This window comes from Micromonospora foliorum, from assembly GCF_022229015.1.
Taxonomy (GTDB): domain Bacteria; phylum Actinomycetota; class Actinomycetes; order Mycobacteriales; family Micromonosporaceae; genus Micromonospora; species Micromonospora foliorum.
The window spans coordinates 1-45,370 of the sequence record NZ_JAKKFF010000424.1 but is presented as its reverse complement, the minus strand read 5'-3'; the positions used below and the strand labels follow the sequence as shown (position 1 = coordinate 45,370).

Sequence of the window (45,370 nt, the reverse complement as noted above, 5' to 3'; positions counted from 1 at the left end):
CGATGGTGGTGTCCTCGGTCTCGCCGGAGCGGTGGCTCATCATGCACTTGAAGCCGGCCCGGTGGGCCAGGTCCACCGCGTCCAGCGTCTCGGTCAGCGAGCCGATCTGGTTGACCTTGACGAGAACCGCGTTCGCCGCCTTCTCCGCGATGCCGCGGGCGATGCGCTGCGGGTTGGTCACGAACAGGTCGTCACCGACGATCTGCACCCGGTCGCCGATCGAGGCGGTCAGCGTCTGCCAGCCGCTCCAGTCGTCCTCCGCCAGCGGGTCCTCGATCGACACGATCGGGTACTCGTCGGCCAGCTTCGTGTAGTAGGTGCTCATCTCCTCGGCGGACTTCGCGGCGCCCTCGAACGTGTAGGTGCCGTTGTCGAAGAACTCCGTGGCCGCCACGTCGAGCGCGAACACGATGTCGGTGCCGAGCCGGTAACCGGCCTTCTCGACCGCCTCGGCGATCAGGTCCAGGGCCGCCGCGTTGGTCGGCAGGTTCGGCGCGAAGCCACCCTCGTCGCCGAGCCCGGTGGAGAGGCCCTTCTTCTTCAGCACCGACTTCAGCGCGTGGTAGACCTCGGCGCCCGAGCGCAGCGCCTCACGGAAGGTGGGCGCGCCGATCGGCGCGACCATGAACTCCTGGATGTCGACGTTCGAGTCGGCGTGCGCGCCACCGTTGAGGATGTTCATCATCGGCACGGGCAGGAGGTGCGCGTTCGGGCCGCCCAGGTAGCGGAAGAGGCTCAACTCGGCGCTGCCGGCAGCGGCCTTCGCCACCGCCAGGGAGACCCCGAGGATGGCGTTCGCGCCCAGCTCCGACTTGCTGTCCGTGCCGTCGATGTCGAGCATCTTCTGGTCGATGAGCCGCTGCTCGCTGGCCTCGTACCCGATGATCTGGTCGACGATCTTGTCTTCGACGTTGGAGACCGCCTTCTCCACGCCCTTGCCCTGGTAACGGTCGTCGTCACCGTCGCGCAGCTCGATCGCCTCGAAGGCGCCGGTGGAGGCGCCGGAAGGTACGGCGGCGCGGGCGACCGTGCCGTCGTCCAGACCGACTTCGACCTCGACCGTCGGGTTGCCCCGCGAGTCGAGAATCTCCCGGGCGACGATTCCCTCGATGGTTGCCACTAAGTCGCTCCTCGTTGTTGTGATCCGGTCCGTGGGTGGGCCGCGACGGTGCGGCTGAGGCAGGTGTTGAACGCAGCGTATCGGGCGGCGCGAACGGGCACGGCGTCGCCCGCGCACCCGGGTCGCCCCGCACTGACGGACATTCCCGGATTTCCGGGCGTCAACCGGCAACGGGTTTGCGCTGCGCGGACCAGATCCACCAGGCTGGTCGCCATGCCCGCCGCCTCGACCACCCTCCGCATGCTCGCCGTGTCGGTCATCGCGTCGCTCACGGTCACCGGCTGTCAGACATTCGAGGACGCCGGAGTCGCCATGGGCCGCTCGGAACTCGTCAACGACCTCGCCGCCCGGCTCGATCGGGCACTGGAGTTGACCTACTCGGCCGACTACCAGCTGCCCGGCGGCCAGCGCGCCGCCATCGTGCAGGCACAGGACCCGGCGCGATCCACCTACACCTACCCGGGCGGTCAACTCACCGTCACCCCGGAGGCCATCACCCGGTGCACGACGACCGGCGCCCGCCCGGAGTGCACGCTGATCGCCCCGCCCACCCCGGGCAGCAAGCCCACCGTGACGCTGTTCGGCGAGGCAAACCGGCAGGGCCTCGTCACGCCGCCGGTGGTGGTCGGGCTGCTCACCGCCGCCGCGCTCGACCCGCAGGCGGTCATCAGGCAGAGCGACACCACCGTCGCCGGGCACCACGCGGCCTGTGTTGCGGTGGAGAGCTCGTCCGGCGACTTCACCGCCTGCGTGACCACCGAGGGCGTGCTCGGCAGCTTCACCGGTCCGGTCGACGGCAAGCCGATGGAGTTGGCCCTGAGCGACTACTCCGCGACGGTCGACGAGCGCGCGTTCGACCCGCCCGCCGGCGCCGGCGTCGTCGACCGCCGCCCCGGCGGCTCGTGACCGACCCGTAGGCCAAGCCCACGTCTGTCACGCCGCCCGGCGCTGAACCCGCGCGGCCCGGCGTTTCGCCTCAGAGACCGAGCAGGGTGCGCAGGTGGCGCGGCGGCGGGCAGTCGTGGGCGAGCATCGCGTCGTGCCAGTCGCGGACCGACACCCCGTCCGGGCGGGCGGCGGCGATCTCGGCCACCTCGCTGTACCCGACGAAGTAGGTGGAGAGCTGGGTGGAGGTGAGTTGCGCGCGCCGCCACTTGCCGGCCGCCTCGCCCTCCTCCTGGAAGCCGCGCCCGGTCATCAACGCCATCGCCTCGGCCTCGGGCAGGTCCTCGGCGTGCACCAACTGGTCGAGCAGCGCGTTGATGGTCATCCGTAGTTGCATCTTGAGCTGCTGCAACCGCACCGGCAGACCGCCGAAGCCGAGCCCCGTCATCACCTCCTCCGCGTAGACCGCCCAGCCCTCGATGAACGGGCCGGACTCGGCCAGCGCGCGGACCCGCGTGCCACCGACGTAGCGGCGGGCGTGGGCGAGCTGGAGAAAGTGCCCCGGCATCGCCTCGTGCACCGTCAGATTGCGGATCATGTGGTCGTTGTACTCGCGGTAGAACGACTCGACCCGCTGCGCCGGCCATTCCGACGGGGTGGGCGCGATGCAGTAGAAGGTCGGCACGACGGCGGTCTCCAGCGGGCCGGGCGCGTCGCAGTACGCCACCGCCACCCCGCGGGCGAACTCCGGCATCTCCTGGATCACGCACCGGTCGTCGACCAGAGTGACCAGGTCGTGCGCGCGGACGAAGTCGGTCGCCTCGTCCAGGGTCACCCCGGCCAGCTCGACGATCGTCGCGTCGTTCGGGTGCTCGTCGGCGAGCAGATCCAACGCCCGGCGTACGGACGCGTCGTCGGCCGGGCCGCCGACCAGCTCGACAGCCGCCTCGCGGATCTCCGCGGTGACCCGGTCCAGGTTGGCCCACGCGCGACGCTGGATCTCGGCGGCGCCCAGCTCGGTGTCGAGGGTGTGCCAGAGCCGGGCCTCCCAGCGGCGCCGGCCCAGTCGCGGGTCGCGGCCGGGGCCGGCATCGGCGGCCAGGCCAATGCGCAGCCAGGCGACGAACTCGTCCAGCGCAGCGATCGCGGCGGTGGCCGCCGGCTCGACCCGGTCGAGGTGGCTCGGCGCCTGGGCGAGCAGCGCCGGCAGCTCGTCGCGGATCAGGGCGGCCGTGCCGGTGAACTGCCCGACCGCCGTCTCCGCGTGGATCCGCGGCATGTCCCGCAGCGTCGCGCGGGCGGTGGCGAGGGCGTCCGGTACGGCGGCGAGCCGACCGGCCAGTTGGGTCAGCCGCACCTCCGCGGGGGCGTACGGGCGGGCCAGCAGCGGGTGCAGCAGCGGGCCCGGGTTGTGCCGCAGCGGATCCCACTCGTGCGACCGGATCTCGGTCAGCTCGAACAGCTCCCGGTCCACGAATGAGGCGAGCAGCGCGTGGTCGACCTGCTCGTCGACGTCGAGGGAGTCCGGGTCCAGTTCGGACAGTGCGTTGGCGGCGTCGGAGAGCATCGCCCGATCGGCGCTCAACCCGTCGGCGGACAGGTCGGGCAGCCGGTCGTCGAAGCGGTGATCCCCGGCGGCGGTGGCAACCCCCGGCCGCGACTCCAGTAAAGCCTCGACAACCCGCTCAGCCAGCACCCCAAACGCTTCCACCCGCCCACCCTACCGACCGCCGCGCGCTGCGCCGCCGGTTCGGCCCACCCCGTCGATCATGAAGTTGTTGCCATCCACCTCGGCGTGTCGGGGCAACAACTTCATGATCAACCCAGGCTGGCGGGTGGGGGTGGGGGTAAGGGTGGGGGGTCGGGTTCGGTTTGGCGGATGGCTTCGGCGTAGGCCAGGGTGGCGCGGCGGAGGGCTGCTTCGGGGTCGATGCCCGCCTCGCGGGCCGCGGCGACCGTTGCCAGCAGGCTGGCGCCCAGTCGCGCTTCGGCGTCCACCTGAGTGTCCGCCAACGGAGGCGGAACCTCGATGCCCCTGCGGGCGGCGCGGCCGAGGATCTGCGCGGCAAGGGCCAGCGCGGGTTGGCTCAGGGCCACGCCGTCCAGCACCGAGTGCCGCGCCTTCTCCGCGCGCTTGATCCGCTCCCAGTTTTCGGTGATCTCCTCCAGGGTGCCCGCCTCGGCACCGGCGAACACGTGCGGATTACGCCGGATCATCTTGTCGACCAGGCCACCGGCCACGTCGTCGATGGTCCACCGCTCGTCCTCGGGCAACTCCTCGGCGAGCCGCGCGTGCAGCACCACCTGCAACAACACGTCGCCCAACTCCTCGCGCAGCGCGTCGGTGTCGTCGGCGCTGATCGCGTCGTACGCCTCGTAGCTCTCCTCCAGCAGGTAACCGGCGAGGCTGCGGTGCGTCTGCGCCCGCTTCCACGGGTCGCCGCCCGGAGAGGCCAGTCGATCCAGCACGGCCACCGCGTCGAGCAGCCGGGCACCCGGCGGGTCCCACGAGCCGTACATCAACTCCATCTCGGCCAACCCCGGCTGCCGGGCCAGCCGCAGACCCAACTCCCGGGCCAGCGCCTCGTCACCCGCCGGGCCGGCCAGCCACACCACCGTGCCATGCGTCGCCACCGCGTCCAGCAACGGCTGCGTCGCCGGGCCGTCGACCACCGTGACCTCGGCGCCCGCCTGGCGCACCGCCGTGACCAACTCACCGTCCGCGCCGGTCAGCACCGGGTGCTGGCGTACGACGTCCCAGGCCGCGGAGGTCAACAGGCCGGCGGGCAACCGGGGTGAGGTGACCAGGAGGACGATCCGTGCGGTCATGCTCAGCTGGCCGTGCCCTCGGCCTCCGGCGTCGCGGTCGGCCCCTCCGGGGTGGAGATGTCCGTGACCGCGTCGGAGGCCGGCTCACCCAGCGGCACGCTCACCGCGGGGGCATCGTCGGCGAAGCTGAGCAGCGGGAACTCAAGCGGGCGGTACCGCGGGCTGACGGTGACGTCGTAACGACCGACCGCCTCGGCCAGGATCCGCTTGGTCGCCAGCGCGCCGCGCAGCTGCTCGCCGTCGAGCTGCTGGGCGGCAGCCTCATCGGTCACCTCGGCCGGGATCTTGCCGGCCGCACGCCCGGCGGCGATCACGTCGGCGATCTCCTCCTTGGACGGCTCGACCGGCTCGGCCGGCAACCCGGACATGCAGGTGAAGAGCTTCGCCACCTCCCGCACGTGCCCGGTCTCCGGGTCGAGGCCGAGCTGCTGGGCGGCCTGGTCGACCGCCACCTGGCCGCGCGGCTGGTAGTTCTTCTCGGCGGAGAGCTTCTCGCACACCCTGGTCAGCACCATCGCCCGGACCACGTCGGCCACCTCGGGCAGGGTCGGTTGCGGCGCCGCGGGCTGCCCGCTGGCGGAGGGCTCCGGGGCCGGGTTCTTCGTCCGCAGGTCCTTCATCGCGGCGCTGACCTGAAGGTCGGTGATGCGCTGGTCACCGATGTAAGCGGCGATACCAGGCTCAGCACGGCAACCGGAGAGGGCGACGAGGCCGAGCGCCACAGTGGCGACGGCGGCAAGACGGCGAGCACGCATAGCCGTCACTCTCTCACGCCGTCACCCGAGGTTGTGACGCCCCCCACCTTCGCCCATCCCCCCGACCAGGGACGGCGTAGACGCGCGACCGCCCCTGGTCGAGAGCACACCGCCGGCTCAGGCGCTCGCGGCGACGGCGAGTGGGGCGGGGGCACCGAGCACATCGGAGAGCAGTTGCGCGCACCACTGGAGCAACGCCTGGTCACGCAGCGGCTCGCCACCGATCCGACGGGTCGCCGGTCGGGGCACGCTGACCTGGTCGGTGGCCTGCTTGTAGACGGCATCCGGGTGGTAGCGCTTGAGCCGCATCTGCTTCGAGTCCGGTAGGGGCAGCGGACCGAACCGTACGTGCTTGCCCTGCATGGACACGTCGGTCAGGCCGTAGCGGCGGGCCAGCAGTCGGAACCGGGCCACCTCCACCAGGTTCTGCACCGGGGCCGGTGGCTCGCCGTACCGGTCGGTCATCTCGGCGATCACCTCGCCCAGCCGCTCCTCGTCACGCGCCTCGGCGAGCTTGCGGTACATCTCCAGGCGCAGCCGCTCCACGCTCACGTAGTCGTGGGGCAGGTGCGCGTCGACCGGCAGGTCGATCTTGACGTCGGTCTCCTCCTCCGGCCGCTCACCCTTGAACGCGGAGACCGCCTCGCCGACCATCCGCACGTACAGGTCGAAGCCGACGCCCTCGATGTGCCCGGACTGCTCGCCGCCGAGCAGGTTGCCGGCGCCCCGGATCTCCAGGTCCTTCATCGCCACGTACATGCCGGCGCCCAACTCGGTGTGCTGGGCGATGGTCGCCAACCGCTCGTGGGCGTGCTCGGTGAGCGGCTTCTCCGGCGGGTAGAGGAAGTAGGCGTACGCCCGCTCCCGACCCCGGCCGACCCGGCCCCGGATCTGGTGCAGCTGGGCCAGGCCGAGCAGGTCGGCCCGCTCCACGATCAGCGTGTTGGCGTTCGGGATGTCGATGCCCGACTCGACGATCGTGGTGCAGACCAGGACGTCGAACTCCTTCTCCCAGAAGCCGACCATGACCTTCTCCAGGGCGTCCTCGCCCATCTGGCCGTGCGCCACCGCGACCCGCGCCTCGGGCACCAGCTCCCGCAGTCGCCGCGCCGCCCGGTCGATCGACTCGACCCGGTTGTGCAGGTAGAAGACCTGCCCGTCGCGGAGCAGCTCACGGTGGATGGACGCGGCCACCTGCCGGTCGTCCTGCGCGCCGACGAAGGTGAGCACCGGGTGCCGCTCCTCCGGCGGGGTGGCGATGGTGGACATCTCCCGGATGCCGGTGATCGCCATCTCCAGGGTGCGCGGGATCGGGGTGGCCGACATGCTGAGCACGTCGACCGACGCGCGCAGCGTCTTCAGGTGCTCCTTGTGCTCGACACCGAAGCGCTGCTCCTCGTCGACGATCACCAGACCCAGCTGCTTGAAGCGGGTAGCCGTCTGCAACAGCCGGTGCGTACCGATGACGATGTCGACGGTGCCGTCGGCGACCATCTCCAGCGTCCGTTCGGTCTCCTTCGGCGTCTGGAACCGGGACAGCTGCCGGATCTGCACCGGGAACTGGCTCATCCGCTCGGCGAACGTGTTGTAGTGCTGCTGCACCAGCAGGGTGGTCGGCACCAGCACCGCCACCTGCTTACCGTCCTGTACGGCCTTGAACGCCGCCCGGACCGCGATCTCGGTCTTGCCGTAGCCGACGTCACCGCAGATCAGCCGGTCCATCGGGACGGTCTGCTCCATGTCCCGCTTGACCTCGTCGATCGCGGCGAGCTGGTCCGGTGTCTCCTGCCAGGGGAAGGCGTCCTCCAGCTCGCGCTGCCACGGGGTGTCCGGGCCGAACGAGTGCCCCTTGGACGCCTTGCGGGCGGCGTAGAGCTGGATGAGCTGCGCGGCGATCTCCCGGACCGCCTTGCGGGCCCGGGCCTTGGACTTCTGCCAGTCCGAGCCGCCCATCTTGTGCAGGGTCGGCTGCTCGCCGCCCACGTAGCGGGAGAGCTGGTCGAGTTGGTCGGTCGGGACGAACAACCGGTCGCCCGGCTGGCCCCGCTTGCTGGCCGCGTACTCGATGACCAGGTATTCCCGGCTGGCGCCGTTGACGGTGCGCTGCACCAGCTCGACGTAGCGGCCGATGCCGTGCTGCTCGTGCACCACGTGGTCGCCGGCCTTCAACTCCAGCGGGTCGATGGTGTTGCGCCGCCGGCTCGGCATCTTGCGCATGTCCCGTGTCGAGGTGCCCCGACCACCTGTCACGTCGTTGCCGGTGAGCAGCACGAAGCGGGACGCCTCGTCGACGAAGCCACTGCTCAGCGCGCCACAGGTGACCACCAGCTCGCCGGGGACGGGCGCGGTCGGCACCTCCTCGGTCAACCGGGCGCCCAGGCCGGCGTCGCGCAGCACCTCCACCGCCCGCTGGGCGGGGCCGTGCCCCTCGAAGACCAGCGCGATCGACCAGCCCTCGCCGGCCCAGCGCTTGAGGTCCTCCACGAGCCGCGAGGTCTCGCCGTGATAAAGCGGCGCCGGCTGGGCGGACAGGGTCACCGCGATGGCGTCGTCCGGCGTGACGGCGGCCTGCTCGGGCGCGTCCTCCCAGGGCTGCCGCGCCTCGGCGGTCTCCCCCTCCACCAGACCGAACGGGGACAGCGTCCACCAGGGCTGGCCGAGCGTGCCCGCGGTGGCGCGTACCTCGCCGAGGGTGCGGAAGGCGGCGGCGCCGACGTCCACCGGGGCCTGGCCGCCGACCGCGGCGGCGGCCCAGCTGGCCTGCAGGAACTCCTCAGAGGTACGCACCAGGTCGTGCGCCCGCGTGCGGATCCGCTCCGGGTCGCAGAGCAGTACGTGGGTGCCGGCCGGCATGGCGTCCAGCAGCAACTCCAGCGAGTCGGGGCCGACCAGCACCGGGGCCAGCGACTCCATCCCCTCCACCGGGATGCCCTCGGCCAGCTTGTCGAGGATCTCGGCCAGCTCGGGGTGCTGCTCGGCGAGCGCGGCGGCCCGGTCGCGGACCGCCGGGGTGAGCAGCAGCTCCCGACAGGGCGGTGCCCAGAGCAGCGGAACCTGCTCGATGGTCCGCTGGTCGGCGACGGCGAAGGTGCGGATCTCCTCCACCTCGTCGCCCCAGAACTCGACCCGGGACGGGTGCTCGTCGGTGGGCGGGAAGACGTCCAGGATGCCGCCGCGCACCGCGAACTCGCCGCGCTTGGTGACCAGGTCGACCCGGGCGTACGCCATGTCGATCAGCCGGCGGGCGACCTCCTCCAGGTCCGCCTCCTCGCCGGCGGCGAGCTGCACCGGCTCCAGATCACCGAGCCCCTTGAGCTGCGGCTGGAGCAGCGAACGGACCGGGGCCACAACCACTCGCAGTGGCCCGGTGCCGCCGTGCGCGTCGGTCGCCTCCGGGTGCGCCAGCCGGCGCAGCACGGCCAGTCGCCGGCCGACCGTGTCCGAGCGTGGGGACAGCCGCTCGTGCGGCAGCGTCTCCCAGGAGGGGAAGACCACGACCTGCTCGGCCGGCAGCAACCCACCCAGCGCGGCGGCCAGGTCGTCGGCCTCCCGGGTGGTGGCGGTCACCGCCAGCACCGGTCGCCCGGCCCCGTCGTTGTCCGCGGCGACCGCCGCGACCGCGAACGGGCGCAGCGCCGCCGGGGCGGTGATGTCGAGGCCGTCGACCTGGGCGGCACCGGAGCGCGCCAGGTCACGCGCCCGAGCCAGCCCGGGGTCGGCCAGGGCGGCGGTGAACAGACCGGTGAGCAAGGGAATCCTTCCGGGGAGTCGACGCACACGACGGCGGCCCCTCGTCCAGCCGGACGGGGGGTGCACGACCACAAGCCTAGCCCCGCCGACCGACAGCCACCCCCTTCCGCCCAGGTCCGCGCCGGGCCGGCGCGTCACTGCCGCGACGCGCCGACGCGCGCCCGCGCGGGAAGATCGTGCTCGATCCAGGATGTAGTGGTCTCGTCGACGCACCGATGCCACTACTTCCTGGATGTTGCGCGATCTTGGGCCGAGCACGGCCGCCCAGCCGGCCGCGCAGGGGATCTTGACCGTCGCGGGCGGGGCATGGTCGGGTTTCGGTATGGGTGAGCAGTGGCGGGCACAGTTCGACGCGGAGGTGAGCTTCGCCAACGGCGGCGGGCTGCGTACCGAGGGGTTCCGGCTGGACATTCCGGGTCGGGAGATCACCGACGGCGACCTGGCGGCGTTGTTCGTCCGCCACCTCGGGCTACTGATGGTCGCCGACGTGCGAATCAGCGCCAGGACGATCGTCCAGGAGCCGCACAAGGGCGGCCGGGGTGTCGCCGTCGAAGGCTCCGGCGCCGATCGTCGGCTGGTCGAGCTGAGCCACGTGATCAACGACGGGATGACCACCCTGCCGGGTTGGCCGGGGCCCCGGATCACCGACTGGCTGACCTTCGCGGCGTCCCGCGAGCGGTACGCCCCGGGCACCGAGTTCCACGTGGCCCGAATCGACATGATCGCCAACACCGGTACGTACCTGGACACGCCTGCCCACCGCTGGGCCGGCCGGGACGACCTGACCGGGGTGTCGCTGGACCGTCTCGCCGACCTACCGGGGGTGGTGGTCCGGGTGCCGGCCGGCACCCGCGCGGTGGACCGGCTGATGCTGGCCGCGTACGAGGTGGCCGGGCGGGCGGTGTTGCTGCAAACCGGGTGGGACGCGCACTTCGGCACCGAGCGGTACGGCGCGGCGGAGGCGCCGTACCTGACCGGGGACGCCGCCCAGGCGCTTGCCGACGCGGGGGCGGCCCTGGTCGGCATCGACTCGATCAACATCGACGACATGAGCCCGGCGGCCGCCGGTGTACGCCCCGCGCACAGCACGTTGCTCGCCGCCGGCATCCCGATCGTGGAGCACCTGACCGGTCTGGCCGCGTTGCCGCCGACCGGGTTCCGGTTCACCGCGGCGCCGCCGATGGTGGCCGGCATGGGCACCTTCCCGGTTCGCGCCTTCGCCGTCGTCAACCCCTGACGCCACCCGCGACTGCTGCGACACGCGTCGCCCCGGCGGGCCGCCGCCGTCGACAAAGACGATGGACGAGCCGGGGTTCTGGGAGACCGCCGGGCACCTGACCAGCGGCGGGGCCCGTCTCCGTGACGATCCGTCGCCCGCCCGGCCACCTCGTTCCGCCCTTCGGTCCACAAAGCGGACCATAGGCTACGAACGTGGACGAAGAATCGCACGGCACAGCTCGCGACTGGGCGCCGCGCAGCATCGGACTGCTCCTCGGCACCCTCGTGCTGGCCACGGCGTTCATCGCGGCCTACGTCGGCGCGTTGCACCAACCCACACCCCGCGACGTGCCGATCGGCGTCGTCTCCGGCGACCAACGCGCCCGGGCGACGCTCGACGCCGTGCGCGCCCAGACCACCATCCTCAAACCCATCGGGTACGACGAGCCGGGCGCCGCCGAGCACGGACTGCTCAGCCGCGCGGTGTACGCCGTACTCAGCACCGGACCGGACAACGGCCTGCTCCTCACCGTGGCGAGCGCTTCCGGCCCCTCCGCCACCAGTGCGATCAAGGAGGTCCTCGGCACCGCCACCGGCCGCACCGGCACCCCGCTACAGATCGTCGACAGGGTGCCGGTCACCCCGGCCGACCCGCGCGGGGTGGTGCCCTTCTACCTGAACGTCGGGTACGTGCTCGGCGGCTACCTGGGCTCGACCGTGCTCGGGATATCCGCCGGCACCACCCCCCGTACGGCGCGTCGGGCCGGACTGCGCATCGCCGCCCTGGCGGTCTACAGCGTGCTGCTCGGCATCGCCGGCGCGGTGGTGGTCGGACCGGTCCTGGACATCTGGCACCACGACGTACCGAGGATCGCCGCCATCGGCGCGCTTGCCGTCTTCGCCGCCGCGATGTTCGCCAGCGCCATCCAGGGCTGGCTCGGCGTCGCGGGCACCGCGCTGGTCATCCTGCTGCTGGTGGTGCTCGGCAACCCGGGCTCCGGCGGCATCTACGCGCCCGAGTTCCTGCCCGGGGTGTTGCGCGGCATGCACCGCTGGAACATCCCCGGGCTCGCCAACGACCTGACCAAGGCGGCGGTGTACTTCGACTGGCGATCGGCCGGCTGGCCGGCGTCCGCCCTCGGGATCTGGGCGGTGCTCGGAGGGCTCGGGTTGGTCAGCGCGAGCCTGGTCCGCGGTCGCCGGGCCGCCACCTCCGGCCCCGGGACGACCCGCTCCGGCCCCTCGCCGGTCCGCGACGGTGGTTGAGATCACCCCGGAAAACACCCTCCCGGAGGCAGTGGATCACCAGGGGGCCCTCCAGACATCCCCGGCGCGCGGATACCATCCAGTAAGTCGGACAGCGCTGTCCTTCGTACCCACGTAAGGGAGCGCATCGTGACCGACCAGCACGACCACGACGGCCCGGACGCCGCACTGCGCGCCGACATTCGCCGACTCGGCACCCTGCTCGGCCAGACACTGGCCCGCCAGGAGGGCCGCCCACTGCTCGACCTCGTCGAGGAGATCCGCGCCCAGGTCCGCTCCGACGCCCCGGCGGCTGCCCAGCGCCTCGGCGGGCTCGACGTGACCACCGGCACCAAGCTGGCCCGCGCCTTCTCCACCTACTTCCACCTGGCCAACATCACCGAGCAGGTGCACCGGGCGCGGGATCTGCGTCGCCGCCGCGCGGTGCAGGGCGGCTGGTTGGACCAGGCCGCCAAGATGATCGCCGAGCGCGGGGTCCCGGCCGAGGAGATCGCCAACGCGGCTCGCCGGCTGGCGGTACGACCGGTCTTCACCGCGCACCCGACCGAGGCGGCCCGTCGCTCGATCCTGTCCAAGCTGCGGGCGATCGCCGACGAGTTGGACACCGAGACCGCCAACGCGATCCTCTACGGTGCCAGCGACGAGGGCCCGGCCAACCGCCGGCTGGCCGAGTTGCTGGACCTGATGTGGCAGACCGACGAGCTGCGGCTGGACCGGCCGGACCCGACCGACGAGGCCCGCAACGCGATCTACTACCTGCGCGACCTGTACGCCGAGGCCGCCCCGCAGGTCCTCGACGACCTGGCCGACACGTTGCGCACGCTCGGCGTGGAGACCTCACCGACGGCCCGGCCGCTGAGCTTCGGCACCTGGATCGGCGGCGACCGCGACGGCAACCCGTTCGTCACCCCGGCGGTCACCCGCGAGGTGCTGACCATCCAGCACGAGCACGGCATCGCGGCCACCGAGAAGGCGATGGACCACCTGATCAACGAGGTGTCGGTGTCCCGCCGACTGCGCGGGGTGTCCCTGGACCTCTCCGCCAGCCTCGCCGCCGACCTGGACGCGCTGCCCGAGGTGGCGCTGCGTTTCCGCCGGGTCAACGCGGAGGAGCCGTACCGGCTCAAGGCGCGCTGCGTGAAGGCGAAGCTCGCCAACACCCGGGTGAGGTTGCGCCAGGGCACCGCGCACGTGCCCGGGCGGGACTACCAGGGCTCCGCCGAGCTGATCGCCGACCTGGACCTGCTGCGCGCGTCGCTGGCCCGCAACTCCGGGCAGCTCACCGCGGTCGGCCGGCTGGCCTCCACCATCCGTACGGTCTCCGCGTTCGGCCTGCACCTGGCCACCATGGACGTCCGGGAGCACGCCGAGGCGCACCACGCGGTGCTCGCGCAGCTCTACGAGGCGGTCGGCGAGGTCTCCGACTACCCGGCGCTGACCCGGCTGGAACGCACCAAGCTGCTCGCCGACGAGCTGACCGGCCGCCGCCCCCTGTCGACCCTGGACACGGCGCTGTCCGAGCCGGCCCGCAAGACGTTCGACGTGTTCGGGACCATCCGGGAGGCACAGGACCGGTTCGGCGCCGAGGTGATCGAGTCGTACATCATCTCGATGACCCTGGGTGTCGACGACGTGCTGGCCGCCGTGGTGCTGGCCCGCGAGGCCGGCCTGGTGGACGTGCACAGCGGGCGGGCCCGGATCGGGTTCGTGCCGCTGCTGGAGACCCCGGCCGAGCTGAACGCCGGCGGCGAACTCCTCGACGAGCTGCTGTCGCTGCCCGCGTACCGGGCGCTGGTGACCGCCCGGGGCGACGTGCAGGAGGTCATGCTCGGCTACTCCGACTCGAACAAGGAGGCCGGGATCACCACCAGCCAGTGGTCGATCCACCGGGCGCAACGCGCGCTGCGTGACGTGGCCGCCCGGCACGGCGTACACCTGCGGTTGTTCCACGGCCGGGGCGGCACGGTCGGGCGCGGCGGCGGGCCGACGCACGAGGCGATCCTGGCGCAGCCGTACGGCACGATGGACGGCGCGATCAAGGTGACCGAGCAGGGCGAGGTGATCTCCGACAAGTACACCCTGCCGTCACTGGCCCGGGAGAACCTGGAGCTCACCCTCGCCGCGGTGCTCCAGGCGACCCTGCTGCACACCGCACCCCGGCAGCCGGCCGAGATGTTGGAGCGCTGGGACGCGACGATGGACGTGGTCTCCGAGTCGGCGTTCCGGTCCTACCGGTCGCTCGTCGAGGACCCGGACCTGCCGGCGTACTTCTGGGCGTCCACCCCCACCGAGCTGCTCGGCGCGCTGAACATCGGCTCCCGGCCGGCGAAGCGCCCGAACACCGGCGCCGGGTTGTCCGGGCTGCGGGCCATCCCGTGGGTCTTCGGCTGGACGCAGACCCGGCAGATCGTGCCGGGCTGGTTCGGTGTCGGCTCCGGGCTGGCCGCCGCCCGCGAGGCCGGGCTGGCGGACGTTCTCGCCGAGATGCACCGCAACTGGCACTTCTTCCGCACGTTCCTGTCGAACGTCGAGATGATGCTGACCAAGACCGACCTGAGCATCGCCCGCCGGTACGTCGAGACGCTGGTGCCGAAGAAGCTGCACCCGATCTTCGAGCAGATCGAGCAGGAGTACGAGCTGACCAAGCGGGAGGTGTTGGCGGTCACCGCCTCACCGGCCCTGCTGGAGAACTCGCCGGTGCTCCAGCGCACCCTGGCCGTCCGCGACACCTACCTGGAGCCGCTGCACCACCTCCAGGTGGCGCTGCTGCGGCAGTACCGGGAGTCGGGCGCCGCCGGGCGGGCAATCGCCACCGCCCCGGGCGGCCGACGCGCACCCAGCGACGGCACCGCCCTGGAACGCGCGCTGCTCACCACGGTGAACGGCATCGCCGCCGGGATGCGCAACACCGGCTGATCAACAGGTACGAGAACGGGCCCCGGTCGCTGCGACCGGGGCCCGTTGTCGTGAGTCTGCGAACGACGGTCAGAAGTCGCCGCCGCCGAAATCCCCACCCCCGAAGTCGCCGCCACCGAAACCGCCGCCGCCGAAGTCGCCGCCGCCGAAGTCCCCACCGGCGTAGTCTCCGCCGCCGAAGTCCCCACCCTGGTCTCCGCCGCCGAAGTCGCCGCCCTGGTCGCCGCCGTCGCCCTGGTCGCCCCCGTCGCCCTGGTCGACACCGTCACCGAAGCCCTCCTGGTAGCCGGCGTCGTAGCCGTACCCGGGGTCGGCGAAGGCGGGCGAGAAGAGCGCGTCGGCGATCAGGATGCCGCCGAGCACACCGGCGCCGGCACCCAGCGCCGTCTTCCACCACGGCGTCGAATACCAGCCGGCGGGCACCGGTCGACCCTGATACCGCCCACCGGGGTAGTAGTAGGGCGTTTCCCGACCGGGTTGCGGCCCGGCCCGGAAGGTCTGCCCCTGCACGTCGACCTCGCGCTCCTTGGTGAGCTGCCCCACGCCACGGGCCGCGGCCAGGGTCGGCAGCTCGGGGCCCGGATCGATGCCCAGCGCCGTGCGCGCCGCCCGGATGTACGCCAGCCCCTCCAGCGCGGTCTCCCGGGCCAGCCCGAACTGGTGCGGCGTGGACGCCTGCTCCAGCTGAGAGCCCGCCGCGTTGTACCGCTCACCGGCGTCGGCCAGCGCCTGGCGTACCGCTGGTTCGTCGCCGTGCAGATTCATCAACTGGCCGCCGAGACGCTCGTACCACCGCTGCGCCTCCGCGCGGGCGTCGCCGAGCTCGGTACGCCGACGGGCACCGGCCTGGGCGCGGATGAGCGCGGCGGCGCCCAGCGCGCCGACCAGCACAACGGCGAGGCAGAGCACAAGTTCCATGTCATCGAACGTACCCCCGGGTGGCACGTCGTATCCGTCTGGCAAGCTCCGGTGATGGACGTCTCGACGCTGCTCCTGGTGATCGTGTGCCTCGGTGCCGGCGGGGCGGTGGGCTGGCTCGCGGCCCGGTCCCGGTCGGCGGCCGACATCGCCCGCCTGGATGCCACCCTGGCCGCCACCCGGGAGGGCGAGGGCCGGCTGGAGCAGTCCATGCGGGCTCTGAGCTACGAGGCCACCGCGCAGTCCCAGGAGGCGGTGGCCCGGGCGGTCGCACCGCTGCACGACACCCTGCGCCGCTACGAGCAGCGGGTGGCCGAGCTGGAGCACGATCGCGTCGACGCGTACGCCGAGCTGCGTGAGCAGGTCCGCTCGATGAACGCGGTCTCCGGTGAGCTGCGCACCGAGACCAAGCAGTTGGTGGCGGCGCTGCGCGCACCCCAGGTGCGGGGCCGCTGGGGCGAGCACCAGTTGCGCCGGATCGTCGAGGCCGCCGGCATGCTGGAGCACTGCGACTTCTCCGAGCAGGTCACCGCCGCCACCGACCAGCAGGTCGTCCGACCGGATCTGGTGGTCCGACTGCACGGCGGTCGCTCGGTGGTGGTCGACGCCAAGGCCCCGTTCGACGCGTACCTGACCGCCATGGAGGCCCGCGACGAGCGCGGCCGGGACACCCACCTCGACGCGCACGCGCGGCACCTGCGCGGGCACGTCGACGCCCTCGCCGCCAAGTCGTACTGGTCGGCGTTCGACAACTCACCCGAGTTCGTGGTGCTGTTCGTCCCCGCCGACCCGTTCCTCGACGTCGCCCTCCAGCGGGACCCGACGCTGCTGGAGCACGCCTTCACCCGCAACGTGGTGCTCGCCACGCCGGCCACGCTTGTCGCCCTGCTCCGCACGGTCGCCTACTCCTGGCGCCAGGAGGCGCTGGCCCGCAACGCGCTCGCGGTGCACACCCTGGCCCGGGAGCTGTACGGCCGGCTCTCCACCCTGGGCGACCACGTGGGCAAGCTCGGGTCCTCGCTGGCCGGTGCGGTGACCGCCTACAACCGGGCGGTCGGCTCGCTGGAGGCTCGGGTGCTGGTCAGCGCCCGCAAGCTCGCCGAGTTGGGCGTCTCGGACGACGAGCTGGCCACCCCGGCCCAGGTCGAGTTGACTCCCCGGCAGCCGCAGGCACCCGAGCTGGCCGATCCGGCCGACGAGGTCTCCGCCCGCCAGCCATCTATGTGACAGTGCGTATGCCCGCATATCACGAAGTGGTCACAAGGAACTGGCCACTAGTGACAGTGCTCGCCGACACCCCGAAAGATTCTGCTCACCCGAGCGCCCTTCTCTGAGGGCCCTGTTCTCTGGAGGAAAAGAGAACGTGAGCAGACTCCCCAACCTGAGCCGGCGAACCTCAGCCGCGCTCTTCGCATCGGTCCTGGCGGCGAGCGCCGTGACCGCCGTGGGTGGTGCCGCCACCGCGGCCGCCGCTCCCACGACCACAGCGGACACTTCCCCGGCCACCGCCGCCGAGACGCTGGGCGCCCACGACGCCAAACTGCTCAGCGAAGCCCGCGCCAAGAAGGCCCCGACCGTCACTCTGATCGTCGCCACCGAGAAGGGTGAGGCCGGGGACGTCGCCGACAGCCTCACCAAGCTCGGCGGCACGGTCAGCCAGCGACAGGACCGGGTCGGCTTCGTGCTGGCCAAGGTCCCCACCGACCGGGTCCTCAAGGCGGCGCGGCTGCCCGGTGTCTCGGCCGTCGACCTGGACGAGGTCATCCAACTGCCGGACCCGGCCCCGGAACGCACCCCCACCGGCACCGCCGGCGCGCGGCAGGCCACCGTCGCGGCGCCGGGAGAGACCACCCCGGCCGACAACCCCTACATGCCGACGAACGAGACCGGCGCGGTGGCGTTCACCGCGGCCCACCCGGAGTGGGACGGCCGGGGCGTCACGATCGGCATCATGGACTCCGGTGTGGACCTGGCCCACCCGGCGTTGCAGCAGACCACCACCGGCGAGCGCAAGATCGTCGACTGGGTCACCGCGACCGACCCGCTGGAGGACGGCACGTGGCGGCGGATGCAGGCCGAGGTCGCCGGCCCGTCGTTCACCATCGCGGGTGGCACCTGGACGGCTCCGGCCGGCACGTACCGGTTCAACCTGTTCAGCGAGTCCGTCACCGCCGCGAGCGACGCCCGCGGTGACGTCAACCGCGACGGCGACACGACCGACACCTGGGGGGTGCTCTACGACCCGGCCACCAACAACATCCGGGTGGACGCCAACCAGAACCTCAACTTCACCGACGACGCGATCATGCGGCCGTACAAGGAGAAGTACGACATCGGTTACTTCGGCACCGACAACCCGGCGACGCCTGTCGCCGAGCGGCAGCCGTTCGTCGTCGAGTTCCGGAAGAACGTGAACACCACGCCGATCGGGCTGCCGGGCAGCTACGACTACGTCAACATCGGCATCGTCGAGAGCACCCACGGCACCCACGTCGCCGGCATCACCGCCGCCAACGACATGCTCGGCAACGGCGCCTTCGACGGTGCCGCGCCCGGTGCCAAGCTGGTCTCCGCCCGCGCCTGCTCCTGGGGTGGTGGCTGCACCGCGGCGGCCCTCACCACCGGCATGATCGACCTGGTGGCCAACCGTGGCGTCGACATCGTCAACATGTCGATCGGTGGCCTCCCGGGCCTGAACGACGGCAACAACGCGAGGACCAACCTCTACAACGAGCTGATCGAGACGTACGGCGTGCAGCTGGTCATCTCGGCCGGCAACTCCGGCCCGGGTCTCAACACCGTCGGCGACCCGTCCGTCGCCAGCAACGTGATCAGCGTTGCCGCCAACATCAGCAAGGACACCTGGCTGGCCAACTACGGCTCGGTCGTCAAGAAGAAGAACGCCCTGTTCAACTTCTCCTCCCGTGGCCCGCGTGAGGACGGCGGCTTCAAGCCGAACATCGCCGCCCCCGGCTCGGCCATCTCCACCGCACCGACCTGGCAGCTCGGCGCCCCGGTCCCCGAGGCCGGATACGCGCTGCCCCCGGGCTACGCGATGCTGAACGGCACCTCGATGGCGTCTCCGCAGACCGCCGGCGCCGGCGCGTTGCTGCTGTCGGCCGCCAAGGCCACCGACCGGGGCGTCAGCCCGGCGGCACTGCGGCGGGCGCTGTTCAGCTCCGCCAAGCCGATCGCGGACGTGCCGACGTACGCGCAGGGCTACGGCATGGTCAACGTGCCGGGCGCCTGGCAGCTGCTGCGCCAGGGCGTCGAAACCCGGTCGTACGTCTCCGACGCGCCGGTCTGCAGCCCCCTCGCGGACCAGCTGACCATCTGGAACGGCGTGAAGTTCGTGCCGAACCCGGGTCGGGGCACCGGCGTCTACAACCGCTGCACCTCGTCCGAGGGTGGCCACAAGGTCGGCCAGAGCAAGACCTACCCGGTCAAGCTGACCCGCACCAGCGGGCCGGCCGGCACCATCAAGCACGACGTCACGCTCCAGGGCAACGACGGCACCTTCACGGCACCGAAGTCCGTCGCGTTGCCGCTCAACAAGGCCGTCACCATCAACGTCACCGCCAAGCCGGCCACCGAGGGCGCGCACGGCGCGATCGTGCGGATCGACGACCCGGCCACCAACGTGGTCGACTTCGAGGTGTCCACCGTGGTGGTGGCCTCGAACGACGTGAAGAAGCCCACCTTCTCGTACGCCAACGAGGGCTCGGTCGACCGGAACGGCTTCACGTCGTACTTCGTCACGGTGCCGGAGGGCGCCAAGGCGCTCCAGGTGAACCTCTCCGGGATCGCCACCGGCTCGCAGACCCGCTTCATCGCGATCAACCCGCTGGGTGTGCCGGTGGAGGCCACCACGAGCACCGTCTGCTACACCAACTTCTCCGACGTCAACGTCTGCAAGCCGCAGGAGCGTGACTACCAGAACCCGCTTCCCGGGGTCTGGGAGATCGAGGTGGAGTCGCGGCGCACGTCCCCGGCGCTGAACAACCCGTTCAAGCTCCAGGCACGGGTGCAGGGCCTGACGGTCGAGCCGGCGCTGGTCGAGCTGCCCAGTGTCAAGGCCGGCGAGCCGACCCCGGTGAGCTGGGACGTCACCAACACCTTCGGCCCGGTCTCGGTCAGCGGTCGCAGTGGCGCGCTGACCGGTGTGCGGACCGAGCGTCCGACCATCACCGAGGGCGGCCCCAACCAGGAGTGGACCGTCGAGATCCCGGCGGGCACGTCGACGTTCACCGCCCGGATCGGCAACCCCGCCAACGCGGGCGCCGACCTGGACCTGTTCGTCTACCGGGGTGCCACCGAGGTCGGCCGGGCCGCCGACGGCGACTCGGAGGAGGCGGTCACGCTGACCAACCCGCCCGCCGGCACCTACCGCGTCGTGGTGGAGCCGTACGGGGTCGACGGGCCGGGGACCAGCACCGCCTACGACTACTACGACGCGTTCGCGTCGGCGTCGCTGGGCACGATCACCGCTCCGGCCGTCGCGGTGCCGCTGATGCACGGCGAGTCGGCAACCATCACCGGCACGGTGACCGCGGTGGCCGTTCCGGCCGACGGGCGTCAACTCTCCGGTGAACTGGCGATCGTCACCACCGAGGGTGCGGTCGTGGGTCGCGGCAACGTGTCCATCGGGGCCGTGAACTGATCCGCTCGTAACACCGGCAGGAGCCCGTCCCCACGTTCGGGGGCGGGCTCCCGCATGTCAGGGGTGAGTGGTCAGGACCGGTGGGCGGCCGTCACGACGAACGGCGTGCCCTGCTGGCAGGTGGTCATCATGCCGGGCTCCACCCGACCGGTGACCTCGACCCGTGCGCCCGGCGTCAGCACGTCACGCGGGCCGCCGAGCAGCAGGTAACCGTCGAGCAGTACGCAGCCGGGCTCCACGCCGCCCTGCACGGTGCCGCTGAGGGTGGTGGCCCCGACGCCCGGCGGCGTGCTCGGGCCGCCCGGTTTCGGAGTCTTCACCCCGGGCGGCACGGTGGGGGTGACGGTCTCTGGCGAGGCGGTCGGGTCGGGCGTGGGCTGGCTGGTCACCGGCTGCGCTCCCGTGGGTGTCGGGGTGGGTGTGCCGCCCCCGCCACCCTGGCCGCCGCAGGCGCTCAGCGCCACGCAGACGGCCAGCGCGGGGACGGCGAGCCGAAGAGTCCTCATGCCGGATCTGACGTACGCCGACCCGAGTTCGTTCCCGTGCTCAACCGCGCGCCGCGGCGGCCTTCATGTCCCGCTTCAGCTCCTGCGGAAGCGAGAACGTGAGCCGCTCGTTGGCGGTGGTGATCTCCTCGACGTCGGCGAAGCCGCGCGCGGCGAGGTGGACCAGCACCTCCTGGACCAGGTCGTCCGGGACGCTCGCGCCCGAGGTCAGGCCGACCGTGGTGGCCCCCTCCAGCCAGGCGTCGTCGATCTCGTGCGCGAAGTCGACGAGGTGACCGGCGCGGGCGCCGGCGTCCAGGGCGACCTCGACCAGGCGGACCGAGTTGGAGGAGTTCGTCGAGCCGACGACGATCACCACGTCACAGTCGGCGGCGATCTCCTTGACCACGTGCTGCCGGTTGGAGGTGGCGTAGCAGATGTCGTCACTGGGCGGGGACTGCAACAGCGGCAGCCGCTGCTTGAGCCGGGCCACCGTCTCCAGCGTCTCGTCGACGGAGAGCGTGGTCTGGGAGAGCCAGACCACCTTCTCCGGATCACGTACGGTGATCTTGTCGGCGCCGTCCGGGCCGTCCACCAGTTGGATGTGCGCGGGGGCCTCACCGGCGGTGCCGATGACCTCCTCGTGCCCCTCGTGGCCGATGAGCAGGATGTCGTAGTCCTCGGCCGCGAAGCGCCGCGCCTCGTGGTGCACCTTGGTGACCAGCGGACAGGTCGCGTCGATCGCCTTCAGCGAACGCGCCTTGGCCTGCTCGTAGACCTCCGGCGCCACGCCGTGCGCGGAGAAGATGACGGTGGCGCCCTCCGGCACCTCCTCGTTCTCCTCCACGAAGATCGCGCCCTGGGCCTCGAGGGTCTGCACCACGTGCTTGTTGTGCACGATCTGCTTGCGCACGTAGATCGGGGCGCCGTAGAGCTTCAGCGCCTCCTCCACGGTCTGCACCGCGCGGTCGACACCCGCGCAGTAGCCGCGGGGCTTGGCCAGGAGCACGCGCTTGCCGGTCCGGTGAGTCGCCTGAGCCTCAGTCACCACCCCATCGTACGTGCCACCCCACCACCCGCCACCGGGCCGCAACCCCCAACCCCACCCCCCGCCCCTCCCTGCGTTGATCATGAAGTTATTGCTCCGACACGCCGGCACGGAGGGCAATAACTTCATGATCGACGGGCCAGGTCGGGAGGGTCCGTAGGGTGGGCGGGTGAGCGAGGGTGGGCGGGTGACCGGGGGCGGGGCGCGGGTGGGCGGCGGCGGCGGGGGCGGCGGGGCCAGCAGCGCTGAGGAGCCCTGGCCGGTACGGGTGGTCAGCCAGAAGGTGGGGGCCTGGATCGCCAAGCTGGGCTGGGTGTGGGTGGACGGGCAGGTGGCCCAGATCAGCCGCCGCCCCGGGGCCAGCACGGTCTTCCTCACCCTGCGTGACCCGTCGGCCGACCTGAGCCTGACCGTCACCACCAACCGGGACGTCCTGGACGCCGGTGCGCCGGAGCTGCGCGAGGGCGCCCGCGTGGTGCTGCACGCCAAGCCGGAGTTCTACGCCGCCCGGGGCACGCTGAGCCTGCGGGCCGACGAGATTCGCCAGGTGGGGCTCGGGGAGCTGCTGGCCCGGCTGGAGAAGCTCAAGAAGCTGCTCGCCGCCGAGGGGCTCTTCGACCGCGCCCGCAAGCGTCGACTGCCGTTCCTGCCCGGCCGGATCGGGCTGATCACCGGCCGCGCGTCGGCCGCGGAGCGGGACGTGCTGACCAATGCCCGACGGCGCTGGCCGGCGGTGGAGTTCCGGACGGTCAACGTGGCCGTGCAGGGCCCGTCCGCGGTGCCGCAGATCGTCGACGCGCTCAAGGTGCTGGACGCCGACCCGAGCATCGACGTGATCATCATTGCCCGGGGTGGCGGCGGCATCGAGGACCTGCTGCCCTTCTCCGACGAGGCGCTCTGCCGCGCGGTGTTCGGCTGTCGTACGCCGGTGGTCAGCGCGATCGGCCACGAGACGGACGCGCCGCTGATCGACTACGTGGCCGACGTCCGTGCCTCCACCCCGACCGACGCGGCCAAGCGGGTGGTCCCCGACCTCACCGAGGAGGTACGCCTCATCGGTCAGGCCCGGCACCGCCTCGAACGGGCGGTGCGCAACCTCGTCGACCGGGAGACGCACCGACTCGACGGGCTGCGCTCCCGGCCGGTGCTGGCCCGGCCCCAGGTGATGGTGGAGCATCGGGCGACCGAGCTGACCGCGTTGCGTCAGCGGGCCGGCCGCTGCCTGGAGCATCGGCTCGCCGCCGCCGAGGATGACCTGCGGCACACCCTCGCGCGGCTGCGCGCCCTCTCCCCCGCCGCCACCCTCGACCGGGGGTACGCGATCGTGCAGCGCGCGGACGGCCAGGTGGTCCGCGCGGCGGCGCAGGTCGGCAAGGGCGACCCGCTGCGGGTACGACTGGCCGACGGCGAGCTGGCCGCCACGGTCGATGGCTGAGTGGCGACGCGGCGCGGCGGGGAGCGGTGTGCTGAGATGAACGCGATGACTGACGACACGAAGGCCGGGCCGGACGAGCGGCTCAGTTACGAGCAGGCCCGCGCCGAGCTGGCCTCGGTGGTGGAGCGGCTGGAGGCCGGCGGCACGTCCCTGGAGGAGTCGCTGGCCCTCTGGGAGCGCGGCGAGGCGCTGGCGGTGATCTGTCAACGCTGGCTGGATGGTGCGCGGGCGCGGATCGACGCCGCCCGGCAGGAGCCGGCTTCCTGACCGACCGCCGGTGGGGCGGCCGGAGCCGCCCCACCCGGGTACGTCAGTTGAACAGGCTGTACAGCTCGGCCGGTGCCTCGACGACCTGGGCCGCCGGCGGCTTCTGCGCGGCGGTGGCGGCACCGTAGTCGGAGTACGTCATCTTGATCTCCTGGGCGGCGGTCTGCCCGGCGGCCGGCAACTGCAGCACCAGCTCGCTGAGCCGGCCCTGCGGGTCCACCTTCGCGGTGAACGGGACGGTCTTCGCCTGGGTGCCCAGCGCGGCGATCGTGGCGGCGTTCAACGAGCCCGCCTCGGCGGCCTTGGTGACGTCGATGGTGCCGGCGTACGCGCCGGTGCCGGTGCTGCGGACCTCGGTGATGCCCTGGGTGAGCACCGCGCTGCCGGCCGGGTCGACCTTCTCGAAGTCGAAGCCGAGGTTGCGGTTGCCCTTGATCCGGTTCTGGTCCAGGTGCTGGTACTTGCCGAGGTTGAGCTGCTTGATGGCGGGCAGGCTGTCGGCGGTGGGGCCGGCCAGCTCCAGCTTGACCCAGCTGTCCGGCTTGAAGTGGATCACGTCGAGCTTCATCGCCAGGTCGGACGAGGGGCCACCGATCGAGATCTTCATCGCCGCGCTCTGGCTCGGCTGGTGCACCAGCCCTTCCGCCGTCGAGCCGGCGCCGGCCAGGGTGAACCGGAAGTTCCCGTTGCTGATCTCCTTGGTGGAGTCGAGCAGGGCCTGCTTGGCGTCACCCGCCACCGGGGCACCGGACGGGCTCGCCGTGCCGGACGCGCTCACCGTCGGGGACGGCGTCGATCCGGCGGTGCCGGTTCCGCTGGCGCAGGCGGCCAGTGCGGGCGTGATCAGAGCGGCGGCTACCAGGCCGGCGCCGAGTCGTCGAACAGTCATACGTGTCTCCCAAGGGGGTCACCCGACGACCTGGGCGGCGCCGGAAACCGGGCGACGCAGCAGCACCGTCGGCTGCGTCGCGCGATCCGGGCCGAGCAGCGCGCCCGGATCACCCCCTCCTTGTTCCCTGTCGACGCGTCGGACAATCACCCTTCGGCCTGGTTGCCCAGATTCGGTGCCGGCGGGACCACCGACCACCGGGTCCGGTCAGCGCAGCGAGCCGGCCAGTTCGCGCAGTTCGTTGTCCCGGGCGTCGCCGACGACGATCACCGTGCGGGTCGGCTCCAGCAGGACCAGCGCCTGCTGGTTTCCCCGGGCCGTGTAGAGCTGCCAGGTGCGCCCGGCCAGCTCGGTGGGGCCCTGCGGCTGGCCCTGGCTGGTCAGCTCGGCGGGGAGCAGACGGTCCGCCGGGACGCTGCTCTGCAGCAGTTGGACGCCCCGGCCCTCCGGCGTGAGGTAGCCGAGTCGCAGGTTCGCACCGCCCTCGACGGTCTGGTAGCGGGCGCTGACCGTCGTCCAGTCGGCGCCGAGCCCCTGCGGCTGGCTCACCGGGAAGACGTTCGCCGACCGGGCCTGCTCGATGGCGGGCGCCGGATCGACTGTGGTGGCCTGGTCGCCACCGAGGAATCCCCGGTAGAACGCCAGCAGCAGCGCGATCGGGACGAGCAGCACCAGCAGCGAGATCGCCATGTCCTTCGGCGACCGCTCGGACTTGCCCGACACCGCCGGCGGCGGTGGGGTCGGATCGGTCGCGGCGGGCTCACCACCGCGGCCGGCGGGGACGTCGGCCGGCGGCTGACCGTCGGGTGGCGTGCGGTCGGCGGGTACGCGGTCGGCTGGCTGTGCGGGTTCCACCCCGCTATCTTCGCAGCCGCCCGACCGGCGGTATCCGGGCCATCACCGCCCCGCGCCGACGCCCGGTCGGCCATCGTGTGAGGATCAGCGACAAAGCCGGCAGTGGGGGCCTCCCCGCCGCCGGTCGTCCCCGCACCGTCGCGAGGAGGAGTAGCCGTCATGACGAACACCAGGACGCGGATCCCACAGGATCTCGACCGAAATCTTGCCCTCGACCTGGTTCGGGTCACCGAGGCCGCGGCGATGGCCGCCGGCCGGTGGGTCGGTCGGGGCGACAAGGAGGGCGGCGACGGAGCCGCGGTCGACGCGATGCGCAAGCTGATCAACTCGATCCAGATGCGCGGTGTGGTGGTGATCGGCGAGGGCGAGAAGGACAACGCCCCGATGCTCTTCAACGGCGAACACGTCGGTGACGGCACCGGCCCGGAGGTGGACGTCGCCGTCGACCCGGTCGACGGCACCACCCTGATGAGCAAGGGCATGCCGAACGCGGTGGCGGTGCTCGCCGTCTCCGAGCGGGGGGCGATGTTCGACCCCAGCGCCGTGTTCTACATGGAGAAGCTCGCCGTCGGTCCGGCGTACGCCGACGTGATCGACATCAACGCCGGTGTGGCGGAGAACCTGCGCCGGATCGCCAAGGTCAAGGGCACCGACGTCTCCGAGGTGACCGTCTGCGTGCTGGACCGGAGCCGCCACGACGACCTGGTCACGCAGATCCGCCGGACCGGCGCGGGCATCCGGTTCATCTCCGACGGCGACATCGCGGGCTCCATCGCGGCGGCCCGGGGCGAGTCGGACGTCGACGTGCTGATGGGCATCGGCGGCACCCCGGAGGGCATCATCTCCGCGTGCGCGCTGAAGTGCATGGGTGGTGCGATGCAGGCCAAGCTCTGGCCGCGCGACGAGCAGGAGCGGGAGAAGGCGATCGCCGCCGGGCACGACCTGGACCGGGTGCTGGGCACGGATGATCTCGTCACCGGCGACAACTGCTTCTTCGTGGCGACCGGGGTCACCTCCGGCGACCTGTTGCGCGGGGTGCGCTACCGGGCGGGCGGCGCGTACACCCAGTCGATCGTGATGCGCTCGAAGAGCGGCACCATCCGGGTGATCGACTCGTACCACCGGCTGGAGAAGCTGGCGCTCTACTCCGCGGTCGACTTCGACGGTCGTCCGCTGGCCGAGCAGGAGTGACAACCGCCGACACGGCGACCCCGCAGACCCTGTCGGCCGCCCGCCGGATCACCGGTGTCGCGCTGGCGTCGGTCTCCGGGGTCGCGGTGGCGGTGCAGTCGCGCATCAACGGCGAGTTGGGGGTACGCCTCGACGACGGCTTCGCCGCCGCGGTGGTCTCGTTCGGCATCGGCCTGCTGGTGCTGCTGGTGCTGGTGCCGGCGACCCCGGGTGGTCGGCGGGGGCTGGCCGCGACGCGGCGGGCCCTGCGCACGGGCACGCTGCGGCCGTGGCAGTGCCTCGGCGGGATGTGCGGGGCGTTCCTGGTGGCCACGCAGGGGCTCACCATCGGCACGTTGGGCGTGGCGGTCTTCACCGTGGCGGTGGTCGCCGGTCAGACCGGCAGCAGCCTCGCCGTGGACCGGGCCGGGATCGGGCCGACCGGCCGGCAGCCGGTCACCCGGCAGCGGCTGGCCGGCGCGGTGCTCACCGTGCTGGCAGTCGGCCTGGCGGTCGGCGACCGACTGGGCGACCCGGGCGCGCTGGCGCTCGCCCTGCTGCCGCTGTTCGCCGGGGTGGGCATCGCCTGGCAGCAGGCCGTCAACGGCCGGGTCCGGGCGGCGGCCGACAGCGCGTTGACGGCCACGTTGGTCAACTTCGCCGTCGGCACGGTCACCCTGCTCGTCGCGTTCGCGATCGACATCGCCGTACGCGGCTGGCCCGGCGGCCACCTGCCGACCGAGCCGTGGCTCTACCTGGGTGGCCCGATCGGCATCGTGTTCATCGCGATCGCCGCCGCGATCGTGCGCTTCACCGGTGTGCTGCTGCTCGGCCTGGCCACCATCGCCGGGCAGATCGTGGGTGCCGTCCTGCTGGACCTGATCCTCCCCACGGCGGCCTCGCACCCCGGTGTGAACACCCTGCTCGGGGCGGCGCTGACCATGATGGCCGTGCTGATCGCCGCGCTGGCGCCACCCGCCCGCCGCTGACCGGTCGACCCGTCTCGATCCGGACTCAGGTCGGTCCGGGTCCGATACCGACGGTCAGCCGGCGTCGGAGGAGTGCCCGGGGAAGAGGTGCGCGCTCGGGTCGATGGCGACGGCCGCGTTGTTGACCGCCGTCGCCGCCTCACCGAAGCCGGTGGCGATCAGCCGGACCTTGCCCGGGTACTCGGTGATGTCGCCCGCCGCGAAGACCCTCGGCAGGTTGGTGGCCATCGCGCTGTCCACCAGGATGTGTCGGCGGTCCAGCCGTAGCCCCCACTCGGCGAGGGGGCCCAGGTCGGCGGTGAAGCCGAGGGCGGCCACCACGATGTCCACCGGCAACGTCTCGGTCGCGCCGCCGCGCACGGTCACCTCGGCGCCGGTCACCGTGCCGTCACCGAGCAGCCTGGTGACCTCGGCGTTGACCACGACCCGCACCGGCAGGGAGAGCACCCGGGCGACCGTCGAGGCGTGCGCCCGGAACTTCTCCCGTCGGTGCACCAGGGTCACCGACCGGGCCAACGGTTGCAGGGCCAGCGCCCAGTCGAAGGCGGAGTCGCCGCCACCGACGATCAGCACGTCCCGATCGGCCAACTCGGTCGGCTCGGTCACGAAGTAGACGATCCCCGAGCCGGGGGCGCCGTCGGCGCACGGCAACGGCCGGGGGCTGAAGCTGCCGAGCCCGCCGGTGACCACGACCGCGCCGCACGCGAGCTGCTCGCCACCGGCCAGGCCGAGCACCGGGCTGCCGTCGGCGTACGAGAGCTTCTCGGCCCGGGTGCCGAGCAGGTACTGCGGATTGAACGGGGCCGCCTGGGCCACCAGGTTGGCCACCAGGTCACGGCCCTTGACCGCGGGAAAGCCAGCGACGTCGAGGATCAGCTTCTCCGGGTACATGGCGGTGACCTGGCCGCCCGGCTCGGGCAACGCGTCGATCACCGCCACCGACAGCCCACGGAACCCGGCGTAGTACGCGGCGAAGAGGCCGGCCGGACCGGCCCCGATCACGGCGACATCGACCTCGCGCATGGCGTACCGTCGCTTTCCGCTCACGGATCAACGCGTGCTGATCTCGACCGTAGGCGGGCGGCGACAGTCGGGCAAGCACGTCCCGAAGGCGCGCCGGAGAATCACCCTCAGGGCAGGCTGAGCGTGGAACCCGAGTAGTCGGGGCCGTCCACCGACGGTCGCCGCCGACGGAACAGGATCGCCGCCACCACCCCGCCGAGCAGGCCGAACAGGTGACCCTGCCAGGAGATCCGCTCGTCGGTGGGGAGGATGCCGACCAGTTGCCAGCCGTAGAGCAGACCGACCAGGAGGAAGACCGCGAAGTTCCACCAACTGCGCTCGACGATGCCCCGGGTGAGCAGGATGCCCAGGTAGCCGAAGATGACGCCGCTGGCGCCGACCACCACCGAGTTGGGTGAACCGGTGAACCACACGCCGAGCCCGCTGACCAGGATGATGACCAGGGTCGACCAGAGGAACCGGCGGGCGCCGGCGGCGAGGACGAAGGTGCCCAGCAGGATCAGCGGGATGCTGTTGCTGTAGAGGTGGTCGAAGCCGTGGTGCAGGAACGGGGAGAAGAAGACCCCGTCCAGCCCGTCGATGCGTTGCGGGATGATGCCGGCGGTGGCGTCCAGGCCGAACGCGAGCCCCTGGTCGACGGCCTCGATGAGAAAGAGGAACGGAACCACCGCACACATGGCGACGAACGCCCGGCCGAGCGCGGCGTAGAACGCCTCGGTGCCGAACCGGTACGGGTCGCCGCTTGACGGGTGCAGGGTCACTCCACAACTGCTATCAGCAAAAGCGGTCGACCGCCACTCACGTCCCGGCCGGGCAGACCGGTGTACGCGCGACAGCGGGGTGGGTGGTCGCCCACCCACCCCGCCTCGACTGCGTCAGTAGTGCCCGTTGTTCTGGAAGTACGACCAGGCACCGCAGGGCGTCTTGTACCTGCCCTTGATGTAGCCCAGCCCCCACTTGATCTGCGTGGCCGGGTTGGTCCGCCAGTCGGACGCGACGGAACCCATCTTGCTGCCCGGCAGAGACTGCGGAATGCCGTAGGCCCCGGACGAGGAGTTGCTGGCCTTGTGGTTCCAGCCGCTCTCCTTGGTCCAGAGCTTCTCCAGACAGGGGAACTCGGCGATGCCGAACCCCGCGCTGATCATCAGCGCGCAGCCGGTCTTGCGGTTACCGCTGTACTCGGCGCAGGACGCCGGGATCGGCCCGTCGTACGGCTTGGCGACCGCGTTGGCGGCGGCCGCGCGCTCCCGCTTGCGGGACGCCGCGGCGGCTTCGGCCCGGCGGGCCCGCTCGGCGGCCTCCTTGGCGGCCTGCGCCGCCCGCAGCTTGGCCTGGTACTCGGCGGCCCGCTGCTTGGAGAACTGCACCTGGTGGGCGGCCTGCCGCTCGCGCTGGTACGCGAGGTCGGCCCGGTCGACCTCGAGGCTGACCTGCTCGGTCAGACCCTGTTGCTGGGTTTCCCGGTCTTCGCCCAGGTAGAAGCCACCGGCAACGCCCACGGAGAGCAGCGCTACAGCAGCCGTACGGGCGCCCAACCGGCTCCACAGCCGACTCACGAAGTGGTCCCTTCGTCGGGAGCAAGGACGCGGCGCGGCGCAGGCCACAGGTGGGCCGTCAGCCGTGCCACGAGCGCCCCGACCGGTTGCCGGTCGCGCCGACGCACCTACCGTCGCCGATGCCGTCCGTCTCGGGACGAACGATCACCGACGATTCAATTGGTGCATGGACGCTCGTGGGACACGATTGCGCACAGTGAGGCTGATAGGAAACCGACCGGCCTGTTTGTGATCTGCGCCACACCGAATCTGCGGACAAAAGCCCATAAAAACACCGTCAGATCGGAATGTCCTCCAGGAGGTCCGTGACCATCGCGGCGATCGGCGACCGCTCCGAACGGCTGAGGGTGACGTGCGCGAAGAGCGGATGACCCTTGAGCGCTTCGATGACAGCCGTCACCCCGTCGTGCCGGCCGACCCGCAGATTGTCCCGCTGAGCCACGTCGTGGGTGAGCACCACCCGGGAGCCCTGCCCGATCCGGGACAGCACGGTCAACAGCACCCCGCGCTCCAACGACTGGGCCTCGTCCACGATCACATAGGCGTCGTGGAGGCTGCGCCCCCGGATGTGGGTCAGCGGCAGCACCTCCAGGATGCCCCGCGAGGTGACCTCCTCCAGCACGTTCTCGTGCACCACCGCGCCGAGCGTGTCGAAGACCGCCTGGGCCCACGGCGACATCTTCTCCGACTCCGAGCCCGGCAGGTAGCCCAACTCCTGGCCACCGACGGCGTACAGCGGGCGGAACACGATCACCTTCTTGTGCCGGCGGCGCTCCATCACCGCCTCCAGCCCGGCGCAGAGCGCCAGCGCCGACTTGCCGGTGCCGGCCCGACCACCCAGCGAGACGATCCCGATCGACTCGTCCAGCAGCAGGTCGAGAGCGATCCGCTGCTCGGCGGAGCGGCCGTGCAGCCCGAACGCCTCCCGGTCGCCCCGGACCAGCCGCACCGACTTGTCCGGCAACACCCGACCGAGGGCGGAGCCACGCCCCGAGTGCAGCACCAGACCGGTGTGGCAGGGCAGCCCGGCCGCCTCGTCGAGGTCGAGCGTCTCGCCGGCGTACAGCTGGCCGATCTGCTCCTCGCTCAACTCCATCTCCGACATACCGGTCCAGGTCGGGTCGCTGGCCTGGCCGTGCCGGTACTCGTCGGCGCGCAGACCCACCGAGGCCGCCTTGACCCGCAGCGGCATGTCCTTGCTGACCAGGGTCACCTCCCGCCCCTCGGCGGCGAGGTTGAGCGCGACGGAGAGGATCCGGGCGTCGTTGCTCTCGGTGCGGAACCCGGGCGGCAGGACGCCGTCGTCGGTGTGGTTGAGCTCCACCCGCAGGGTGCCGCCGACGTCGTTGGCGGGCACCGGACGGTCGAGTCGGCCGTGCCGGACCCGCAGGTCGTCGAGCATCCGCAGCGACTGCCGGGCGAACCAGCCCAGCTCCGGATGGTGCCGCTTGCCTTCCAGCTCGGTGATGACCACCAGAGGCAGCACCACCTCGTGCTCCGCGAACCGGTGGAACGCCGCCGGATCGGAGAGCAGCACCGACGTGTCCAGGACAAAGGCCTGGCCGGCTGGTCGTGGCTCCTTGGGGTCGGCCGGCGCGGCGGCCGCCGAACGGCGGCTCCTGGTGGCGCGGCGGGTCGTGGCAGTCGCGGCCGGGGTCTGGTCGGCACCGGCGGTGGTACGGCGAGTCGTCACAGGCCTGCTCCGACGGATGGGCACCCGCCACCCGTGTTCCGCCTCCTCCGGTGCCCGGGGACACGGGGTCGGATGCGGAACCCCATGCGCGAGGTCGCAGATCCGGGCGGACCGGCTGGCTCGGGAGAACCCCGTGCCATGCCTAGACGCTAGCCCCGCCGGACCTTCCCGGCTAGAGGCCGAACGTGGATCTCCTAAGACGCGCTCATGAACAGCGCTTCACCGGCGCTCCCACCAGCCGCAGGGCCGGTGGCGAACGCGGCGGAACCGGCCGGGATGCATGCCCCCTGCGCGCATCCCGGCCGGTGGGGCCACCGTCACCGGTCTGACGTGACCCCGACGGTGCGTGTCCGCCGCGGACGACGCACCGCGTTCGTGGCGCCGGTCGGCGGGCATAACCCGCCGACCGACCTCAACCGGTACGTCGGACGAGCGTGCCGGTCGGGTGCCGCCCGCTGATCGGGGCGGCCGGCGCGCTGAACGACGAGCCGGTGTAGGTGGTGCCGGGGCGGGGGGCGACCGCACCGGCGGAGCGGACCACCCCCGCGGGCGAGACCGACAGGGCCGAGGCGATCGCCGCCTGGGCGTCCCGACGACGCCGGTTCCAGGCGCCCCGGTCACCGTCGAAGTAGCCCTGCCGGTAACCGAAGCGGTAGCCGATGCGGTAGCTGAGCTGCCCGTGCAACCGCCCGGCCGCGTAGCTGGTGGCACCGAGCACCAGGACGAGGAACACCGCGAGAAACGGGCTCATCGGGCAGCTCCGGCCCAGCCGGGACGCCAGGTCATCGCTCCTCCGGCTCGATCGTGGTGGGGTCGGCGACGAGCAGCCGGTCCAGGTCGTCGGTGCTGACCTCCTCGACCAGCTCGACGCTGATCCGGCAGCCGTCCAGCACGACTTCGGCCACCGAGGACCGGCGGATCTCGCCGCCGGCGTCGTAGACCCGGACACTCAGCTCGGGGCAGCCGAGATGGGTACGCCAGGCGTTCCACTCGGCACGATCGCCGACGCTCAGCGACAGGTAGCGGCAGCCTCGGGCGAGGTAGAGGCGCCAGGGGGCGGTCAGCCCCGCGGCGACCCCCTCGGCGATCAGCCCGAAGGCCTGGGCGCGGGTGGCGAGCTCGGTCACCACGACCCCCTGGCACCGGGGGCGTGACGCATGTGAGCACCAATCGTCTCATGCACGTGACACACCGTAGATTGTCCCATGGGCGTGACAGTATCAGCTTTTCGTCCGGTTACGTTTGCCACTACGTTCATCTATTCTGCCCGCGTGACACCCCTCAACAGTGGCACTGACTCGTTTACCGGAAATCCGAACCCTTTGTCACGTCCGCGTGACAGCGGCGAGCCGGGGCACGCGGCCACCGCCGGCTGGCCGTACCGTCACGGAGTGACCGAGACGGCCAATGCGCGGAAGATCGCCTTCGCCACCTTCGTCCGGCGGGCCCTGGACGAGGCACGGGCGACCCGAGCCTGGAGCGGCACCGAGGTGTCCCGGCGCACCGGCGTCTCCCGGCAGACCATCAACCGTTGGGTCCGGGGCGACTGGGCCAGCGACCCGGAGGCCGAGCGGGTGGTCGCCTTCTGCGAGGGGTTGGGGCTGAACCCGGCCGCCGCCTTCGCCGCGCTCGGCTGGGACCGCACCGCGGCCGGCCCTCGCACCGGCCAGGCCGCCCCTCCGATGGACCCCGACGTGGAGGCGTTGCTGCGCCGTCTGGTCGATCCGCAGGTGTCGGACGCGGAGAAGTTCCACATCCGGGAAACCATCAGATACCTCGCATACCGCCCAACGTTGCCGGTCGATGTCCGAAAAAGGGGCAATCAGGCAGGCTAGTTCCTCAGATAGCGAAAGAACGCCTGGTCAGGTTCATTCGTTTGCCTCCGGGGCTGGAACGGGCACGCTAGCGTCCCTATTCGTACTGCTTGGGCTCGTCATCGGCGGGGGGACGGGACAAGGCCGAACCTAGCCCTGCGGGACAGAAGGAGGGGTCTGTCCATGACCCTGAAGTGGTTGGCAGTCGTGGTCGCAACGGTGTCGATGACACTGTGGGCGACCGGCAACACGGTGACCCTCGCGGTCGACGGCGGGCAGCTTCCGCTGCTCGTCAACCTCTTTGCGCTCATCACCGCCGGCACCGCGGTCGTCCTGGCCGTCGTCGCCGAGCTGCACGAGCGTCTGAACAACCGCATCAGCGCGCTCACCGAGTTCCTGGTGGCACGGCTCAACGAGATCGAGAACCACACCGGCGATCGCAACACCGGGTTCGTGGAGGGCTACCTGTTGAGCCACGGCCAGGAGGCGGCGGTGGTGCCGTTCGGCCGGCGCGGACGAGGAGCCGCCGAACGCTGATCGCCCACCGCTCAACGGGTCCGCTCGGCCAGGAATGAGCCTGGATCGCCGGGGTACGCTGACGCGCGTGCCGCCGTTGAATCTGGGCAATCAGCAGCCGAAAACCCCGTTGAACGCCGACCAGGCCTGGCGGATAACCGCCAGCCGGGCGGCCGGGACCGTGCTCTTCTTCGACTTCGACGGCACGCTCGCGCCCGTCGACGACGATCCGACCGCGGTACGCCCGGCTCCCAAGGCGTTGGCCGCGATCGAGGCGCTCGCCCCGGTCGTGCAGCGGGTGGCGATCGTGTCCGCCCGACCCGTCGAGTTCCTTCGGGACCAACTCGGCGGGCTCGTCGGCGTGGACCTCTACGGCCTCTACGGCCTGGAGCACAGCCACTCCGGCGGGGAGACCGTCACCGAACCGGCCGCGCTGCCCTGGGTGCCGACCATGGCGGAGCTGGCCGACCTGGCCCGGGCGGAGCTGCCGCCCGGCACGCTCGTGGAGTACAAGCGGCTCTCGGTCGCGCTGCACTGGCGTACCGCCCCGCAACTCGGCCCGACCGTGCAGCAGTGGGGGCAGGCGCAGGCCGACCGTCTGGGGTTGCGTTCGCAGGCCGGGCGGATGGTGCTGGAACTCAAGCCGCCGGTCGACCGGGACAAGGGCATGGTGATCGGCGAGGCGATCAAGGGTGCCACCGGCGCGTGGTACTTCGGCGACGATGTCTCCGACATCAAGGCCTTCGCCGCGCTGCGCGCCCGCGCCGCCACCGACCCGGACTTCCTCGGCGTCTGCGTGGCCGTGGCGAACCCGGAAACCGGACACGAGGTGGCCAACGCCGCCGACCTGACGATCGAGTCGCCGGCCGCCCTGGGCGACTTCCTCACCCGGGCACTGACCCACCTGCCCTGACCTGACTGACCTGACCGGGCGGCGACCGAGGGCGTCGCCGCCGGGTCAGGCGCCGTAACGGCGTTGTCTGGTGGCGTACGAGCGTAGGGCCCGCAGGAAGTCGATGTGCCGGAAGTCCGGCCAGTTGAGCTCGCAGAAGTAGAACTCCGAGTGCGCGGACTGCCAGAGCATGAAACCGGACAGCCGCTGCTCGCCACTGGTGCGGATGACCAGGTCCGGGTCGGGCTGGCCCCGGGTGTAGAGGTGCTCGGCGATGTGCTCGACGTCCAGCACCTCGGCCAACTCCTCGATCGTGCCGCCGGTGGCGGCGTGCTCCAGCAGCAGCGAACGGACCGCGTCGGTGATCTCCCGGCGACCGCCGTAGCCCACCGCGATGTTGACCTCGGCGCCGCCGGTGCGTTCGCGGGTGCGCTCCTCGGCGCCCTTGAGCGCCGCCGCGGTCTGCGCCGGCAGCAGGTCGAGCGCCCCGACGATGCGCAGCCGCCAGGGGTTGCCCTCCTCGGCCAGCTCCACCACCAGGTCCTCAATGATCTTGAGGAGCGGGTCCAGCTCACTGGCCGGGCGTTGCAGGTTGTCGGTGGCCAGCAGGTAGAGGGTCACGTGCCCGACGCCGGCCTGGTCACACCAGCCGAGGACATGCTTGATCTTGGCCGCGCCGACCCGGTGACCGTCGTTCGGGTCGACGAAGCCCATCTCCCTCGCCCATCGGCGGTTGCCGTCGCACATCACCCCGACGTGCCGGGGCACCGGCTTACCCGCGAGCTTCGCCGTGAGCCGGCGCTCGTAGACGGAGTAGATAAGGTTCCGCAGCGTCATCACCTAGCAGCGTAGCGACCCTTGAGCCAGTTCACTGCCTCGGAGCCCCATCCCCGCCGCCGAGACCGATGCCGATCATTGCGAGCGTACGAGCGGTGAGGCGTCCGTCACCCAGTCCCAGCTCGACCACGTCGTAGAACACCCGGTCGTCCCGACGGGCGGCCCGGACCGCCGCGTCCACCACCCGGCGTCGCCGGGCCAGCCAGGCCGCGACCGAGCTGTGCCGCAGGTGGGTGCCGAGGCGACGACGCAGCCCGTGGGCGTAGCGGCCAGCCGCGTCCTCGGGCGACCGGGCCGCCGCCGACCCGGCGAGCGCACCGGAGAGCAGCGCGTAGAAGATCCCCTCCCCGGTGAACGGATTGATCAGTGACAGCGCGTCCCCGGCCAACAGCGTGCGCCCCCGCCCCGGCGTCGGCCGGTGGGTGGAGAGCGGCAGGTGATGGGCGCGCAACGCGGTCACGGTCGCCAGGTCGGTGCCGGGCAGCAGCGCGGCCAGCCGGGACCGGCCTCGGGACAGCCAGGACTTCACGGTGCCGACCGGGACGTCGGTTTCCCGGGCGATCTCCTCGACCGACATGTCGAAGAGGTAGTGCAGGGCCAGCGCCTGCCGGTGCGTGGCGGGCAGTTGCCGGAGCGCTCCGACCAGGAGCACCCCGTCCTCGCTCGGCGGGGGCGCGACCGCCGGTGGTCCGCTCCGGCTCAGTACCACCCGCCGACGGTGCAGACGCCGCCAGCGGTCGGTCGCCAACCGGGCCACCACGAGCCGCAGCCACGCCTCCGGCGCGGGATGCGACGACAGCCGCCCCCACTGCCGCCAGGCCCGGGTGTACGCCTCCTGCACCAGGTCCTGCGCCTCGCTGTGGTCGCCGGCGACCGCATAGCCGTACCGCACCATCCGCCGCGCGGTGCTGCGGTAGAAGTCATCGAAGCTCTGCGCGTCCCGCACGGCCGACCCCCCTCGTTCCCACCCCGTCGCAAGGAGGACGGCGGACCGGCGTCGCAGGTTGCAGGGCTGGACGGTGCTGTCGGTGACGTGACAGATGCGCACAGATCAGGACAACGGCAGAGCCCCCGCCGTTCGGACCTGAAGTGGTCCGGACGACGGGGGCTCGGCGAGGAACTCCCTGCGCTGTCGGGTCAGCCGCCGGCGCTCGGGCTGCCACTCGGCGCACCGGCGGCCTGTTGCGCCTGCTGGAACGCGGTGAGCGCCTCGTCGAGGGCCTTCAGCGCGCGCCCGTACCGCTCGAAGTCGCCGGACGCCTGCGCGGCCCGGACCTCGGTGATAGCGGTCTGCACCCGGTCCGCGGCGGCGGCCAGGTCACCGGTCGGCGGTGGGGTGCCGGGGCTCGGGGTCGCCGTGGGCGCTGGCGTTGGCGTCGCCGTGCCCGAAGGCGCCGGCGTGGGCGTCGTCGGGTTGCCCCCGGTCGTCGGCGGCGGCGACGTGCCCTGCCCGGCCTTCTTACCCTGCTCGACCAACTGCTTGATGCCGTCGTTGATGTTGTCGGCGAGCGCCACGAAAGAGCCGCCGTCACCGTACGAGAGCAGCACCTTCTGCAACAGCGGGTACGCGTCCTGCTGGTTGCTCTTCACGTAGACCGGCTCGACGTAGAGCATCCCGTCGGCGAAGGGCAGCGAGAGCAGGTTGCCGTAGTGCACCTGGGCCTGGTTGCTGGAGAGCAGGTTGAGCTGCTGACGGATGTTCGCGTTGTTGGTCATCTGCTGGTGCACCTGAACCGGACCGGAGATCCGGGTCTGGTCCGGCAACTCCAGCACCTCCAGGCGGGGCTTCCCCTCGACGTACGACCCGGAGATCAGCGCGGCGAGGTTCTGCCGGCCGTTCGGGGTGACCGCCGAGGTGAGCTGGAACCGCGGGCTCTCCTGCCCCGGGAACTGGGTGAACAGGTAGTACGGAGGCTGCTTCTGGCCGCTGTCCGGAGCGTCCGGCACGTTTGGCACCTGCCAGAAGTCCTGGGCCGAGTAGAAGTCACCCGGGTTGGTCACGTGGAACTTGGTCAACAGGTTGCGCTGCACCTTGAACATGTCCGCCGGGTAGCGCAGGTGCTCGGTCAGCTCGACCGGGATCTCCGCCTTCGGCAGCACCAGGTCACCGCCGAACGCCTTGTTCCACGCCTTGAGCACCGGATCGGTGTCGTCGTACTCGTAGAGCTTCACCGTGCCGTCGTACGCGTCGACGGTGGCCTTCACCGAGTTGCGCATGTAGTTGACGTCTTCGCGGGCCAGCTGGAAGGTGCCCCGGTTGGTCAACTCGTCGGTGGTCTCGGTCTGCAGGTTGACCTTCTCCGCGTACGGATAGGTGGCCGCCGTGGTGTAACCGTCGACGATCCACTGCACCCGGCCGTCCACCACCGCCGGGTACGGGTCGCCGTCCAGGGTGAGGAACGGCGCGACCTTCTCCACCCGGTCGCGCGGGTTACGCACATAGAGCAGCTTGGAGTCCTTGTTGACCGCCTCGGAGAGCAGGAAGTTCGACTCCTGCTCCTTGATGGCGTACAGCAGCCGCCGGGTGAAGGAGCCGATCTCGACGCCGCCCTCACCGGTGTAGGTGTAGGACTCGCCGCCACCGTCGCCGACCGGCCGGTCGAACTCGGCCTTCCTGTTCGGGTCGGCCTGGCCGACGATCGCGTAGTCGTCGGCCGCCATCCGCTCGCCGAAGTAGATGCGCGGCTGCTTGGCCGGGATCTGCTCGGTCTGCGAGGAGCACGCCTCCTGGGTCTTCTCGCCGAGGAAGCCGGAGACGAAGAACGGCTGCCCGCCGCAGACCACCTGGTTCGCCGGGGCGGCCACCAGCCCGTACCCGTGGGTGTAGACGGTGTGCCGGTTGATCCAGGTGTTCTGCTGGTCGGTCAGCTCGCCGTAGTTGATCTCCCGGACGCCAACCACGTAGTCGGAGACCTTGCCGTTCACCCCGTACCTGTCGATGTCCAGCTTGGGGCCGAAGTCGTAGAAGCCACGCACCTGCTGGAGCTGGGTGTACGTCTCACTGACCAGTTGCGGGTCGAGCAGCCGCACGTTCGACACCACCGAGGTGTCGGTGGCCAGGTTCGCCGGTGGGGTGAGGTTGTTCGCCGCGTACGGGGTTGTTTCGGTTGCCCCCAACCCGAACGCCGCCCGCGTCGCGTCGATGCTGCGCTGGATGTACGGCGCTTCCTTGTCCTTGGCGCTCGGCTTGACCTCGAAGGTCTGCACCGCCCAGGGGTAGATGCCGCCGATGGCCACCGCGGACACGCCGAGCAACGCCAGCGAGATCCCCGGCCAGACCAGGTTCCGCATCCAGGCGTTGGAGAACACGAGGATCGCGATCGCCACCACGATGGAGATGTAGGCGAGGATCTCCTTCGCCGGCAGCAACGCGTTGACGTCTGCGTAGCCGGCGCCGTACAACTTGGCGCCCTCGTTGTACTCCAGCAGCATGGCCCGCCGGTCCAACACGTACGCGATCGCCTTCAACAGCACGAAGACCGCGACCAGGGTGCTCAGGTGCGCGCGGGCCGCGTTGCTCATCCGGTCACCGACGCCCTGCAGGCGAACACCGCCGAAGAGGTAGTGCACCGCCAGCGCGCCGATCACGGCCAGCACCACCGCGGTGAAGGCGACCCCGAGCAGGTAACGCCAGAACGGCAGTTGGAAGACGTAGAAGCCGATGTCGACCCCGAACTCCGGGTCCTTGATGCCGAAGTCACCGCCGTTGCGGAAGAGCAGCCACTGGTTCCACCGGTTCTGCGCGGAGAGACCGGCGAAGAGCCCGACCACCGCGGCGGTCAGCGAGATCCAGGTGCCGAGACGCGGGCTGAGCACCATCCGGTAGCGCTCCAGGGTGGCCTGCTCCACCGAGTGCGGTCGCAGTCGCGGACGCAACCGGTAGGCCAACCACAGGTTGCCGCCGACGATCACCGCCATGCCGAGGCCGATGGCGAGGAAGAGCACCAGGCGGGTGAGCAGGACGCCGGTGAAGACCTCGGTGTAGCGGACCTCGTCGAACCAGAGCCAGTCGGTCCACGCCTGGACACCCCAGCCGAGCAGGGTGAAGAGCACGAACACCCCGACCAGGACAGCGATTGTGACGCGCCCGCGCCGGCTCATCCTCGGGAGGGGGCTGCTGCTACGCATGACCACTGTTGGCTCCGCACGCTCGATATGATCGGCTCCGACCAGGCACCCAGAGTACGGGGTGTTCCTGAGCGTGTCGGGGCACGGTCACACCGGTCAGCAACGCGTCGGCTGACCACCCGCGCGCAACGTCTCCAGTGCGGTCATCGCCTCGTCCAACGAGCCCACCCGCAACAGCGGCAGGTCGGGCTGCGGGTTGCGGACCGCCTCCGCGCAGTTGTCCGCCGGCACCAGGAAGACCTTGGCCCCGGCGCGCTTGGCGCCGACAAGTTTCTGGGCGATCCCGCCGATCGGGCCGACTGCGCCCTCGTCGTCGATGGTCCCGGTGCCGGCGATGACCTGGCCGCCGGTGAGGTCGGCCGGGGTCAGCTTGTCCACGATCCCCAGGGCGAACATCAGGCCGGCGCTCGGCCCACCGATGTCGCCCAGGTCGATGCCGAGCGTGAACGGGTGCGGCTGCTGCTGATCGATCTCGACGCCGATCCGCGGTCGGCCGTCCTGCTCCTGACTGGTCACCGTCGCGGTGGCCGGCACGCCGTCACGGGTGTAGCCGATGGTCAACGCCGTGCCCGCCGGCTTGGCCCGGACCAGCTCGGTGACCTTCGCGGCCACCGGCACCGGCTGACCGTCGACCGAGGTGATCAGATCGCCGGCCTTCAGCGCCCCGGCCGCCGGGCCGTCCCCGGCCACCGTCTTGATCACGACCTGCACCGGAAAGCCCAACTCCCGCAGTGCGGCGGTCTCCGCGCTGGTCTGCGACGCCTTGAAGTCCTCCGCGTTGCGCTGCTCGACCTGCTCGGTCGACTCCCCCGGCGGGTAGACCAGCTCGCGCGGCACCACCGCCTCGTCGTCGGAGAACCAGCCCGCGATCGCCCCCCGCAACCGCACCGTGGGCTGCACCCCCACCGTGGTCAGCCGCAACTGGCCGGCCGAGGTCGAGGTCTCCCGACCGGAGACCTGGATGACCTCCTTACCGTCGGCCGTACCGAGGGTGTTGACTGTCGGCCCCGGGCCCAGCACCACGTACGGAATCGGCACCCGGAGCACCCCGATGCTCAGCAGGGCGGTGAACAGGGCACCGAGCAGGACCGTCAGGCCACGACGTCTCATGCCGCAGAGCGTACCGACCGGTCGCGGGCCATCCGCCGGATGCGGCGCGCGACTTCGCCCTCAGCGCAACGCCAGCGGCGGCGACCTGGGGCGCGGTCCGCGTACCGTAGATGTCGTGCCTGATATTCCGTTCGGTTTCGCGCTTCCGGGTGGGCAGCCACCAGACCCCAACGATCCCGCGCAGATGCAGCAGTTCATGTCGCAGTTGCAGCACCTGCTCTCCGCGCCGGGCAGCGGGCCGGTCAACTGGGACCTGGCCCGGCAGGTAGCCGCCAGCCAGCTCTCCGCCGCCGGTGACCCGGCGGTGTCGATGTACGAACGCAACGCGGTCGAGGAGGCGCTGCGCCTCGCCGACCTGTGGTTGGAGCCCGCGTCGGCGTGGCCCTCCGGCATCCAGAACCCGGTTGCCTGGAACCGCAACGAGTGGATCTTCAAGACGCTGGACGTGTGGCGCAAGCTGTGCGACCCGGTCGCCAGCCGGATGGTCGGCGCGATGGGCGACCTGGTGCCACCGGAGGCGCGCGCCCAGCTCGGCCCGATGCAGTCGATGGTGGCCTCCCTCGGCGGCGCGCTCTTCGGCGGCCAACTGGGCCAGGCCCTCGGTTCGCTCGCCGCGGAGGTGCTCTCCGCCGGCGACATCGGGCTGCCGCTCGGCCCGGCCGGCACGGCCGCGCTGATCCCGGCCAACATCCGGGCGTACGGCGAGGGCCTGGAGCTGCCCGAGGACGAGGTCCGCCTCTACGTGGCGCTGCGCGAGGCCGCCCACCAGCGGCTGTTCCAGCACGTCCCGTGGCTGCGTGGGCACGTGCTCAGCGCTGTCGAGATGTACGCCTCGGGCATCCGGGTCAACCGGGAGGCGATCGAGGAGGCGATGGGCCGGGTCGACCCGACCGACCCCGAGTCGATGCAGGCGATCGCCCTGGAGGGCATCTTCACCCCGGAGGACACCCCGGCGCAGAAGGCCTCACTGGCCCGCCTGGAGACCGCACTCGCCCTGGTCGAGGGCTGGGTGTGCCACGTCGTGGACAACGCCGCCAGCGACCGGCTGCCCAACGTCGTCCGGTTGGGCGAGGCGTTCCGCCGTCGCCGGGCCGCCGGCGGTCCCGCCGAGCAGACCTTCGCCGCGCTGGTCGGTCTGGAACTGCGCCCCCGCCGGCTGCGCGAGGCGGCGGCGCTCTGGGCCGCGCTCACCCAGCACCGTGGCATCGAAGGCCGCGACGCCGTCTGGGGCCACCCGGACCTGCTCCCGTCGGACGACGACTTCGCCGACCCGGTCGCGTTCGCCATGAACGACATGGACCTCAGCGAGCTGGACAGCTTCGACTTCACCGCCCCCGGCGGGTTCGAGGAGAAGGCCCCCGGGCAGTCCGGCGAGTCGGGTCAGTCCGACGAGACCGACGGCGAGGGCGACGCCAAGTCCTGACGCCCGCGTAACGACAGCCTGCGCCCGGGTGCCCGCTTGATCGACAGCGGGCACCCGGGCGCGTTCGCAGGTCCTCAGCCAGCGAGGCCGGCTGCCGGCAGCTCCGCTGGTCGCCCAGGTCCCAAGCCAGCGAGGCCGGCGGGGCAGCCCTGCCGGCGGGCACTGGCTCGGGTCTTGTCGGCAGGCAGGGTGACGGTTCAGGCGGGTCGGCCCGACCCGGAGAGCAGGGCGCGGGTCGCTTCCCAACCCTCGAAGGCCGGGTCGAGCGTGGCCAGGTCAGCCGGGCCGCGCAGTCGTCGCCAGCCGGCCGTGACCGCCACGTCACCCGGGCGCGGCGCATTCGCCCGCGCCTCAGCCGGCGTCGCCGTGTCCAGCTCCAGCGTCGGTAGCCAGTCCGGCGCGGGCAGTCGTACCGCGACCCCGAGCAGACCCGGCCCGCCGCCCTCGACCGGAGCCACCGCGACCGGTCGGGTGGTGAGTGGGCGGAGCAGCTTGCCGACGGTCAGTGCGGGCAGGTCAGGCACGTCACTGACCAGCACGGCCGCCTGGTCGTACCCCTCCAACGCGGCGAACACGGCGTTCGGCGTCGGCTCGGCCACCTCGTACACCGCCGTGCCGGGCCACACCAGCGCATCGGCCAGCGCCCGGTCGGCCGGGGTCACCGCGACCGCGACCTCCACCTCGTTGAGCGTGGCGAGCAGGTCGATGACGTCTTCCGCGAGGGCCGCTCGCCACTCCGCCAGGTCAACGCCCGGCGGCGACCAGCGCACCGGCCCGAGCATCGCCACCACCACCCGTCGCGCCATCCCCCGACCCTAGCGCCCCACCACGCGCGGCCACCCCACCCGGCCCGACCGCCCTGAGCCGACCCACTACGCCGACCACCCACCCGAGGCAGACCCACCTACCTGAGCCGACCCAATCCATCCCACCCAGGCCATCCGACCCGGACAAATCGGCCCGACCCGGACGCACTGGCGAAGGCTCGACGACATGATCGACTCGGTTTCCTTGAAGTCGCGGTCTCCCGACTGCCTCGACAGCCCGGTATTCAGGAAGGCGAGTGGATCTAGGCCGCTCCACGCCTCGGACGGCGGCTGGCGCTGGGCGGGGGCACCCCGGAGGGCCCGGGGGTGGATCAGGTGGGGACCCGGGGTGTGGGTCAGGTGGGGAGTGGTGCGCAGGAGGCGGCGGCTACTCCTTCGAGGTAGCCGCGGGCGCGCTCCGCCTTGGGGTAGCGACCGACCAACGCCCAGAACCGAGCGTTGTGGCTGGGCACGATGAGGTGCGCCAGCTCGTGGAGCAGCACATAGTCGATCACCCATTCGGGCATCTCCTGGACGCGGTGGGAGATGCGGATGCTGCGGTCTGCCGGCGTGCAGGAGCCCCACCGACCGTTCTGGTTGGTGACCCAACGGACGCTGGCCGGCACCGCCTTCGTGGCGTACCCGGCGAGGTAGAGGTCGATGAGCCGGTTGGCGCGGGCCAGCAGCTCGGCGTCGGAGCGGGCGAGGCGCCCCTCCCGGGCGGCGAGCCGGGCGAGCATCCGGTCGACCCACTCGCTCTCCTCGGCGCGGGAGAACTGGTCGGGGATGAGGACGACCACTCGCTCACCGTCACGGTACGCGGACACCGTGCGTCGTCGACGCTGGCTGCGCCGCACCTCGACGACCGGCTTGCGCGTCCCCGCCATCACTGGCCCGCGCAGCCTCGACTACGTGTCACGAAGGAAAGCTAATGCGTACTGACCAGGGGTCCGCAAGAGTCAACCGCACGACACGCGCCCAGAAAATGGTGATTGGTCGCCAGGCGTCCCGAAAATTTCTTGACCGCAGCGCCATCGCGCCATCTCGTCACCCTTCGTGAACCCCGATGGCGTCGGTACGCGGCACTCCCCCACCGTAGGTGATCACCGCTCCGGATGCCGCTGCGGGGGCACTCGCACGGGTGGCTGTCAGGGTTTGGTCGGCGTGTCCCCGCCAAACTGACTTATCCGACCTATTTCGCCATGCACACTCTCGACGTCGACTTGCTCACAGTGTCGATGCACAGCTGACATGGAACTGCCCAGACCTGGGTAGGGTCCGCGGACCAGCGGTCACGAAGGTGGCCGCGGAGTGAGACCCAGCGCCGGCGCCCCGTGTGGCCCGCCGCCGGGCACCCCGCCGGAACGGCATTGACCGGCGGACGAGACGAGGAGGGCACCGTGGCCGACCAGGCCCAGACGACCTACAACGGTTACTGCGTGAAGTGCAAGGAGAAGCGGGACTTCGAGGGGCACGTCGAGGTCTCGAAGACCGGAATGAACATGGCCAAGGGCAAGTGCCCGGTATGCGGGACAACAGTGAACCGCATCCTGGGCAAGGCCAAGGTCTGACCCGAACGGGTGAACGGGGGTGGGGTGGCCGGTGGCCACCCCACCCCCGTTGCCGATCGGGAGTTCGGTGCCACCGGCGTCGGTAGCCCTGTCGGGTGACCGACAACAGGCACGGCGGGCTGTGGAAAACCCGTCAAACCCTGTGGATAGCGCTGAACAGCGGCCTGGCCACCTGTGGACAACGATCGACCGAACGCGAAGACGCGATCACAATTCGTGACCATGAGCCGCACCGTACTGCCCCGCCCGACCCTGCTGCCCGGCCTCAACCGGCTCTGGCGGGACCGGCACACCCTCCAACTCGGCGTCGGCCCCGGGCCGGCCGTCCTGCTGGAGTTGGCCAACCCACGCGCCGCCCACCTGCTCGACCTGCTCGACGGCACCCGCAGCGAGCGCGTCGTGCTGGCCCAGGCCACGACCGCCCAGGTCAGCGCCGACGACGCGCGTACCCTGCTCGACACCCTGCGGGCCGCCGGCCTGCTGGTGCCCGCGCACAGCCTGCTCCCCCGCGACCTGACCGGCCCGGTCCGTGCCCGGCTCGCGGCG

Annotated in this window: 36 protein-coding genes and 2 pseudogenes; 16 read left to right on the top strand and 22 right to left on the bottom strand. The window is 71.5% G+C overall.

All coding sequences use genetic code 11. From position 1 onward, the window contains the following. Positions 1-1,120 (bottom strand): phosphopyruvate hydratase (gene eno, locus PSH25_RS26525; RefSeq protein WP_238661627.1); only part of this gene is annotated, 1,120 nt, incomplete at its 3' end. 213 nt (positions 1,121-1,333) lie between these two features. Here eno and PSH25_RS26520 point away from each other — a divergent pair. Then, a complete protein-coding gene (locus PSH25_RS26520; RefSeq protein WP_238661626.1) occupies positions 1,334-2,026 on the top strand; it encodes a hypothetical protein in 693 nt (230 codons plus the stop codon). Positions 2,027-2,096: 70 nt separating this feature from the next. Here PSH25_RS26520 and PSH25_RS26515 read toward each other — a convergent pair whose 3' ends face one another. From PSH25_RS26515 to mfd, 4 genes are all read right to left on the bottom strand, one after another. Then, positions 2,097-3,716: a DUF885 domain-containing protein gene (locus tag PSH25_RS26515; RefSeq protein WP_238661625.1), complete on the bottom strand. Its 1,620-nt coding sequence runs from the start codon at positions 3,714-3,716 to the stop codon at positions 2,097-2,099. 107 nt (positions 3,717-3,823) lie between these two features. Beyond that, positions 3,824-4,834, bottom strand: coding sequence for a nucleoside triphosphate pyrophosphohydrolase (locus tag PSH25_RS26510; protein WP_238661624.1), 1,011 nt, complete (start codon positions 4,832-4,834; stop codon positions 3,824-3,826). A 2-nt stretch (positions 4,835-4,836) separates the two neighbouring features. Next, complete coding sequence (locus tag PSH25_RS26505; RefSeq protein ID WP_238661623.1) at positions 4,837-5,589, bottom strand: hypothetical protein; 753 nt, start codon at positions 5,587-5,589, stop codon at positions 4,837-4,839. Positions 5,590-5,706: 117 nt separating this feature from the next. Next, on the bottom strand, positions 5,707-9,339 hold the full coding sequence (mfd, locus tag PSH25_RS26500; protein WP_238661622.1) for a transcription-repair coupling factor: 3,633 nt from the start codon (positions 9,337-9,339) through the stop codon (positions 5,707-5,709). Between the two features lie 322 nt (positions 9,340-9,661). On the opposite strand from mfd, the gene PSH25_RS26495 reads away from it, so the two are divergent. The 3 genes from PSH25_RS26495 (at position 9,662) to ppc (ending at position 14,739) form a co-directional block, all read left to right on the top strand. Then, positions 9,662-10,576, top strand: coding sequence for a cyclase family protein (locus tag PSH25_RS26495; RefSeq protein ID WP_238661621.1), 915 nt, complete (start codon positions 9,662-9,664; stop codon positions 10,574-10,576). Between the two features lie 194 nt (positions 10,577-10,770). Continuing rightward, positions 10,771-11,823, top strand: a complete 1,053-nt coding sequence (locus tag PSH25_RS26490) for a hypothetical protein (RefSeq protein WP_238661620.1) — start codon at positions 10,771-10,773, stop codon at positions 11,821-11,823. Positions 11,824-11,952: 129 nt separating this feature from the next. Next, positions 11,953-14,739, top strand: a complete 2,787-nt coding sequence (gene ppc / locus PSH25_RS26485; protein ID WP_238661619.1) for a phosphoenolpyruvate carboxylase — start codon at positions 11,953-11,955, stop codon at positions 14,737-14,739. A gap of 69 nt (positions 14,740-14,808) precedes the next feature. Here the strand turns inward: ppc and PSH25_RS26480 are convergent, their stop codons facing one another. After that, a complete protein-coding gene (locus tag PSH25_RS26480; protein WP_238661618.1) occupies positions 14,809-15,657 on the bottom strand; it encodes a hypothetical protein in 849 nt (282 codons plus the stop codon). Between the two features lie 54 nt (positions 15,658-15,711). On the opposite strand from PSH25_RS26480, the gene PSH25_RS26475 reads away from it, so the two are divergent. Together PSH25_RS26475 and PSH25_RS26470 are read left to right on the top strand one after the other, a co-directional pair. After that, positions 15,712-16,884, top strand: a complete 1,173-nt coding sequence (locus tag PSH25_RS26475) for a DNA recombination protein RmuC (protein WP_210785664.1) — start codon at positions 15,712-15,714, stop codon at positions 16,882-16,884. 136 nt (positions 16,885-17,020) lie between these two features. After that, complete coding sequence (locus PSH25_RS26470; RefSeq protein ID WP_238661617.1) at positions 17,021-20,317, top strand: S8 family serine peptidase; 3,297 nt, start codon at positions 17,021-17,023, stop codon at positions 20,315-20,317. 71 nt (positions 20,318-20,388) lie between these two features. Here the strand turns inward: PSH25_RS26470 and PSH25_RS26465 are convergent, their stop codons facing one another. After that, entirely contained in the window at positions 20,389-20,823 is a 435-nt protein-coding gene (locus PSH25_RS26465; RefSeq protein WP_238661616.1) for a hypothetical protein, read from the bottom strand. Positions 20,824-20,863: 40 nt separating this feature from the next. Next, positions 20,864-21,850: a 4-hydroxy-3-methylbut-2-enyl diphosphate reductase gene (locus PSH25_RS26460; protein WP_238661615.1), complete on the bottom strand. Its 987-nt coding sequence runs from the start codon at positions 21,848-21,850 to the stop codon at positions 20,864-20,866. A 208-nt stretch (positions 21,851-22,058) separates the two neighbouring features. Between PSH25_RS26460 and xseA the strand changes: the two genes are divergently transcribed. Continuing rightward, positions 22,059-23,285, top strand: a complete 1,227-nt coding sequence (gene xseA / locus PSH25_RS26455; RefSeq protein WP_238661629.1) for an exodeoxyribonuclease VII large subunit — start codon at positions 22,059-22,061, stop codon at positions 23,283-23,285. A 45-nt stretch (positions 23,286-23,330) separates the two neighbouring features. Beyond that, complete coding sequence (locus PSH25_RS26450; protein WP_030328827.1) at positions 23,331-23,552, top strand: exodeoxyribonuclease VII small subunit; 222 nt, start codon at positions 23,331-23,333, stop codon at positions 23,550-23,552. Between the two features lie 43 nt (positions 23,553-23,595). Here the strand turns inward: PSH25_RS26450 and PSH25_RS26445 are convergent, their stop codons facing one another. Both PSH25_RS26445 and PSH25_RS26440 read right to left on the bottom strand, forming a co-directional pair. Continuing rightward, positions 23,596-24,441 (bottom strand): hypothetical protein, encoded by an 846-nt coding sequence (locus tag PSH25_RS26445; protein WP_238661614.1) that lies wholly within the window; start codon positions 24,439-24,441, stop codon positions 23,596-23,598. Between the two features lie 207 nt (positions 24,442-24,648). Continuing rightward, on the bottom strand, positions 24,649-25,296 hold the full coding sequence (locus PSH25_RS26440) for a DUF4245 domain-containing protein (RefSeq protein ID WP_238661613.1): 648 nt from the start codon (positions 25,294-25,296) through the stop codon (positions 24,649-24,651). Positions 25,297-25,455: 159 nt separating this feature from the next. On the opposite strand from PSH25_RS26440, the gene glpX reads away from it, so the two are divergent. After that, positions 25,456-26,487, top strand: a complete 1,032-nt coding sequence (glpX, locus tag PSH25_RS26435) for a class II fructose-bisphosphatase (protein WP_238661612.1) — start codon at positions 25,456-25,458, stop codon at positions 26,485-26,487. Further along, a complete protein-coding gene (locus tag PSH25_RS26430) occupies positions 26,484-27,455 on the top strand; it encodes a DMT family transporter (RefSeq protein WP_238661611.1) in 972 nt (323 codons plus the stop codon). Before glpX ends, PSH25_RS26430 begins: the two co-directional genes overlap by 4 nt. A gap of 54 nt (positions 27,456-27,509) precedes the next feature. Here PSH25_RS26430 and PSH25_RS26425 read toward each other — a convergent pair whose 3' ends face one another. The 6 genes from PSH25_RS26425 to PSH25_RS26400 form a co-directional block, all read right to left on the bottom strand. Next, entirely contained in the window at positions 27,510-28,478 is a 969-nt protein-coding gene (locus tag PSH25_RS26425; RefSeq protein WP_238661628.1) for an NAD(P)/FAD-dependent oxidoreductase, read from the bottom strand. 107 nt (positions 28,479-28,585) lie between these two features. Further along, a complete protein-coding gene (locus tag PSH25_RS26420; protein WP_238661610.1) occupies positions 28,586-29,239 on the bottom strand; it encodes a rhomboid family intramembrane serine protease in 654 nt (217 codons plus the stop codon). Positions 29,240-29,353: 114 nt separating this feature from the next. Further along, complete coding sequence (locus PSH25_RS26415) at positions 29,354-30,034, bottom strand: aggregation-promoting factor C-terminal-like domain-containing protein (protein ID WP_238661609.1); 681 nt, start codon at positions 30,032-30,034, stop codon at positions 29,354-29,356. Positions 30,035-30,311: 277 nt separating this feature from the next. After that, positions 30,312-31,727: an RNA 5'-3' helicase PhoH2 gene (gene phoH2 / locus PSH25_RS26410; protein ID WP_238661608.1), complete on the bottom strand. Its 1,416-nt coding sequence runs from the start codon at positions 31,725-31,727 to the stop codon at positions 30,312-30,314. Positions 31,728-32,139: 412 nt separating this feature from the next. Next, a complete protein-coding gene (locus PSH25_RS26405; protein ID WP_238661607.1) occupies positions 32,140-32,478 on the bottom strand; it encodes a hypothetical protein in 339 nt (112 codons plus the stop codon). Positions 32,479-32,509: 31 nt separating this feature from the next. Further along, a complete protein-coding gene (locus PSH25_RS26400) occupies positions 32,510-32,854 on the bottom strand; it encodes a hypothetical protein (RefSeq protein ID WP_030328857.1) in 345 nt (114 codons plus the stop codon). Positions 32,855-33,118: 264 nt separating this feature from the next. On the opposite strand from PSH25_RS26400, the gene PSH25_RS26395 reads away from it, so the two are divergent. From PSH25_RS26395 to otsB, 3 genes are all read left to right on the top strand, one after another. Next, positions 33,119-33,562, top strand: coding sequence for an XRE family transcriptional regulator (locus PSH25_RS26395; protein WP_030486711.1), 444 nt, complete (start codon positions 33,119-33,121; stop codon positions 33,560-33,562). Between the two features lie 162 nt (positions 33,563-33,724). Continuing rightward, on the top strand, positions 33,725-34,078 hold the full coding sequence (locus PSH25_RS26390; protein WP_238661606.1) for a hypothetical protein: 354 nt from the start codon (positions 33,725-33,727) through the stop codon (positions 34,076-34,078). Between the two features lie 67 nt (positions 34,079-34,145). Then, positions 34,146-34,970 (top strand): trehalose-phosphatase, encoded by an 825-nt coding sequence (gene otsB, locus PSH25_RS26385; protein ID WP_238661605.1) that lies wholly within the window; start codon positions 34,146-34,148, stop codon positions 34,968-34,970. 45 nt (positions 34,971-35,015) lie between these two features. Here otsB and PSH25_RS26380 read toward each other — a convergent pair whose 3' ends face one another. From PSH25_RS26380 to PSH25_RS26360, 4 genes and pseudogenes are all read right to left on the bottom strand, one after another. Beyond that, entirely contained in the window at positions 35,016-35,786 is a 771-nt protein-coding gene (locus PSH25_RS26380) for an isoprenyl transferase (RefSeq protein WP_238661604.1), read from the bottom strand. A gap of 31 nt (positions 35,787-35,817) precedes the next feature. Beyond that, positions 35,818-36,714, bottom strand: a pseudogene (locus PSH25_RS33745) (SigE family RNA polymerase sigma factor); the annotation flags it as partial. Positions 36,715-36,923: 209 nt separating this feature from the next. After that, on the bottom strand, positions 36,924-39,914 hold the full coding sequence (locus tag PSH25_RS26365) for a UPF0182 family membrane protein (protein WP_238661603.1): 2,991 nt from the start codon (positions 39,912-39,914) through the stop codon (positions 36,924-36,926). 96 nt (positions 39,915-40,010) lie between these two features. Further along, on the bottom strand, positions 40,011-41,024 hold the full coding sequence (locus tag PSH25_RS26360; RefSeq protein WP_238661602.1) for a YlbL family protein: 1,014 nt from the start codon (positions 41,022-41,024) through the stop codon (positions 40,011-40,013). Between the two features lie 115 nt (positions 41,025-41,139). On the opposite strand from PSH25_RS26360, the gene PSH25_RS26355 reads away from it, so the two are divergent. Further along, the gene (locus PSH25_RS26355; protein WP_238661601.1) at positions 41,140-42,447 is read left to right on the top strand and encodes a zinc-dependent metalloprotease; all 1,308 of its coding nucleotides are present in this window, start codon (positions 41,140-41,142) and stop codon (positions 42,445-42,447) included. Positions 42,448-42,644: 197 nt separating this feature from the next. On the opposite strand, the gene PSH25_RS26350 is transcribed toward PSH25_RS26355, so the two are convergent. Both PSH25_RS26350 and PSH25_RS26345 read right to left on the bottom strand, forming a co-directional pair. After that, positions 42,645-43,253, bottom strand: a complete 609-nt coding sequence (locus PSH25_RS26350) for a hypothetical protein (protein WP_238661600.1) — start codon at positions 43,251-43,253, stop codon at positions 42,645-42,647. 356 nt (positions 43,254-43,609) lie between these two features. After that, positions 43,610-44,140, bottom strand: coding sequence for a M48 metallopeptidase family protein (locus tag PSH25_RS26345; protein WP_238661599.1), 531 nt, complete (start codon positions 44,138-44,140; stop codon positions 43,610-43,612). A gap of 513 nt (positions 44,141-44,653) precedes the next feature. On the opposite strand from PSH25_RS26345, the gene PSH25_RS26340 reads away from it, so the two are divergent. Together PSH25_RS26340 and PSH25_RS26335 are read left to right on the top strand one after the other, a co-directional pair. Next, a complete protein-coding gene (locus PSH25_RS26340; protein ID WP_167457767.1) occupies positions 44,654-44,824 on the top strand; it encodes a DUF5679 domain-containing protein in 171 nt (56 codons plus the stop codon). A 222-nt stretch (positions 44,825-45,046) separates the two neighbouring features. Further along, positions 45,047-45,370 (top strand): annotated as a pseudogene (locus tag PSH25_RS26335) (hypothetical protein); the annotation flags it as partial.

Excerpts from the sequence above, each read along its gene's own strand:
- PSH25_RS26520 (WP_238661626.1), top strand. The coding sequence starts at position 1,334 with ATGCCCGCCGCCTCGACCACCCTCCGCATGCTCGCCGTGTCGGTCATC.
- PSH25_RS26510 (WP_238661624.1), bottom strand. The coding sequence starts at position 4,834 with ATGACCGCACGGATCGTCCTCCTGGTCACCTCACCCCGGTTGCCCGCC.
- PSH25_RS26505 (WP_238661623.1), bottom strand. The coding sequence starts at position 5,589 with ATGCGTGCTCGCCGTCTTGCCGCCGTCGCCACTGTGGCGCTCGGCCTC.
- PSH25_RS26495 (WP_238661621.1), top strand. The coding sequence starts at position 9,662 with ATGGGTGAGCAGTGGCGGGCACAGTTCGACGCGGAGGTGAGCTTCGCC.
- PSH25_RS26480 (WP_238661618.1), bottom strand. The coding sequence starts at position 15,657 with ATGGAACTTGTGCTCTGCCTCGCCGTTGTGCTGGTCGGCGCGCTGGGC.
- PSH25_RS26475 (WP_210785664.1), top strand. The coding sequence starts at position 15,712 with ATGGACGTCTCGACGCTGCTCCTGGTGATCGTGTGCCTCGGTGCCGGC.
- PSH25_RS26465 (WP_238661616.1), bottom strand. The coding sequence starts at position 20,823 with ATGAGGACTCTTCGGCTCGCCGTCCCCGCGCTGGCCGTCTGCGTGGCG.
- PSH25_RS26450 (WP_030328827.1), top strand. The coding sequence starts at position 23,331 with ATGACTGACGACACGAAGGCCGGGCCGGACGAGCGGCTCAGTTACGAG.
- PSH25_RS26445 (WP_238661614.1), bottom strand. The coding sequence starts at position 24,441 with ATGACTGTTCGACGACTCGGCGCCGGCCTGGTAGCCGCCGCTCTGATC.
- glpX (WP_238661612.1), top strand. The coding sequence starts at position 25,456 with ATGACGAACACCAGGACGCGGATCCCACAGGATCTCGACCGAAATCTT.
- PSH25_RS26425 (WP_238661628.1), bottom strand. The coding sequence starts at position 28,478 with ATGCGCGAGGTCGATGTCGCCGTGATCGGGGCCGGTCCGGCCGGCCTC.
- PSH25_RS26405 (WP_238661607.1), bottom strand. The coding sequence starts at position 32,478 with ATGAGCCCGTTTCTCGCGGTGTTCCTCGTCCTGGTGCTCGGTGCCACC.
- PSH25_RS26390 (WP_238661606.1), top strand. The coding sequence starts at position 33,725 with ATGACCCTGAAGTGGTTGGCAGTCGTGGTCGCAACGGTGTCGATGACA.
- PSH25_RS26380 (WP_238661604.1), bottom strand. The coding sequence starts at position 35,786 with ATGACGCTGCGGAACCTTATCTACTCCGTCTACGAGCGCCGGCTCACG.
- PSH25_RS26365 (WP_238661603.1), bottom strand. The coding sequence starts at position 39,914 with ATGCGTAGCAGCAGCCCCCTCCCGAGGATGAGCCGGCGCGGGCGCGTC.
- PSH25_RS26360 (WP_238661602.1), bottom strand. The coding sequence starts at position 41,024 with ATGAGACGTCGTGGCCTGACGGTCCTGCTCGGTGCCCTGTTCACCGCC.
- PSH25_RS26350 (WP_238661600.1), bottom strand. The coding sequence starts at position 43,253 with ATGGCGCGACGGGTGGTGGTGGCGATGCTCGGGCCGGTGCGCTGGTCG.
- PSH25_RS26345 (WP_238661599.1), bottom strand. The coding sequence starts at position 44,140 with ATGGCGGGGACGCGCAAGCCGGTCGTCGAGGTGCGGCGCAGCCAGCGT.